Annotated in this window: 48 protein-coding genes; 18 read left to right on the top strand and 30 right to left on the bottom strand. The window is 69.4% G+C overall.

Features of this window, described 5'->3' with window-relative positions; all coding sequences use genetic code 11:
• Positions 1–349: 349 nt before the first annotated feature.
• Both VFZ09_RS40025 and VFZ09_RS40030 read left to right on the top strand, forming a co-directional pair.
• Positions 350–514, top strand: coding sequence for a hypothetical protein (locus tag VFZ09_RS40025; protein ID WP_329733051.1), 165 nt, complete (start codon positions 350–352; stop codon positions 512–514).
• A gap of 7 nt (positions 515–521) precedes the next feature.
• Positions 522–1142, top strand: a complete 621-nt coding sequence (locus VFZ09_RS40030) for a hypothetical protein (RefSeq protein WP_329733052.1) — start codon at positions 522–524, stop codon at positions 1140–1142.
• A gap of 66 nt (positions 1143–1208) precedes the next feature.
• Here VFZ09_RS40030 and VFZ09_RS40035 read toward each other — a convergent pair whose 3' ends face one another.
• Together VFZ09_RS40035 and VFZ09_RS40040 are read right to left on the bottom strand one after the other, a co-directional pair.
• On the bottom strand, positions 1209–2300 hold the full coding sequence (locus VFZ09_RS40035) for a hypothetical protein (RefSeq protein ID WP_329733053.1): 1092 nt from the start codon (positions 2298–2300) through the stop codon (positions 1209–1211).
• The gene (locus VFZ09_RS40040; protein WP_329733054.1) at positions 2297–2890 is read right to left on the bottom strand and encodes a hypothetical protein; all 594 of its coding nucleotides are present in this window, start codon (positions 2888–2890) and stop codon (positions 2297–2299) included. The genes VFZ09_RS40035 and VFZ09_RS40040 overlap by 4 nt, the downstream gene beginning before the upstream one ends.
• Between VFZ09_RS40040 and VFZ09_RS40045 the strand changes: the two genes are divergently transcribed.
• A complete protein-coding gene (locus tag VFZ09_RS40045; protein WP_329733055.1) occupies positions 2889–3344 on the top strand; it encodes a hypothetical protein in 456 nt (151 codons plus the stop codon). The two genes, VFZ09_RS40040 and VFZ09_RS40045, sit on opposite strands and share 2 nt — an antisense overlap.
• A gap of 197 nt (positions 3345–3541) precedes the next feature.
• Here VFZ09_RS40045 and VFZ09_RS40050 read toward each other — a convergent pair whose 3' ends face one another.
• The 5 genes from VFZ09_RS40050 to VFZ09_RS40070 form a co-directional block, all read right to left on the bottom strand.
• Positions 3542–6253 carry a DUF3427 domain-containing protein gene (locus VFZ09_RS40050; protein ID WP_329733056.1) on the bottom strand — a complete coding sequence of 904 codons (2712 nt, stop codon included), beginning with the start codon at positions 6251–6253 and terminating at the stop codon, positions 3542–3544.
• 231 nt (positions 6254–6484) lie between these two features.
• Positions 6485–8341, bottom strand: a complete 1857-nt coding sequence (locus VFZ09_RS40055) for a serine/threonine-protein kinase (protein WP_329733057.1) — start codon at positions 8339–8341, stop codon at positions 6485–6487.
• Positions 8338–9198, bottom strand: a complete 861-nt coding sequence (locus tag VFZ09_RS40060) for a DUF2381 family protein (RefSeq protein WP_329733058.1) — start codon at positions 9196–9198, stop codon at positions 8338–8340. The genes VFZ09_RS40055 and VFZ09_RS40060 overlap by 4 nt, the downstream gene beginning before the upstream one ends.
• 119 nt (positions 9199–9317) lie before the next feature.
• A complete protein-coding gene (locus tag VFZ09_RS40065; protein WP_329733059.1) occupies positions 9318–9914 on the bottom strand; it encodes a hypothetical protein in 597 nt (198 codons plus the stop codon).
• A 4-nt stretch (positions 9915–9918) separates the two neighbouring features.
• Positions 9919–10152, bottom strand: coding sequence for a hypothetical protein (locus VFZ09_RS40070; RefSeq protein ID WP_329733060.1), 234 nt, complete (start codon positions 10150–10152; stop codon positions 9919–9921).
• 374 nt (positions 10153–10526) lie between these two features.
• Between VFZ09_RS40070 and VFZ09_RS40075 the strand changes: the two genes are divergently transcribed.
• A complete protein-coding gene (locus VFZ09_RS40075; RefSeq protein ID WP_329733061.1) occupies positions 10527–10670 on the top strand; it encodes a hypothetical protein in 144 nt (47 codons plus the stop codon).
• A 174-nt stretch (positions 10671–10844) separates the two neighbouring features.
• Here the strand turns inward: VFZ09_RS40075 and VFZ09_RS40080 are convergent, their stop codons facing one another.
• Together VFZ09_RS40080 and VFZ09_RS40085 are read right to left on the bottom strand one after the other, a co-directional pair.
• Complete coding sequence (locus tag VFZ09_RS40080; RefSeq protein ID WP_329733062.1) at positions 10845–11309, bottom strand: hypothetical protein; 465 nt, start codon at positions 11307–11309, stop codon at positions 10845–10847.
• 96 nt (positions 11310–11405) lie between these two features.
• Entirely contained in the window at positions 11406–11780 is a 375-nt protein-coding gene (locus tag VFZ09_RS40085) for a hypothetical protein (protein WP_329733063.1), read from the bottom strand.
• Between the two features lie 236 nt (positions 11781–12016).
• On the opposite strand from VFZ09_RS40085, the gene VFZ09_RS40090 reads away from it, so the two are divergent.
• The 8 genes from VFZ09_RS40090 to VFZ09_RS40125 all read left to right on the top strand — a co-directional run bounded on the left by VFZ09_RS40090 (position 12017) and on the right by VFZ09_RS40125 (position 19883).
• On the top strand, positions 12017–13900 hold the full coding sequence (locus VFZ09_RS40090; RefSeq protein WP_329733064.1) for a hypothetical protein: 1884 nt from the start codon (positions 12017–12019) through the stop codon (positions 13898–13900).
• A gap of 42 nt (positions 13901–13942) precedes the next feature.
• Positions 13943–15232, top strand: a complete 1290-nt coding sequence (locus VFZ09_RS40095) for an adenylate/guanylate cyclase domain-containing protein (protein WP_329733065.1) — start codon at positions 13943–13945, stop codon at positions 15230–15232.
• A gap of 126 nt (positions 15233–15358) precedes the next feature.
• On the top strand, positions 15359–16189 hold the full coding sequence (locus VFZ09_RS40100; RefSeq protein WP_329733066.1) for an alpha/beta hydrolase: 831 nt from the start codon (positions 15359–15361) through the stop codon (positions 16187–16189).
• A 60-nt stretch (positions 16190–16249) separates the two neighbouring features.
• Complete coding sequence (locus VFZ09_RS40105; protein ID WP_329733067.1) at positions 16250–16867, top strand: TetR/AcrR family transcriptional regulator; 618 nt, start codon at positions 16250–16252, stop codon at positions 16865–16867.
• Positions 16848–17717, top strand: a complete 870-nt coding sequence (locus VFZ09_RS40110) for an SDR family oxidoreductase (RefSeq protein WP_329733068.1) — start codon at positions 16848–16850, stop codon at positions 17715–17717. The genes VFZ09_RS40105 and VFZ09_RS40110 overlap by 20 nt, the downstream gene beginning before the upstream one ends.
• A 217-nt stretch (positions 17718–17934) precedes the next feature.
• A complete protein-coding gene (locus VFZ09_RS40115; protein WP_329733069.1) occupies positions 17935–18081 on the top strand; it encodes a hypothetical protein in 147 nt (48 codons plus the stop codon).
• A gap of 177 nt (positions 18082–18258) precedes the next feature.
• Positions 18259–19032, top strand: coding sequence for a hypothetical protein (locus tag VFZ09_RS40120; RefSeq protein ID WP_329733070.1), 774 nt, complete (start codon positions 18259–18261; stop codon positions 19030–19032).
• A 242-nt stretch (positions 19033–19274) separates the two neighbouring features.
• A complete protein-coding gene (locus VFZ09_RS40125; RefSeq protein WP_329733071.1) occupies positions 19275–19883 on the top strand; it encodes a hypothetical protein in 609 nt (202 codons plus the stop codon).
• Positions 19884–19913: 30 nt separating this feature from the next.
• On the opposite strand, the gene VFZ09_RS40130 is transcribed toward VFZ09_RS40125, so the two are convergent.
• The 9 genes from VFZ09_RS40130 to VFZ09_RS40170 all read right to left on the bottom strand — a co-directional run bounded on the left by VFZ09_RS40130 (position 19914) and on the right by VFZ09_RS40170 (position 32253).
• The gene (locus VFZ09_RS40130) at positions 19914–23528 is read right to left on the bottom strand and encodes a WD40 repeat domain-containing protein (protein ID WP_329733072.1); all 3615 of its coding nucleotides are present in this window, start codon (positions 23526–23528) and stop codon (positions 19914–19916) included.
• A gap of 218 nt (positions 23529–23746) precedes the next feature.
• Positions 23747–24238, bottom strand: coding sequence for a hypothetical protein (locus VFZ09_RS40135; RefSeq protein ID WP_329733073.1), 492 nt, complete (start codon positions 24236–24238; stop codon positions 23747–23749).
• The gene (locus tag VFZ09_RS40140; RefSeq protein ID WP_329733074.1) at positions 24235–25071 is read right to left on the bottom strand and encodes a DUF692 domain-containing protein; all 837 of its coding nucleotides are present in this window, start codon (positions 25069–25071) and stop codon (positions 24235–24237) included. Before VFZ09_RS40140 ends, VFZ09_RS40135 begins: the two co-directional genes overlap by 4 nt.
• Positions 25068–25994 (bottom strand): TIGR04222 domain-containing membrane protein, encoded by a 927-nt coding sequence (locus tag VFZ09_RS40145; protein ID WP_329733075.1) that lies wholly within the window; start codon positions 25992–25994, stop codon positions 25068–25070. Before VFZ09_RS40145 ends, VFZ09_RS40140 begins: the two co-directional genes overlap by 4 nt.
• A gap of 353 nt (positions 25995–26347) precedes the next feature.
• Positions 26348–28210 (bottom strand): glycoside hydrolase family 15 protein, encoded by a 1863-nt coding sequence (locus VFZ09_RS40150; RefSeq protein ID WP_329733076.1) that lies wholly within the window; start codon positions 28208–28210, stop codon positions 26348–26350.
• Positions 28211–28388: 178 nt separating this feature from the next.
• Positions 28389–29081, bottom strand: a complete 693-nt coding sequence (locus VFZ09_RS40155) for a hypothetical protein (RefSeq protein WP_329733077.1) — start codon at positions 29079–29081, stop codon at positions 28389–28391.
• Positions 29078–30319: an AAA family ATPase gene (locus tag VFZ09_RS40160; protein WP_329733078.1), complete on the bottom strand. Its 1242-nt coding sequence runs from the start codon at positions 30317–30319 to the stop codon at positions 29078–29080. The genes VFZ09_RS40155 and VFZ09_RS40160 overlap by 4 nt, the downstream gene beginning before the upstream one ends.
• A 106-nt stretch (positions 30320–30425) precedes the next feature.
• Entirely contained in the window at positions 30426–31055 is a 630-nt protein-coding gene (locus tag VFZ09_RS40165; protein ID WP_329733079.1) for a cyclase family protein, read from the bottom strand.
• A 103-nt stretch (positions 31056–31158) separates the two neighbouring features.
• A complete protein-coding gene (locus VFZ09_RS40170) occupies positions 31159–32253 on the bottom strand; it encodes a glucose 1-dehydrogenase (RefSeq protein WP_329733080.1) in 1095 nt (364 codons plus the stop codon).
• Between the two features lie 98 nt (positions 32254–32351).
• On the opposite strand from VFZ09_RS40170, the gene VFZ09_RS40175 reads away from it, so the two are divergent.
• On the top strand, positions 32352–32987 hold the full coding sequence (locus VFZ09_RS40175; RefSeq protein ID WP_329733081.1) for a hypothetical protein: 636 nt from the start codon (positions 32352–32354) through the stop codon (positions 32985–32987).
• A gap of 30 nt (positions 32988–33017) precedes the next feature.
• Here VFZ09_RS40175 and VFZ09_RS40180 read toward each other — a convergent pair whose 3' ends face one another.
• From VFZ09_RS40180 to VFZ09_RS40195, 4 genes are all read right to left on the bottom strand, one after another.
• Positions 33018–33677 carry a hypothetical protein gene (locus tag VFZ09_RS40180; RefSeq protein ID WP_329733082.1) on the bottom strand — a complete coding sequence of 220 codons (660 nt, stop codon included), beginning with the start codon at positions 33675–33677 and terminating at the stop codon, positions 33018–33020.
• A complete protein-coding gene (locus tag VFZ09_RS40185) occupies positions 33674–34969 on the bottom strand; it encodes an AAA family ATPase (RefSeq protein ID WP_329733083.1) in 1296 nt (431 codons plus the stop codon). Before VFZ09_RS40185 ends, VFZ09_RS40180 begins: the two co-directional genes overlap by 4 nt.
• Positions 34970–35095: 126 nt before the next feature.
• Positions 35096–35980, bottom strand: a complete 885-nt coding sequence (locus VFZ09_RS40190; RefSeq protein ID WP_329733084.1) for a hypothetical protein — start codon at positions 35978–35980, stop codon at positions 35096–35098.
• A 104-nt stretch (positions 35981–36084) separates the two neighbouring features.
• Positions 36085–41370, bottom strand: coding sequence for an ATP-binding sensor histidine kinase (locus VFZ09_RS40195; protein WP_329733085.1), 5286 nt, complete (start codon positions 41368–41370; stop codon positions 36085–36087).
• Between the two features lie 224 nt (positions 41371–41594).
• On the opposite strand from VFZ09_RS40195, the gene VFZ09_RS40200 reads away from it, so the two are divergent.
• Positions 41595–43007, top strand: coding sequence for a hypothetical protein (locus VFZ09_RS40200; protein WP_329733086.1), 1413 nt, complete (start codon positions 41595–41597; stop codon positions 43005–43007).
• A gap of 65 nt (positions 43008–43072) precedes the next feature.
• Entirely contained in the window at positions 43073–43696 is a 624-nt protein-coding gene (locus VFZ09_RS40205) for a Uma2 family endonuclease (RefSeq protein ID WP_329733087.1), read from the top strand.
• 37 nt (positions 43697–43733) lie between these two features.
• On the opposite strand, the gene VFZ09_RS40210 is transcribed toward VFZ09_RS40205, so the two are convergent.
• From VFZ09_RS40210 to VFZ09_RS40235, 6 genes are all read right to left on the bottom strand, one after another.
• Complete coding sequence (locus tag VFZ09_RS40210) at positions 43734–44270, bottom strand: hypothetical protein (RefSeq protein ID WP_329733088.1); 537 nt, start codon at positions 44268–44270, stop codon at positions 43734–43736.
• The gene (locus tag VFZ09_RS40215; RefSeq protein WP_329733089.1) at positions 44257–45105 is read right to left on the bottom strand and encodes a DUF692 domain-containing protein; all 849 of its coding nucleotides are present in this window, start codon (positions 45103–45105) and stop codon (positions 44257–44259) included. Before VFZ09_RS40215 ends, VFZ09_RS40210 begins: the two co-directional genes overlap by 14 nt.
• A complete protein-coding gene (locus VFZ09_RS40220) occupies positions 45102–46040 on the bottom strand; it encodes a TIGR04222 domain-containing membrane protein (RefSeq protein ID WP_329733131.1) in 939 nt (312 codons plus the stop codon). The genes VFZ09_RS40215 and VFZ09_RS40220 overlap by 4 nt, the downstream gene beginning before the upstream one ends.
• 250 nt (positions 46041–46290) lie before the next feature.
• Positions 46291–48351, bottom strand: a complete 2061-nt coding sequence (locus VFZ09_RS40225) for a PilZ domain-containing protein (protein WP_329733090.1) — start codon at positions 48349–48351, stop codon at positions 46291–46293.
• A 523-nt stretch (positions 48352–48874) separates the two neighbouring features.
• Complete coding sequence (locus VFZ09_RS40230; RefSeq protein ID WP_329733091.1) at positions 48875–50425, bottom strand: AAA family ATPase; 1551 nt, start codon at positions 50423–50425, stop codon at positions 48875–48877.
• Positions 50422–50907 (bottom strand): hypothetical protein, encoded by a 486-nt coding sequence (locus tag VFZ09_RS40235; RefSeq protein ID WP_329733092.1) that lies wholly within the window; start codon positions 50905–50907, stop codon positions 50422–50424. Before VFZ09_RS40235 ends, VFZ09_RS40230 begins: the two co-directional genes overlap by 4 nt.
• Positions 50908–51088: 181 nt before the next feature.
• On the opposite strand from VFZ09_RS40235, the gene VFZ09_RS40240 reads away from it, so the two are divergent.
• On the top strand, positions 51089–54091 hold the full coding sequence (locus tag VFZ09_RS40240; RefSeq protein ID WP_329733093.1) for a serine/threonine-protein kinase: 3003 nt from the start codon (positions 51089–51091) through the stop codon (positions 54089–54091).
• A 94-nt stretch (positions 54092–54185) separates the two neighbouring features.
• A complete protein-coding gene (locus VFZ09_RS40245; RefSeq protein WP_329733094.1) occupies positions 54186–54884 on the top strand; it encodes a head GIN domain-containing protein in 699 nt (232 codons plus the stop codon).
• Positions 54885–54978: 94 nt separating this feature from the next.
• On the opposite strand, the gene VFZ09_RS40250 is transcribed toward VFZ09_RS40245, so the two are convergent.
• Complete coding sequence (locus tag VFZ09_RS40250) at positions 54979–56445, bottom strand: mechanosensitive ion channel family protein (RefSeq protein WP_329733095.1); 1467 nt, start codon at positions 56443–56445, stop codon at positions 54979–54981.
• A 201-nt stretch (positions 56446–56646) separates the two neighbouring features.
• Between VFZ09_RS40250 and VFZ09_RS40255 the strand changes: the two genes are divergently transcribed.
• Entirely contained in the window at positions 56647–57246 is a 600-nt protein-coding gene (locus VFZ09_RS40255; protein WP_329733096.1) for a DUF938 domain-containing protein, read from the top strand.
• A gap of 3 nt (positions 57247–57249) precedes the next feature.
• On the opposite strand, the gene msrB is transcribed toward VFZ09_RS40255, so the two are convergent.
• Positions 57250–57639, bottom strand: coding sequence for a peptide-methionine (R)-S-oxide reductase MsrB (gene msrB / locus VFZ09_RS40260; RefSeq protein WP_349257913.1), 390 nt, complete (start codon positions 57637–57639; stop codon positions 57250–57252).
• Positions 57640–57671: the final 32 nt, after the last annotated feature.

The raw sequence follows: 57671 nt of genomic DNA on the forward strand, positions 1-57671 counted from the left end.
TAACGCTGGCCGTCCTGGGTACGAAAGGCCTGAGTAACTGGCAGCCGCACTCCTTGGAGGGGGTGCCCACGCAAGGTCACCGTCACCTGCTCGGAGCTGGGGAGTGATGTCGGGGGTGCAGTATGTGGACGCCGTCCTCCCACGAGGCAAGAGCTACAGGGACATTCCGGGGGAGGACCGGCTGGGCGATGAGTTGCAGGCCGCGGTGAGGGAGATCGCGGGAAGGTGGTCGCCCGCGAAGCTCCGTCAGGAGGAGCGAAACGCCATTCAGTCGATGCTGGATCGCGGCTTGGAGCATCGAGCGAATCTCCTGGAGCGGCAGGCTCGCGGGCGCTGGGTAGAGGCTCAAATGAAGCTACGGTTCCCGGGCCTGTCCTGGAACAGCCGCGGTGCCGACATCACGGGCCCGGGCGGACAGGGTTACCATTACGAAATCCTGTCCGGCACCGACTCGAACTTCGCGCTGCACGGGCGGCGGATGGCGAGCACCTTCTTCCGCATGATCTTCTTCTGAGGCCCGCGTGACTCCCAACATCCACTACGAGAAGCGAGAGATTGCCGGCGAGCGGCTGGAGCTGAAAAAGGGCCCCATCTACTGGCTCGGCCCGGACCTCACGGTGCGCGACTCCACTGTCATCATCAGTGCGGCCGGGCGCTCGCTGGTGCCTGTGTCGGGCCAGTTCATCAACTGCACCCTCCAGGCCAAGGGGCAGCTGAAGGGCGTGGTGTGGGCACAGATGACGCTGAAGGGGTGCCGATTCAAGGGCCGCTTCCGGGGCAACGAGTTCGGGTTCCGGGAGGCCCTGGTGGACACGCGGCGGTGGAAGCCGGGGGGGATTGAGGACTGCGACTTCTCCGAGGCCGAGCTCCATGGGGTCGGCTTCAACGGTTGCGACATGAGCACCATCCGCCTGCCGCGCTGGCCGTGTTTCACCTTCATCGACCCACGCAAACGCGCCGCGGAGCTGCGGCGGCATTCCTGGCCGGGACGCTTCGGGCGGGTCACCGTCGAGGTGGCGTGTGAGTCGCCCGAGGGAACAGTCGCGGTGACGTGGCACGCTCCCACCGTCGTAGAGGGGATGGACACGACTGTCGAGGACCTGCGTGCGGCGTTGGAGACGGCACCAGGAATCTTCATGTAGGGCACGCTGCGGGACCCCTACAAGGACGTTCCACCGCGGCGGCGGCCTCCATCGCCACCGCCGCGCTCAGGGCACGTTGGCCAGCGTGCCCCGGTCCGCGAAGAGCGCTCCGAGGAGCGTCGCGGACTCGTGCAGCGACTCGACCCGGAGCTCCGGCAGGGGGACATCCGCCAGTTCCATCGGAAAGGGGCGGTAGCCGAACACCTGCTCGATGAGCCGGGCCAGCGCGTCCGCGGAGGACTTCGCCTCGCCGCCGGGCGTGAAGTCGAGCTGCGGCAAGGTCGCCGTCGTGTCGGGCCCCACGCTGTGCGTCGTCACGTAGACGAGGTACAGCGGCGCGAGGATGGAGACGGCCCCCACCACCCGGGTCACGGCACGTCCGCCGTCCGGCAATGGCTGCTCCAGATACACGCAGCAGCGGGAGCAGGCATCCGCCGAGGGATGCGTCACATCAGACACAGGGTGCCCGGGGAACACGGCGCGCGAGCGGCGCAGGAACTCTTCCCACTCCTTCCAGTCGTCCCAGGTCTGCTCACGGAGCGCGCGCCACCGCTGGTACTCGGGCGTCCGCCGATAGGCGGGTTCGGACTCCTCGTCGTCGTCCTCCCACACGGGGTAGCCCGCCGGGTAGTAGTGCCGCGCAACGCGGATGAGCTCCGCCGTCCGGGGATCGTTCATCGCCTCGGGACTCGGACGAGGCCTGGTCTCCACCTCGCCCCCGCCCTCCTGTCGCGGAGGAAAGTGCACCGCGAAGCTCCACGACACCCACCCGGCCCCGTGTGGCTTCAACTCCAGGGACACCTGCATCGTGCGCGCCTCGGAGTGCACCGTGACGTCGAAGGACCGGATGACCTCGAGGTACCTGCCAAAGGTCTCCGGGATTTCTTCCCGCGCCACGCGGCGGACGATTGCAGCGCGCTGCTCCTCGTCCTGGGTTTCCAGAAGCGCGTGAAGGGACGTGCCCAGCTCTGGAGTCATGAGATCGCTGCCGCGCCGATTCCCGAGGAAGTGCGGGAAGTAGACCTTGAATGCCTCCAGCCCAGGGTCCTTGAGGGCCCCGACCTTTGGAAAGAGCTGAATGGGCCGCTTCTTGCCGTCGGGTCCGGCGGCGCCGATGGGGAGCGATTGCGTGAGGCCCTTGTACGTCCAGCGCATCAAGGCACGCTCTCGGGCCACGCCGTGAAGAGCGCATGAAAGAGCGTGGTCTCGGGCGGCTCACGTGGACCCACGATGAGCGGGATACGCGTCTCGGCGATCTCGCGAGGAACGGCCTCGACCCCGAACCTCGCCTCGATCTTCCTGGCAACGATCTCCGCGAGAGCGCGCATCTCAGGAGGAAGCGGCTCGAAGAATGCCCTGTCGGCGATGCGCTCTTTGCCTCTGTAGTCGTACTGCGCGCCGTAGACTGTATAGACAGGAGCCAGAATGCTGACGCAGCCGACCACGACCTGGCGGCGCGTCAACTGTTCATTCCCCTGATTCGAATGGAGGGGCTCCCGCTCCATGTACACGGAGCAGCGGAAACACGCATCACAGGTGGCCGTGGCATTCCCGATGAGGAACCGGGGCAACGCCGCCTGGAGCTCATCCAGGAGCATGTGCCATTCCCCCATCCTCTCGAGCCTCTCTTCCCACAAGTCCTGGAACCTCTCCGTCTCGGGGCTCCTTTCCAGTCTGCCATCGAACTCATGGTCCGAACGCCAGTAGTTGCGGACGACAGAAAGCAGGGACTCCGCTGAAAGTGGCATGGGCTCAGAGGTCAACCTGGAATGGCTTGGTCTTCTTTTCACACTCAGCCGTCACCTTCGACCCAAGCACGGCACGACTCAGGGCTTCATGGAACGTGTTGATGAATTGAGAACAGACAAGACCCGGAAGCGGAGAAGCGGGAGCGGCAATCACGTCACTCAGTGCCTTGTTGGCGCAATCGGCGGCGATTCTCTGAGCAAGCGGTTCGGACATGAATCCAAAATCCCTGTTCTCAATGGGCATTCCCACACCGAATTTGCAATAATAGGGTTCCATGGTCGATTTATTGATGACGGTCGCATGGATACACGCGGCACGCCAGCCATCGGCTCCCGGCTTTGTTTTCTCGACAATCGTGGTGAATCGGAAGTGGCCTGGCTGGTAATGATTGATGCTGCAACCCGAGAGGATTGGCAGTGCCCCCGCGAGCAATCGCAAGAGAAGAAATACTGACACCGGCACAACTCGTCCTAGAAATCCCACAACCACCTCGAATCAATTTTTCACCGAGCGCACATGACATCATCCTATACCTTTCAATGACACATTCGGACAGAGTCACGGCTGACAGTCCAAAACCCAACCCAGGCTTATTCTCGGTCGAGTTGCAACCGAAGCTTCGCAGGCATCAGTAGAGGGTCCTCCACCGTTCAGGCGGAGTCTTCATCCTCCGGGAGCTCCACTCTGAGCTCGCGTTGCACCTCGGCCGGAACGGGCCGATCCAACTTCAGGGTAATCGCCATCGGCTTGTTACCCTCGGCCGCGACGAATGTTGCCTCGCCCATGTACAGGGCGGGCTCATGCGAGCGCCCTTGAACGAACAGGTACAGCGTCAAGCCGCGCTCTTCGTGCTCGAGCACCTTCCGGCCCGCCTCGTTCGTCCGGGTCATCTTGGGCTGGCTACTCCACGAGAAACGCCGATTCGTGATGAAACGGTTGAGGTAGCGCTGCCCCTCCTTCGCGCTGCTCGTATCGAGCTTCGTGATGATGACGCCACGCTGCTCGAACCAGAGGATGCCCATGTTGTGGCGCGCGGGGTCGTACTGCGCGCCAAAGTGGCGGACGATCTCCGGCCGTGTGTACTGCCCATACCGGGCCAGGTCCGAAGGAGTCCGGAGTACGCCTCCGTGACGCTCCTGATGATCCTTGTTCACGGTGTACAGCAGACGTCCTTCCACTTGCTCCAGCAGTTCCGAGCCGAGCGCGGTGATGATGGGGCTCGCCAGATGCTCCCGAGTGAGGACCGCCGCCGGAACCTTCTTGCGCAGCGTCTTCCATGACTTGGAGCTGTCCAAGGACGCGTGCTCCCTCTCCCATTGGGGGTAGCGGCGGAAGAATTCCTCGTAACCGGCCCGTGGATCATCAGGATGCGCGGCCAGCCCCCACAAGAGCGCGTAGGGCCCAACCCGTTGGGCCTGCCAGTCGGTCTCCGCGGCCGAGAGGAGTTGGTGAACGGGGTGCTCCTCCGGCAGGCCCTTCGCCCAGGCGGGAGCGTCCCCCTGCGCCTGCTGGCACTTCAGCCACGAGCCGTAGGCCCCACGGAAATCCTTCAGCTCCGGCAGCTCCTCGCGGAGCCAGAGATCGACGGGAAGCGGAGGGCGTCCCAGCTCGTCCCGGAGCAGGCGGTAGGCCTCGTCACAGCGCTGCCGCGTCGTGAGCCGGCGAATCTTCGCGAGGATTTCCCGCGTGCGTCTCTGGAGCACCACCTCGCAGCCGCGCGGCGGCTTGAGGGTGAAGCCCTCGACGACGTCGACTCGCGCCCCCGTTCCCTTCGGGTCGTGGAGCGCCTGCAACGTGATCCAGCTGCTCCGGTGATGGCCAACGAAGTCGAGGACTGTCAGGACCTCCGTCTCGGGAAAGAGGCGCAGCCCTCGCCCAAGCTGCTGGAGGAACAATCCCGCCGAATCCGTTGGCCGGAGGAAGAGCAGCGAGTTGATGGCCGGGATATCCACGCCCTCGTTCAGCACGTCGGCGACGAATATCCATTGGAGTGGATGCGTCACGTCCGCCAGCTTGCGGTAGATGAGCTCGCGCTCCTCCACGGATTGGTTTCCCGAGACCACCACGGCGGTTTGATTCCACGCGTTGAAGGCCTTCGCCATGAACTCCGCGTGCCGGATGCTGGCGCAGAAGCCAACGGTCGCTCGTTTCGGGCCATCGAAGCCATGCAGCAACGCCTGCTCGAGCACCAGCTCGGCGCGCGCCTCGATCGAGAGCTCCTGCTCCAGGATGTCGATGGGAATCTTCCCATTGCGCCAGGGAATGCGCGCGAAGTCGACGGTCTCGTCCGCGATGCCGAAGTAGTGGAACGGGAGCAGCCAGCCACGATCGATTGCCTCGGGGAGACGGATTTCGTAGGCGATGTTCCAGTTGCACCACTCGAGCACATCATGCCCGTCCTGGCGCTCGGGAGTCGCCGTCATCCCCAGGAAGAACGCATGCTCGATGAGCTTGCGCAGCGGCTGATAGCCAGAGGCCTCCGCGTGGTGGAACTCATCGATGATGACGTAGTCCCAGCGGCGTCCGAGCAGCGTGGCATGACCGCGAAGGCTCTGCACCGTCGCGAAGACGATGTCCGCGTCCGCCTCCACGTAGCCCCCGCCGACGAGCCCGAGGTGCTTCTTCCCGAGCACCAGGGCAAAGGCCCTCATGGCCTGGGTGAGGTGCTCGAGACGATGCGAGACATACAGGACCCGCCGCGCCCGGCTCGCGGCGACATCGAACGCCGCCAGGTACGTCTTGCCCAGGCCGGTGGCCGCGATGACCGCGGCACGCCGCTCACCCCGGTCACGCAGCTCGGCCAGCTTCTTCAGGGCCTCCTGCTGTGCCGGGTTGGGTCTGGGCGCCTGCTGCAGTTCATCGGCGGCCAGAGGGAGGGGAATGGGCGCCGGGCGCTCGGGCCGCCGGTGCAAGCGGTAGCGGTGGATCAGCTCGCGAGAGAGCGGCTGCACATCGGAGCGGCCCCAGAGGGCCTCGAACTGCCGCCGGGTCTGCTCGATACGCGCCTGCTCCAGGGAACGGATGTTCCACTCGAGGTTGGTGGCGAGCCCACCCCTCGTGAGATTGGAGGAGCCCGCCCAGCATTCGGCGCCACTCTTCCCGCGAAACCACCAGAACTTCGAGTGGAAGCCGGTCGGACCGCCTTGGACCCGGCACTCGACGCCCTCCATCTCCAGGAGCGCCTCCAGCGCCTCGGGCTGGGTGATCTGCTGGTAGGTGGACGTGAGGACCCTGACGCGGCCTCGCTTCGCGACCTCCTGGAGTGGATCGACGAGGAGCTGCAACCCGCTGCAGCGGGTGAACGAGACGGCGAGCAGGACCTCTTCCGCCCCCGCGAGGCCCTCGCGCACGGCATCGAGCATGCGGGGCTCGCCAGGGAGATTCAGGATCGAGTGCTCAACAGCTGCGGCCATTCCGACCAGGTTAGCTCGCGCCGTGATTCACTCAAGCCCTCCGCACGACCCCTCGGGTCCCCACCGGCACGGGAGACCCTCCCGTGGGTCTCCTTCCCCCGTGACCTTCCGCGACTGGTCCGACCATCGGACCAGTTGGTACACCTCGCGGCCAGAAGGGTCCTGCTCCGGGCCGATGCCCTACTCCGGGAAACGGCGGCCGGGGAGCTGGACGTATACGTCCACCAACTGTGCGTTGAGAATGGTGGAGTCGGCGCCGCGATACACCACCTTGGCGGGCTCGACCTCGGACCCGCTGGGATTCTCGCTCTCGTACGTCAGCACCCCGAACTTCTTCCTCGGCTCCCTGTCGCTCACGACCACGGCGCAGATGGGAGACGGCACAATGCCGGGCGTCGGGTAGAGCGCGTCGAGGTAGATCCGGTCGAACCGCGCGTAGAACCGATTCTGGAACACCTTCGCTTCACCCGTCACCCGGTAGCTCCGCTCATCACCGGGCAGGAACATCCATCCCTCCATGGGTCCGCTCCTGACGTTGAACAGGCCCGTGTTCGACTCGTTGCCAACCTCCACACCGGTCACCAGCTCGACATCCGTGAAGGGCATCTGCCCGAAGCCCGCCCGCGCGGCCGTCTGACGGGCTTCGGGAGGGCACTGCTCCAGGAAACCTCCAGCATCAGGGCGCACCGGTGCCCCCGCGCAGGCCAGGAGTTGCACGGAGGCGGCACAGAGCAGCGCGTGGGTGTCGCGGAAGGACTTCGGTGGGGTGAAGAGCAAGGCTTCGCATCCCTTCTCGGAAGGCGCTGGCGCAACCAGCGCGGTGGAGGCCGCACCGGAACACACCGCCTCCAGGGCGGACGCGAACACCGTGCGGCCGAAGCCCCACGCTATCCCGAGCAGGAGCAACACGAAGGCGAACACGGCGAGCCCCCTCCTCCACCCGCCAGAAGGCCGCCCGGCGTCCCGCTCCTCGCCACCCGTCCCAGCGGAGTCAGAGGCCGCCGGAGCGGCATTCTCGGACACTGGGGATGACTCGGGAACCTCCCACGTGCCCGCCGCCGCCTCGGACCGGGACTCCTCGGGTGGAGCCGCTGCGCCCTCCTCCGTGGCGAAGGCATACGGCACCGTCCAGGCCTCCGTGTCCCCTTCGTCCTCCAGCAACCGCATCAACTCCTCGTGGACGGCCCGGGCGCTCGGGGGCCGTTGCGCCGGGTCCTTGGCCAGGAGCCTCATCACCAGGCTGCTCAGGCCCGGCGGCACACGCGGCTCCAACTGGACGGGCTCCACCGGCGGGACGAACTCGATGGCGAGCAGGAGCTTGTCCAACGGCAGGCGTGGGTTGAAGGGGTGGCAATCCGTGAGCGCCTCGTAGAGCAGGGCACCGAAGGCGTAGAGATCCGCCGCGGGACTCGCGGGGAAGTGCGCGCCCTCTTCCCACGCGCCCCCTCGCAGGAAGGCGGCGACCTCGGGCGGCATGTTGTGGAACGTCACCGGTGGGAGCTCCCGCGTCAGCGTGTACGCCCCGGGCAGGAACACCGCGCCGAAGTCGATGAGGAACGGCTTGTCATCGCCCTCCCTCACCAGGACGTTGTCGGGCTTGATGTCGCGGTGGCACACGCCGCGCTCGTGCAGCTCCGCCATCACCAGGAGCAGCTCGGCCAGCACCCGGATGAAGCGCCTCAGCGCGGCCTGCGTCTCCCAGCGCCACCTGTTGAAGGTGGAGCCAGGGACGTGGTCGGTGACGAAGAAGAAGTGACCCCCTTCCAGTTCCGGCCAGCGGCCCAGCTCGCGGACCGTCAACAGGTTGGGGTGCCGGAAGTGCCCCAGGGAGATGGCCTCGCGGAAGGCCCGCTCGTCTTCCCGGGCCTCGTCCTCATCCCCCGGTGGGCGGGCCGCGATCTTCAGGGTGTAGGGCCGCCCCCCGTGCTCCACCAGGAAGACGTTCGCGAAGCCACCGCTCCCGAGGCGGCTCACCACCCGGTAGTGCCGCACCATGTCTCCGGGTTGAATCAGGTCCGGATGGAAGGGATTCGTCATGGAGGAAACCTCCAGTCCTGGAGGTGCAGTGTCCGGGGGCCGTCCTCCTCCAGGGTCAACGACAGACACCCGGCCCCTTCCGGCAGCCGGATGGCCAGGGTGTGGCGTTGCACGCGTGGCCCGGGGATGGCGGAGGTGACGACGACGGGGAGCACCACATTCGCCCTCGCGCGCTCCTTCCAGCATCCCGCCTCCACCCGGGCCCGGCCCAGGTGCCATGGACGAAGAAGTCGTGACTTGAATTTGACCGCTACCGTGACGAAGAGGTGCCCCCGGTCCATCCGGAGAACGGATTCAAGCCGACCCTCAACCTCGTCAGCCCGCATGAGCGTCTGGATTTCGCCCGGCATGACGAGCGCCAGCCCCGGGCCCGCCCCCGGCTCATGGCTCGCGAGCAGCATCCCCGCCACCGTGCCCCCCCCGTCCTCCGCCGAGGCCTCCAGCCCCCGGGGCCCGGGCGTCCCGAGGGACACGTGGGCGTGCACGTCCACCTCGTCCTCCCGGGTGACGAGCGCCAGCGTCAGCGCACGGGGCTCGCCGGCCTCCGTCCGCCCCGTCACCGGCAGCAGCACGCGCTCGCCCCGCGCCAGGTCGCGCACGGGCACCACCACCAGCGAGCGCGCTCCCACGGCAAGCACCGCGAGGCGCTCGCCCAGCCCGGGTGTCAGCGCCACGCGCGGTTCGAGCAGGCCCTCGAAGTCCACCAGCGTGGACACCCGCGCGGCCACGTAGAGCACGGGCGGCGCGCCTTCCGGGTGTCCCGCGACGAGCACGGTCCCCTGCCGCGTCTCCCGGGCCGTGGCCGCCGTGGACAGGAGGAGGACCCAGAGCAGGACGGACCAGGGACGTGGGCGCACGCGGACTCCATGGGGAGGTCCGCAGGGTAGAGGAGCCCGCCTGCCCGGGCAAGGACTGCTCGACCTGCCCGGTCACTCCGGCCCAGGTGACTCGCCCCATCACCTGTGCGCCCCGTCCGCTAGAGAGGCACGCTCTCGGGCCGGCCCGTGAAGAGCGCATGAAAGAGCGTGGTCTCAGGCGGCTCCCGTGGCTCCACGATCAGCGGGACCCGGGTCCCGGCGAGCTCACGAGGAAGGGCCTCCACCCCGAACAACGCCTCGAGCTTCCTGGCGACAACCTCCGCGGGAGCCTTCATCTCAGGTGGCAACGGCTCGAAGAAGACCCGCCGGGCGATCCATTGCCGCCCCTTGTAGTCGTACTGCACGCCATACACCGTATAGACAGGCGCCAGAATGCTGACGCAGCCGACAACGGCCCAGCAGCGCGACCGGGGCGCAGCCTCCGGGTCTTCGGCCGCGAGCTGCTGCTCCGCATACACGAGACAGCGGAAGCAGGCATCCACCGTGGAGGTGGCATCCCCGATCTTCAAGTGAGGCAACGCCACCCGCAGCTCGTCATGGAGCACCCACCACTCCTCCATCTTCTCGAGCTTCTCTTCCCACAACCCCTGGAATCTCTCCAGCTCGGGGCTCCTCTCCAGCTTGCCATCGAACTCGTGGTCCGAACGCCAGTAGTTGCGGGCAATCGAAAGCAGATATTCCGCTGAGATTGACATGGACTTAGAGCTCGACCGGGAAGGGCTTTGTTTTCTTCTCACACCATGCCGTCACTCTCGAGCCGGGCACGGCGCGATCCAGGACGACGTTGAACGTGTCGATGAATTGCGTACAGACGAGGCCAGGAAGTGGGGACGCGGGAGCGGCGATCACATCACGGAGCGCCTTGTTGGCACAATCAGCGGCGATTCGCTGAGTCAGTGGCTCGGACATCCAGGCAACATCTTTGGTCTCCATGGGTATGCCTACGCCAAATTGACAGAAGTATGGCTCCATCGTCGATTTGTTGATGACAGTCGCATGGATACATGCGGCACGCCAGCCACCGGGCCCCGGGCCTTTCTTCTCGACAATCGTGGTGAACCGGAAGTGACCTGGCTGGTATTGATTGATGCTGCATCCCAAGAGACCTGGCAGAACCACCACGAGACATCGCAGGAACTGAAGTGTGGACCTCCGCGTGACACGCTTCGACATGTCCAGAGCACCACCCAAGCCCAAGAGGGTTCAACCAAGCGTCCGTCACCGTGGATGGTGTCATCGCCGTGAGGAGAGGGGCAATTGGGGTTCCTGGTGATGTCATGAGCACAACAGGTGCCAGGATGGTGTGCATGAGCGTCAGGCGTTCGCCCGGCATGACGAGCGCCAGCCCCTGGCCCGCCCCCGGCTCATCGCCCAACTCGGGAGTCAGCGCCACGCGCGGTTCGAGCAGGCCCTCGAAGTCCACCAGCGTGGACACCCGCGCGGCCACGTAGAGCACGGGCGGCGCGCCTTCGGAGGACCCAGAGCAGGACGGACCAGGGACGTGGGCGCACGCGGACTTCAGGGGGAGGTCCGCAGGGTAGAGGAGCCCGCCTGCCCAGGCAAGGACCGCTCGACCTGCCCGGTCACTCCGGCCCAGGTGACTCGCCCCATCACATTCCCCCCGCTCAGGCCTCCTCTGCGTCCATCAGGCCGGCTCGGGCTGCGTAGTTCCTCGCGGTCACCACGGCGAGCATGATGTCCCCGGATTCGGGAAAGACCTTCTCCGCCAGCGCGGCGAGTTCCAAGGCCTTCCCCAACGATTCCCGGGTGTTCTCACCCGTCCAGAGGTCGAGCAGAGCCGTCCATGATTCCTCGACCAGCTTCAAGGCCCCCGCTGCTCCTTCTTCGTAGAGCTTCTCCGCCTCCCGAGGAACATTGCGGAAGGCATCCAGGAAGTGAGCAAGCTCCAGGACCGCGACGGGGTTGCGCTTCGAGCCACGGACGGCCTGCTCCAGCAGCCGCTGGACTTCCGCGAAGGCCGCATCCGCGCTCACTCCCGCTTCCTCGTTCAGCAACAACAGCCGGGCGAGTTCCAGGAGATTGGGCGTGAACGCGGGGCATTCCCTGGCCACTTCGCGCAGCAGGCGCAACTGCTCCGGGCTGGCCCGGTTGGCCCCTCCAACGGCTCGGGCCTCCTGGAGTTTCGCCTCCAGCTCTTCCAGGCTCGGATGCGTCACGGTGTCACCTCACTTCGCCAGCAGCCGGGGGAACTCCTTGATCAGCTTCTTGGCCATCATCAACTGGGCCTTGGCCGCGATGCTGAAATCCTGCCTCTGCAACATCTGGTCTATCTCGAACAGCGTATAGTCCTTGAGCTGGGAAGGAAAGTCCGGGGCACGTTGCACACTCGCGGGAATATCTCCCAGCCGCGTATTCAGCTGAGAGATCTTCTCCAACATCCGGGTTGCCTGAGGTTTGGATAGCAGACCTGCTGCCGTGCCCTCGGCAATCAAGGCCTCTGCCTCGACGAACTGCCCATTGCCAATCAGCACCCAGATACGCGCAGCCAGTGTGTTTCCCTTGAAACGGACCTGCTCTTCCTCCTCCTCGACAGCGCCCATGGCCGATACGTCGTACCTGGTCTGGACAGACTCCGCACCCGCCTGAGGACGAATGGAGCTTCCATGGCCGCATCCTCCAAGCAGAAGGAAGGCCGTACACACCCATGCTCTCCACATGAATGCCATAAACACTCCAGAGACGCGAGTTGGGCCCTGCTTCGAGAATCATCAAGAGAATGGGATTGATTGAGAACGATGAAGCAGATGGGGCTCGTGGACGCGACGTCCCGAGTTGAATGCGCCAAGGCCTCCGTGTGGTGGTCTTCATCACCGCCCATACCTCCATCCAGGGCCGGAGAGGAGCCAGCCGAGCAACCCGGGGGTGGCCGGACGTGACCGCCGAGGTCATCTTCTGGTTACCCATGGCTGGAGTCGACCTGTCCCATCCCCCGGCGGAGAAGCTGTCCCTCACGGACTTCCGTGAGGCCGTCGACGCACGGCTCGCGGACTGCTCCCCCGAGCAGCTGCGCGCCCTCCTCCGTCTCCTCGCCAGCCGCGTCCGGCCCTCCGAGCGGCTCGCCTTCCTCCACTCCCTCCGCGCGGACCCCAACGCCCCCGCCTCCCTCCACCCCCACTCCCTCCTCGAGGACATCTCCGGGCTCGCTCAATCCCTCCCAGACAAGGCAAAAGAATGGGAAGACCTCTGGCCCGAGAACGACTCCCTCGGCCCCTACGCCGAATTCCTCGAGCCCCTCACCTCCCTCTTCCAGCGCGCCCTCGAGGCCTCCGAGCGCGGTCAGCACTCCCTCGCCCGCGAGGCCTATCGCGCCCTCTTCTCCCTCCTCGAATACACGGACGGCCAGGGCCGCGGCCCCCGCCCCCAGCACCTCTCCCACGTCGACTTCCCCGAGGCCCGCGCCCGCTACCTCCGCGCCGTCTACTTCTCCACTCCCCCCGCACAGCGCGCCCCCGTCCTCCTCGAGCAGCTGCGCTCCCTGCGCCAGCTCCTCCCCCACTCACCCCGCCCCCTCGTCCAGGAGTGGCTCGACCTCTCCTCCGAGCCCCTCCCCGATTTCGACGTCTTCCTGCGCGACTGGAGCGCCCTCCTCCGTCCGCAGGAGGGCCCCGATGCCGATGCCTGGTTGCGCGAGGCCCTCCGCCTCTCCCAGGGCACCCGCGGCCTGCGCGAGCTCGCCTTCTCCGAGCCCTCCCGTCACCCCCGCGCCTTCGTGGATCTCCTCTCCGCCCTCGAGCGCGAGGGCCCACCCCTCGCCGTGCTCACCACCGCCCGGGAGGCCCTCGCCGTCCTCCCCTCCTCCCTCCCCCTGCGCGCCACCGTCGCCGGCTTCCTCGCCTCCGCCGCCGGGCGCCTCGGCCAGCCCGGCACCGTCCGCTCCGCCCGCTGGGAGGCCTTCGTCTCCCAACCCACCCTCTCCCGGCTCCTCGACCTGCGCGACACCCTCCCCTCCGAGTCCGAGCGCCCTCCCCTCCTGCTCCAGGCCGCCCGCCACCTCGAGGCCGTCCTCCAGCAACCCCGCGCCCCCTCCGGCTCCATGGCCGCGCTCCCCGACGCCGAGGACTCCCTCGAGGTCCCCGCACATGTCGATCGCCGGCTGCTCGCCCATGCCTGGCTGCTCGCCCATGACTGGGAGGCCGCCCACGCGCTCGCCGCCCGCGAGAACGCGCTCGGGTGGACGTTCGGCGACAACCCCCAGGGGCTCGTCGTGCCCGCCTTCCTCGTGCTCCTCTCCGGCCAATCCCTCTCACGGCTGCCCCGCAACGTGGACGCGCTCTGGCGCCAGGCCCTCGAGTCCGGCACCCGGGCCGGTGCCTGGTACTCGGGCGGCTCGCGCCACGACGAGGCTCTCCGCGAGCGGCTGGCCCGCGCCTATGCCGAGGCCCTCCCCGCCCTCTCCCTCGAGCCCGCGGAGCGCGAGCGGCTGCGCGAATGGTGTCTGGAGCTCGCCCGCGAGCGCGCGAGCGCCATCGTCAGCCGGCAGCACCGGCGCAGCTACGCCAAGGCCGCCTGGCTGCTCGCCGCCGCGGCCGAGGTCCTCTGGCTGCACGGCGAGCAGGCACGCGGCAACCTCCTGCTCGCCGGCTTCCGCGAGGGCTTCCGCCGCCACCGCGCCTTCCAGGCCGAGCTGGACGCGGCCGTGGGCTCCCCGCCAGAACGCTGACGCCCTGCCGCCGCCCTCCTCCAGGCGCTATCCTGCCTCCACATGCGCGTCCCCCTCCGCTCCAGCCCCGCCCCCGACGGCTTCGACACCGTCCTCGGGGAGACCGTCCGGCACATGGAGACGCGTGTGGCCCACGTCGCCACCAGCGCCGGCGTCATCGCCACCGCGCTGGTGCTCGTCGGCCGCGTCTCCGGCTCGCAGATTCCCGCCCTCATCCTCTCGGCCACCGTGGGGTACCTCGTCTGGTACTCCTGTGTCTCGCTGCTGCTGCGCACCGGCCACTTCCGCCCGTGGATGCGCTACGCGTCCTCGCTCGTCGACGTCTCCATGGGCACCGTCGTCGCCCTGCTGGATTTGGGCGTCAACGGCCCCGCCTTCGCCCTGTCCGCCGGGGGGCCCGCCCTCTACGCCGTGGGTGTCGCCGCCGCGACGCCGCGCCTCCAGCCCCGCCTCTGTCTCTTCGCGGGCCTGGCCGCCGCCACCCAGCTCGTCGCCGTCATCCACTTCGTCCTGCGTCCCGCCGCCTCCCCGGAGATGCTCGCCACCGGCGCGTATGACTTCTACGTCACCCTCGCCAAGGCCATCTTCCTCGTCACCATGGGCGCGCTCGGCATGGTGGCCAGCGGCTCCATGCGCTCGCTGCTCATGCGCCTCACCGAGAGCGCCGTCGAGCGCGAGCGCGTGCGCGGCCTGCTGGGCATGCACGTGAGCGAGCAGGTCATGGAGCACCTGCTCTCCGGCAGCATCCCCGAGGGCGGCGAGCGCCGCGCCGTCACCGTCTGCTTCACCGACATCCGCGGCTTCACCCGGCTCGCCGAGTCCCAGCCCCCCGAGGAGACGCTGCGCCTGCTCAACCTCTACTTCGGGCGCATGTGTGAAATCGTCGCGGCCCACGGCGGGCTGGTGAACAAGTTCCTCGGGGACGGGATGTTGATTGTCTTCGGCGCGCCCACGCACCAGCCGGACGACACGCGCCGCGCCCTGGCCGCCGCGCGGGAGATGCTCGCCGAGGCCGCCCGCATGCGCGAGCAGGGCGAGTTCCCCGGCCTGCGCGTCGGCGTGGGCCTGCACCGCGGCGAGGCCGTCGTGGGCAACGTGGGCGGCGCCCAGCGCCAGGAGTACACCGTCATCGGCGACACGGTGAACACCGCCTCGCGCGTGCAGGACCTGACGAAGGTGCTCGGCCGCTCCCTGCTCCTCACCCGCGAGTGCCGCGAGGCCCTCGGCGAGGACGGCACCTTCGAGCCGCTCGGCGCCCATTTCGTGAAGGGCCGCAGCCAGCAGCTCGACGTGTTCGGCGTGCCCGAGCGCGACTCGCGCCAGGCCGCCTGAGGGGGATTGACCGGCAGCCGACAGCCCTACCGCACCGCCGTCCCCTGTCCTTCCCCCGCCCTCCCGGAGCATGACTCGCCCCCATGGCGGCCCGGGTCCTGTCGCGGGGCCGCCGGGGGGAGACACATGGCCGAGACGCGCGTGGGTGGGGCTCGCATCCGTTATGACGACGTGGGGCAGGGAGAGCCCACGCTGCTCTTCATTCCCGGCTGGTGCACCAGCCGCGAGGTGTTCCGCAAGCTCGTCCCGTGGAGCTCCATCCTCCACCGCGCGCTCGTGGTGGACCTGCCCGGCCACGGCGAGTCCCAGCAGCCCGGCCCCGGCTTCGACAACGCCACCGTGCTGGACACCCTGCGCGCCGTCATCGACGCCAGCGGCGCGCGCCAGGTGGTGCCCGTGGCCCTGTCCCACGGCGGCTGGTGGGCCCTCGAGTTGCGGCGTCAGCTGGGCTCGCGCATCCCCGCCGTCGTGCTGCTGGACTGGCTCGTCCTGGAGCCGCCTCCGCCCTTCCTCCAGGCCCTCCAGGCCCTGCAGTCCCCCCAGTGGAAGCAGGCCCGCGACGGGCTCTTCTCCCTGTGGCTGCAGGGGGTGGGCTCGCCGGACGTCATCCGCTTCGTCCGCGACGACATGGGCTCCTTCGGCGAGGACATGTGGAAGCGCGCCGGGCGGGAGATTCAACAGGTGTACTCCCGGTACGGCAGCCCGCTGGAGGCGCTCGCCACCCTCTCGCCCCCCGTGCCCACCCTCCACCTCTACGCCCAGCCCGAGGACACCGCCTGGCTGGACGCCCAGCGCTCCTTCGCCTCCTCGCACCCCTGGTTCCAGGTGCAGAAGCTGCCCGCCCGCAGCCACTTCCCCATGCTGGAGTTCCCCGAGGAGATGGCCGCCCGCATCGGCCGCTTCCTCGACTCGGCCCTCGCTACCCACCCTGGTGGGTTGGCTCCCACGCCCACTTGATTCCAACCCCCTCCGAGAGTTAGTTAGTTAGCACTAGCTAACCAATCAGCGAGTGGAGTCATGGCACGTCCCCGACAGGTCCTGGACGAGGAGATTCTGGTAGCGGCCCGGGCGTGTTTCATCGAGCACGGAGCCTCGGTGAGCACGGAGGCCATTGCCGCGCGTCTGGGGGTGTCGGGGCCGGCGCTGCTCAAGCGGTTCGGCACCAAGCGGGAGCTGCTCAAGGCGGCGTTCTCCGTGGGCAGGCCGCCGCCGTGGCTGCCCATGGTGGAGGCGGGGCCGGACGAGCGAGAGCTGACGGTGCAGATCCGCGAGCTGGCGGGGACGATCGACGCCTTCTTCCGGGAGATGGTGCCGGCGTTCGCGGTGCTGCGCGAGGCGGGCCTCACCCCCGAGGAGCTGCGGGGCGAGAACCAGCAGGTGCCCGCGCCCGCGCGCGCCAGCCTCGCGATGGCGGGCTGGTTCCGGCGGGCCCAGGAGCAGGGCAAGCTGCGCGAGGGGGACCCCAGCGTGATGGCGAGCCTGTTCCTCGCGGGCATCCAGCACCGCTACTTCCTGGCCCACGTGACGAACCAGCGCGTCCCCACGGAGGCGGAGGATCCCTGGTTGGAGCGCATGGTGGACATCTTCTGGCGCGGGGTGGCACCGGAGGCGGGCCATGGGAAGCACGGCCGCTGAGGCGAAGGGCCCCCGCGTCCTGGTGACGGGGGCGTCGGGCAACGTGGGCGCGCCGCTGGTGGAGCACCTGGTGGCCGGGGGTGCGCGGGTGCTCGTGGCGTCGCGCGATGGGGCCCGGGCGCCCGCGGGAGCCGGGGCCGTGCGCTTCGACTTCGAGGACGCGGCGACGCATGCGCCCGCGCTGGAGGGGGTGGAGAAGCTGTTCCTCCTGCGCCCGCCGGCCCTCTCGGACGTGAAGCGGCACCTGCTGCCGGTGGTGCGCGCGGCGAAGGACGCGGGCGTGCGGCACGTCGTCTTCCTGTCGCTGCTCGGGGTGGAGAAGAACCCGATGATGCCCCACGCCCACGTGGAGCGCTTCATCCTGGAGGCCGGGCTGCCGCATACCTTCCTGCGCCCCAGCTTCTTCATGCAGAACCTGAGCACCACCCACCGCGACGACATCCGCGAGCACGATGAGATTTTCGTCCCCGCGGGGAAGGGGCGCACGGGCTTCATCGACGCGCGGGACATCGCCGCCGTGGCCGCGCGGACGCTGCTGGAGGACGGGCACGAGGGCAAGGCGTATGACCTCACCGGCTCCGAGGCCCTCACCTACGCCGAGGTCGCCGCGCTCTTCACCGAGGTGCTCGGCCGGCCCATCCGCTACCCCGAGCCCGGGGCCCTGCGCTTCGCCGCGCGCTGGTACCAGCGGAAGCAGCCCGTCCCCTTCATCGCGGTGATGACGGGCATCTACACCGTGTGCCGACTGGGGCTCGCCGGGACGGTGACACCCGAAACCCAGACATTGCTGGGACGGGCGCCCCTCTCCATGCGCCAGTTCATCCAGGACCACCGGGCCTGCTGGATGTGAGGCGGGCTCGTCAGGCAACTCGTGCAACAAGTTGTTGCACAATTGCTCATCTGGCCGGGGAGTTCCGCCGCGAATCAGCGATGACACGCTCGCACTGCTCGTAACCTGCCCGCGCCTCCTCGGGAGTCTCCAGCGGCCCTCCTCGCTGCAGGACATCGCGCCTGAACGGCGGCGTCTGGGTGATATCGACACAGCCGGGGCCGCCTGGAGCCGTCACTTGGGCCCAGCGGGTCCGGCGGCGCAATACCAGACGTCGTGCACTCCCGCTTCGAGCGGGGTGCCGCCGAGGTGCTCCAGCACCGGTTGGGTGGCGCACGTGCTGGAGCAGCGCGAGGCGGGCTTCATCCAGGGGCAAGTCCCCTGACACCTACACCTGTGCGGTGCCGCCAGAAGAATCGACAGGGGCTGTACGCTGTGACGCTTTCCGTGACGCTTGCCGTGACGGCAGGGGTGCAACTTTCTTCTCGCATGCGAAGGGCGGGCAGTTGGCACCGGAGCAAGCGTGGATGGAAGCAATACCCCGAAAGGCGAACGAGGAACCATGAACGAGAACAAGACGACGATGTGGTGCTCGGTGGCGAGTCTGCTGGCGGCGAGCATGCTGATGGGCGGCTGCATGGCCGACGCCGGTGGGGAGGGCGAAGGGGTCTCGGCGGAAGGGTCGAACGTCGCCGCGAGCGAGGAGCTCGGCGAGGCGACGCAGGCGATCAATGAGTGCGGGTTCCTGTACCCCGGCGAGACGCTCTTCGCGGGTCAAGCGAAGTACTCGTGTGATGGCCGCTTCATGCTGACCGTTCAGACGGACGGCAATCTCGTGCTCTACGGCCCCGTTGGGGCGATCTGGGCAACCTTCACCTCCGGGGCCGGCAACAGGCTCGCCATGCAGTCCGATGGCAATCTCGTGCTCTACACGTCCGACTACGCTCGTCGGCTGTGGAGCACCAATACCGCCACCGCCTACTACGGGTACGCGAGTAAGTTCGCCGTCCAGAATGACGGGAACATGGTGGTCTACGATAATGTCAACTACCCGGTGTGGAGCAGCGCCACGAACTTCGCGTGCCGGCTGTTCAAGGGGACGGGCACTGACGGAAACCTCTATTCCTACAAGAAGTGTGGCTGGAACGCGTCTTGGTTGAACAACCCCAGCTATCCGGGCTACCAGGAGCCGCTGGTCGGCTCCGAGCGCCCGTGGAATGGCGGTTGGGCCAGCACGAACAACCATCCCGTGGTGCCCACCAACTCCGCGGCCACCGTGAACAGCTTCATCGCCGGCACCTACGCCTACGGAGAGTGCAGCCAATGCGTGCAATGACTCCCGTCTGTTCCTGGACGGGAACGCATTCGCGAAGCTCCACTTGCAGGGTCTCGGCCGCTTAGCGGAGGCGCGTTGGCCCCGCGGGCTCCTTCCTCCCCAGTTCCATGGGGGGGGACGCTTCCCCAGGCTCCCGCGATTGCTCGGCAAGCACCGACCCGCCTCCACCGTGACGTTCTCTGTGACGATTTTTGGGATGTCGCTGCATTAGACAACCACGTGTCCTTTGAAAGGAGACGTGCATGGATAAGGGAAACAGCGGCTGGCGCCTGTCGTGGGCGCTCATCATGGCCTTCACCTTCGTGGTGGGGTGCGGGACAGGCGGTGAACTCGAGCAGGCCGCTGGCGGCCCCTCGGAAGACGAGCTGACCCGCCAGACACAGCACATGGAAAACGGTCAGCGGGTGGCCCTGCTCTGCGACACCACCCAGTGTCGGGACGCTTCAAACAACCTCGGGATGTGCCTGTATTCAGACCCCAATGACCTGTATAATGGTCAGCCGCGGGTCCGCCAGTGGATTTGCAATATCCTTTCGGACCCACGCTTCCAGTGGCGCGCGTGGTACAGCAATCATGGTGGGTATAGGCTGCTGCAGAATGCGGCCACACAGGGTTGTCTGTATGCGGAACCCACGGCCCGTGTCCTCGTCACCGTGCCCTGCGACGGCTGGGGCACCGACCAGTCGTGGAGGAACGTCAATGGGCTGCCCAATGTCAATCTGCTGCAGAACGCTGGCAGTCAGCGCTGCGCCAATCCGTACTACAACTCTCTCGAGATGGGCAACTGGCTGCATGACTGGCCCTGCAACGGCAGCGCGCAAAACCAGGATTGGTTCATGAGCCCGTTCTGAGGCACCGTGGAGGCCACGCCTCCCTCGTCATCACAAGGTTTGCTGGATGTGACGCGCTCGCTCGCGCTCACACCGCTCGTAACCCTCCCGCGCCTCTTCGGGAGTCTCCAGCAGGTAGCGCTGGCGCTGCTCCGGCGTCAGGCTGCCCGTGACCGCCTCGCGCAGCAGTGCCTGCAGCCGGGCCGTGCCCACCGTCCAGAGGCGCACCGTTCCGTCCTCCGCCACCGACAACACCCGATCGCCCTCCGCGCTGAACGCCGCGCGCTCCATCCGGCCTTCGGGTCCACCGAGCACGAGCGGATCGCCGGTGCCATCCGCTCTCCACACCCGCACCGTCCCGTCCTCCGACGCCGTGAGCACCCGCTGACCGTCCGCGCTGAACGCCGCGCGCTCCACCCGGCCCTCATGGCCTCGGAGCACCACGGGCTCACCCGTGCCGTCCGCCCTCCACACCCGTACCGTTCCGTCTCGTGAGGCCGTGAGCACCCGTTGCGCGTCCGCGCTGAAGGCCGCGAGCTCCACCTCCGCTTCCGGGCCCACGAGCACGCGCGGCTCGCCCGTGCCATCCGCCTTCCACACCCGCACCGTCCCGTCCTCGGCCACGGTGACCACCCGCTGCCCGTCCGCGCTGAGCTCCGCGGCCCTGACGCCTCCCGTGTGACCCGCGAGCACCACCGGCTCGCCCGTGCCGTCCGCCCTCCACACCCGCGCCGTCCCATCCCGCGACCGCGTGAGCACCCACTGCCCGTCCGGGCTGAACTCCGCGGACCACACCTCTTCCTCATGGCCTCGCAGCACCACCGGCCCGCTCGCGCCGTCCACCCTCCACACCCGCACCGCCCCTTCCTGCGACCTGGTGAGCACCCGCTCCCCATCCGCGCTCAGCTTCGCGGGCCACAGCATCGCCAGGTACCCCTGGAGCACCACCGGCTCTCCCGCTCCGTCCGCCCTCCACACCCGCACCGTCCCCGCTCGCGAGGCCGTCACCACCCGCTCGCCGTCCGGACTGAAGGCCCCGGCTCCCACTTCTCCCTCGGGGCCCGCGAGCATCACCGGCGCTCCGGCTCCGTCCGCCCTCCACACCCGCACCGCTCCGTCCTCCGACGCCGTGAGCACCCGCTGACCGTCCGCGCTGAACGCCGCGCACGTCACCGCGCCCTCGTGCCCCCCGAGCACCACCGGCTCTCCGAGGCCATTCCATACCCGCGCCGTTCCATCCTCCGAGGCCGTCAGCACCCGCTGCCCGTCCGGGCTGAACTCCGCCGAGCGCACCTCCGCCACGTGGCCCCTCAGCACCACGGGCGCTCTCGTGCCGTCCGCTCGCCACACCCTCGCCGTCCCGTCCTCGGACGCCGTCACCACGCGCTGCCCATCCGCGCTGAACGCCACGCTCGCCACCGCCGCCGCGTGCCCCTCGAGCACCACCGGCTCGCCCGTGCCGTCCGCGCTCCACACCCGCGCCGTTCCGTCCTGCGAGGCCGTGAGCACCTGCTGCCCGTCCGGGCTGAATTCCGCGCGCGTCACCGCGCCCGCGTGGCCCGCGAGCACCACCGGCTCGCCCGTGCCGTCCGCTCGCCACACGCGCGCCGTTCCGTCCTCGGAGGCCGTCACCACCTGCTGTCCGTCCGCGCTGAATCTCGCCGAGCGCACCGGGCCCGCGTGCCCCGCGAGCACCCCGGGCCTGCTCGCGCCATCCGCTCGCCACACCCGTGCCGTTCCGTCCTCGGACGCCGTCACCACCTGCTGCCCGTCCGCGCTGAACTCCGCGCTCAGCACCCGGCCTCCGTGGCCTCGCAGCATCACGGGCTCGCCCGTGCCATCCGCCAGCCCCACCCGCACCGTGCCGTCCTCGGACACGCTCAGCACCCGCTGCCCGTCCGGGCTGAACTCCGCCGGCCACACCCGCTCCTCGTCCGCCCCGAGCACCACCGGCTCGTCCGCCCCGTCCGCCCTCCACACCCGCACCCGCCCCTCCTGCGACGTGGTGAGCACCCGCGCCCCGTCCGCGCTCAGCTCCGCGGACCAGACGCCTCCTTCGTGCCCCGCCAGCACCACCGGCTCGCCCGCCCCGTCCGCCCTCCACACCCGCGCCGTCCCGTCCGCCGAGCCCGTCAGCACCCGCTCGCCGTCCGCGCTGAAGGCCGCGAGCTCCACCCGCCCCTCGTGGCCCGCGAGCACCCGCGGCTGCATCGCCCCCCGGTGCAGCGCCTCGAGCACGCTCGGGTGCCACTCCGGCGTCCGCTCCGGCTCCGCCACCTCGCGCAGCACCCGCACCGCCAACGCCAGATCCCACTCGAGCAGCCGCCTCGCCTGGAGCACCCGCGCCACGTCCCTCGCGTACCGCGTGCGCTCGCGCTCCCGCGCCTCCGCCTCGCTCGCCCTCGGCTCCCGCTTGCGGCTCTCCCGCACCCACTCCACCAGCCGGCCCCACCGGCGGATCAACGCCTCGTGCGCCAGCCTCAGCCACGGCTCCGGCGGCTGCCCCCCGTCCTCGCCCCGCACCACCAGCCGGTGCCGCACCAGCTTCTCCACCACCGCGTCGAACGCCGCCGCCTCGTCCTCCCGCTCCGGGCGCAGCTGCTTCCACCCCTCGCGCCGCGCGTGCGGGCTCATCTCCTCGCGCAGGTCCACCAGCCTCGCCAGCAGCCGCCGCGCCTGGTGCCGCTCCGCCTCGGGCAGCGACTCGTAGAGCCGGTCTCCCGTGCGCGCCATCGCCCCCACCACCCCGCCCAGCTCCTCGTACGCCGCCCGCGTCAGCCGGCTCCCCGTACGGCGCTCCCAGAGTTGGTCCAACGCGTGCTCCAGCAAGGGCAGCGCTCCGGGCTCCTGCTCCACGTCCCGCCGCAGCACCTCCACCAGCCCCGGCTCCAGCTCCAGCCCCACCACCCGCGCCGGGCCCTCGATGACGTCCACGAGCTGCTCGGCCCGCGGCGGGCCCACGAAGAGCCGGTGCGCCGCCGAGTACACCACCGACTCCAGCTGGGGCCCCTCGTGGTCCACCCGCACGTGCTCGCAGCGCCCGAGCGCGTCCACCCGCAGCGTGGCCACCACCACCGCCCGCACCTCGGGCGTGTGCGCGAGTCTCCACAGCGCCCGCATGAGGGCCTCGCGCTCCTCCACCGTGGCCACCTGCGTGAAGAGCTCCTCGAGCTGATCCACCACCACCAGCAGCCACCGCTCCGGCCCCGCCTCGCGCAGCCGTTTCGCTTCGCGGAGGACCTCGGCGACGGTGGCCCCCTGGCCCGTGGGCACGGTGGCCTGGCCGTGCAGTCCGGAGAGCAGCGCGCGCAGCCGGCCGAGCGAGCTGAAGCGGCCCGGGCCCTCCTCCACCTCGAGCATCCGGGCAGCGCCGGCCTCGCCGGGCCGCAGCACGACGGTGTCCCAGGGCTCGCGCGCGTCCTCGTGCAGGCGAGGCACCAGCCCGGCCAGCACCAGCGAGGACTTGCCGCTCCCCGAGGCCCCCACCACCACCTGGAAGCGCGAGCCCCAGCCCCCCATGGACGCGCGGACGCGCAGCACCAGTTCGCGCTCCAGCTCGCCGCGGCCGAAGAAGAAGCGTCGGTGCTCGGGCTCGAAGGCCAGCAGGCCCCGGTAGGGCCGGACGTCGGAGGGCGTTGGGTGGGCCGCGAGGGGCTCGTTCCGCACGGGCGCAGCTTAGCAGCCGAGGGGCTCGGACAGGGGCTCCACCCGGGTTGCCCGGAAGGCGGGCGAGCTCCAGACCCTCACCCCCACCCTCTCCCAGAGGGAGAGGGAGCCTGACACGGGCTCAACCTGGGGGGCTCGATACCCTCACCCCGTCCCTCTCCCGGAGGGCGAGGGGATTTGTCCGCGTCTGGGTCAGATGAGCGCTCGATCTTGCTGCTTCAGCGCTCCCCTCTCTCGAGGCTCCACCAGAGGACCCGGCCTCCGGGCAGTCGCACCGCCAGCATCCTCCGCTTCGTCCTGCCCACTCGCCCCGTCTTCAGCACCACCCCTCGCCGCGCCGCCACTCCTCCCTCGTCCGTCAGCCTCCAGCGCAGCTCGAAGTGGAGCCACTCCTCCTCCGCTTCCGCTGGGAAGACTCCCGCCGTTCGCAGGCTCCCGGCGAAGCGCCTCCCGTCCGCCAGCGGATTCGGCTCCACTCCCAGTAATGGGTTCTCCCTCGCCCACGTCTCGAAGCTTCTCGCGAAGTCCGCTCCCAACGCCGCCGCCAGCATCGGCCACGTCCGCTGCACCAGCCTCCGGCGCTTCATCCCCAGTGCCTCGGCCGCCGCTCCCACCCGCTCCTCATCGAAGCCCTCGGGCACCGGCTCTCCCATCCCCAACGCCCGCGCCAGCTCCGCCTGCGCCTTCGCCAATCGCTCTCGCGCGCTCATGCGCCCCCACCCTTCCACCTCGCCAGGCCTCGCGCCTGCGCCGCCCTCATCGCCTCCAGCTCCGCGCCCAGCACCTCCGGCGGTGGGAAGTGGTCATCCCACTCGAGCAGCGCCGGCACCGGCCCCACCCGCTCCACCAGCTTCTCCAGCAGCACCCGCGGCCCCTCGGGCACCCCGTGCGCGTGCGTGTCGTGGTACAGGCCCCCGCGCTTCACCCCTCCCGCCACGTGCACGTAGGCCAATCGCTCGCGAGGCACCGCCTCCAGCACCGCCTCCGCGTCCGTCCCGTGGTTGAGCGCGTTCGCGTACAGGTTCGCCACGTCCAACAGCACCCCCACCCCCGTCCGCTCCAGCACCCCCGCCAGCCACCGGGCCTCCGTCATCCCCTCGCCCGGCCACTCGAAGAGGCTCGCCACGTTCTCCAGCGCCAGCGGCACCGGCAGCGCCGCCTCCGCCTGCCTCACGTTCTCCGCCAGCACCTCCCACATCTCCCCCGTGCGCGGCAGCGGCAGCAGGTGCCCGCTCTCCACTCCTCCCGCTCTCACGAAGGCCAGGTGCTCGCTCACGCACACCGCGCCCAGCCGCTCGGCCAGCCGCGCCAGCATGTCCAACCTCTTCCGCTCCGGCGGCTCCGCGCTCCCCAGCCCCAGCGACACCCCGTGCAACACCACCGGCACTCCCCGCTCCTTCAACCGCTTCAGCGGCTCCGGCAGCGCTCCCTTCGGATCCAGGTGCTCGGCCAGCACCTCCACGAAGTCCACCCCCTCCGCCTCGTCGAGGTAGTGCGCCAGCTGCCTCCTCCACCCCAGCCCCACTCCCGCCGGCGGCTTCAATCCCCGCCTCCTCCACAACCGCCGCAGCCTCCGCCGCAACCGCCTCCCCCGTCTCCTCCGCCGCTGTCACCGCCGCTGTCACCACCGCCTCCACTGTCACCGCCGAAGTCGGCGTCCATGCCCCCGCCCCCGCCCCCGCTCCCCGGCGGCACCAGGTACTCGCGCAGGTCCCCCAGCCCCGAGGTCACCAGCAGCCCCGTCCCGAAGAGCCCCACCGCCAGCGCCACGCTCCCGCTGTTCATCACCCCCCACGCCCCGTCCGCCTTCGCCGTCGTCCGCAGCGCCTCGTTGTCCTGCCTCAGCTTCGCCAGCGCCTTGTCACCCCGGAGCGTGCGCCGGGGCACTCCCCCCAGCGCCCAGAAGCCCACCACCGTGGCGAAGCAGAGCAGAATCACCAGGAACCCCACCGGCCTGCCTCGCGAGAGCCCCACCATCAGCTTCATCAACCCCAGCGCCAGCCCCGCTCCGAAGAAGAGCCACTTCGGGTAGCTCCCGTACCGCTCGGCCACCTCGGGCTTCATCAGCAGGCCCCGCTGGCGCAGCCCCTCCTCCATGGCGTCCAGTTCCCGGCCCAGCTTCTTCTCCAGCTCCGAGACATCCCCCATCCCACCGGCCACCGCCTCGTACACCGCGAGCTCGAAGGGCAGCAGGCGCATCGGCGGCCCGTCCACCGTCCTCAGCACCCCGTGCTCCAGCCGCAGTGCCCCGGCATGCACCAGCGCCGCCACCGCCGCCCTCACCACTCCCTCCCTCCGCTGGAGCACCGCCACCTGGTACGCATTCAACTCCAGCTCTCCGGGGCGCGGCTCCTCCGACGGCTGGTTCAACGTGAGCTGCCAGGTCTTCGCCACGAGCAACAGCAGCACCAGCAACGGGATGTACACGCTCAGGAACTGCTCACCACTCCAGTCCAACGGGTTCATGGCTTCCCTCCTCCGGGCTCTCCGCCCTTCTCGGGTTTCGCCTTCCCTTGAAGGAAGAACGGACCGGAGGTAACGGCTCCTCCTGTGACATCTGCGTGACTCGCAGGGAGCGGGACGGTGACGTCCGGCCCGGAGTGTCTCATGGGAACCGCGGTGCCGGACACAGGGGCAACCCGGGGTCCGAGATACCCTCACCCCGGGGGGCTTGCCCCCCTTTGAACGACGGGGGGCTCCTCTCCCGAGGGGAGAGGGGAAATGGTCGGGCAAGGGAGGCGCGGAGCCTTCCGGTGGCGAAGTTCGCGAACTGGTCCGATTGTTGGACCAGTGGGTGACGAGCGCGCCCGGCGGGCGGCTCAGTCCCTGTGGCCCAGCGCCCGGTCCAGGTTGTACGCCGCGCTGATGAGCGACAGGTGGGTGAGTGCCTGCGGGAAGTTGCCCAGCGCCTCACCCGAGGGCCCCGTCTGCTCCGCGTACAACCCCACGTGGTTCGCGTAGCCCAGCATCCGCTCGAACGTCAGCCGCGCCTCGTCCAACAGGTCCGGCCTCATCACGCTCGCCCGCGTCATCGCCTCCACCATCCAGAAGGTGCACAGGTTGAACGTGCCCTCCCTCTCCCGCGACACCCCGTCCTCCGTCGCCTCCGCGTCGTAGCGGAACACCAGCCCGTCCGACGCCAGCCCTCCTTGCGCCGGCGGCTTGCGCAGGATGTCCAGCATCGACAGCATCCTCGGGTCCACCGGCGACAGGAAGAACACCAGCGGCATCAACAGGTTCGCCGCGTCCAGCGCCATCGTCTCGTACGACTGGATGAACGCGCCCCGCTTCGCGCACCAGCCCTTCTGCATGATCTCCTCGAAGATGGCGTCGCGCGTCCGCAACCACCGCGCCCGGTCCGCCGGGAAGCTGCGCTTGTCCGCCAGCCGGATCGCCCGATCCACCGCCACCCAGCACATCATCTTCGAGTACACGAAGTTCTGCTTCCCCGCCCTCACCTCCCAGATGCTCTCGTCCCGATCCCGCCAGTGCTCGCACACCCAGTCCACCAGCCGCCGCAGGTGCCTCCAGAAGTCATACGAGATGGGCGCTCCGTGCTTGTTGTACAGGTACACCGAGTCCATCAGCTCCCCGTAGATGTCCAGCTGGAGCTGGTGCGCCGCCCCATTCCCGATGCGCACCGGCCTCGCGCCCCCATAGCCAGACAGGTGCCACAACTCCTGCTCCCTGGGCACCTCGCCCCCGTCCAACGCATACATGAGGGGCAGGGGCTCTCCCTCGGGCAGCTCCGCGATGCGGGCCTCCAGCCAGCGCATGAAGGCCCCCGCCTCCTTCTTGAAGCCGATGCGCAACAGCGCGTACACCGTGAAGGCCGCGTCGCGAATCCACACGTAACGGTAGTCCCAGTTGCGCACGCCGCCTGGCGCCTCCGGCAGGCTGCACGTGGGCGCCGCGACGATGGCCCCCGAGGGCTCGAACGTCATCAACTTGAGCGCCAGCGCCGAGCGCTGCACCACCTCGCGCCACCGCCCCGTGTAGCTGCAACCCGCCACCCAGTGCCGCCAGTAGTCCACCGTGCCGCGGAACAGCGCCTCCGAGGCCTCGTGCCCCATCACCGTGTCATGACACGAGTCCGGTGCCCCCTCGCGCAGGCCGAACACCGCCGACTGTCCCTCGTGCAGCGTGAAGCGCCCGGTGACGCGCCGCCCGTCCGTCTCCAGCGGCACCGACGTCACCAGCGTCAGCTTCAGCGTCTCCGACAGGAAGCTCGCCCCGCCGTGCAGCATCCGCACCTGGTGCACGTCCCGCCCGTAGTTGAAGGCGGGCATGCACTCCACCCGGAAGGCCAGCTCGCCGCGCACCACGCGGATGCGCCGCACCACCTCGCGCCCCCGGCCCGGATGGCCCTCTCGCCCCATGGGCATGAAGTCCACCAGCTCGCCCACCCCGTCCGGCGAGTAGAAGCGCGTCACCAGCACGTTGCTGTCCGGCCAGTAGAACTGCTTGTGCACCACCCGCTCGCCGTCCACCTCCGGGGCAATCCGGAAGTGCCCGCCCTTCTCCGGATCCAACAGCGCCGCGAAGACGCTCGGACTGTCGAAGTGGGGGAAGCACAGCCAGTCCATCGTCCCGTCCGTCGCCACCAGGGCGACCGTGCGCAGGTCCCCGATGACGCCGTGGTCCTCGATGGCTGGAGCGCGCGACGTCTTCTGCCCATTCATACAGGCTCCTCCACGCGCGCGGGGGACCCGGGCACCCTCGCCTTCGGCGGCCTCGCGGCGTCTAGGAGATGTATGCGCCCGACTGTCGGGAGGTGACGGGAGGCCAGCCTCCGCCCGTCCTCCTCCTCACCGAGGGAACTCCGAGCGCTCGGATGTCGCTACGAGGACCATCCAAGCGTCATCCAACCGTGCACTCATCTACGCTCGACACGAAGCGTGAGTAGGAATCGCTCTTCGCCCCGGGCCTCCGCGCCAGATTCTTCTCACGAACCTGCCGTGCGATCGCCGGTGAGTCGGACTCCTGGTAGTGCGGAAAGCCCTTGCGCTTCTCGGGCTTGAGATCCTTGGGAACGACCCTCTTGCGAAGCTCCTCCTTGGCGTCCTTGATGAGCCCGACTCGCTTGCCGAGATGGTCATCGGGAGCACGCCAGCTCTTCGGTCTCACGGCTTGGACCGCATCGGGCCACATGAACCACCACGCCTCCAACTCCCAGGCTGGCACCACTGCGTGTGCCGGGCAGCCAGCCTTCGCCAAGGCCGTCTCGATCTTCGCGCACACCTCCAGGTGCTTGGGCTCCACTTCGTCGCAGTCCTCGTGGGCGAAGACACACGCCACGTCATGCGTGGCCCGCTCGATATCCACGGCGTCCGCGATCCTCTGGGCGCGTTCAGGAACATCTTCCGGCCGTGCGTTCTTGATGAGGACCAGCGGTTGTCTTCGGTGCTGAACCTGGCCGACAAGCTCCGGTCGAAGACCCTCGATGAGCTCACGGATGGACTTCGTGTCGTTCTCGTCCTCACCAAAGACCAGAACGATCGAGGGACGTTTGTCACCCTTTCCCTTCTGATGCTTCCCCTTCTTGAGACTCACCGCGGAACACCTCCAAGCGCTCCGGTGAACCAGAGCTCCCCAAGCCCCATCCTGCCTTCGGCCCGTTGCTCCATGGCCCGGACCTTCTCCGGATCGGCCGCGGGGATGCGGGACTCCCCGGTCCGAGGGTCTCGCTCACAGACGATGAGCTCATCGGCTCGCAGCCGGTTGACCAAGGAGGGTGAGTGCGTCGCGATGAGGAACTGCGTGCGCTTGGAGGCCCAGCGCAGACGCTCGACCAGCCGGTCGAAGACGTACGGGTGAAAACCGTGATCGATCTCCTCCACGCAGGTGAGCAGCGGAGGGTTCGGGTCGTAGAGCATGGCCAGCAGCGCAAGTGCACGAACGGTGCCGAAGGAGGCCTCGGCCAGTGTCGTGCGCCCCTTCAGGCCAGACTCCTCCAACTCGACGGTGACGGCCTCGGCGGCCCCACCCACCTTTCGCAGGTGGATGCGCTCGAGACCCGGGACGATGGCGCGGGCGTCCTCCTGCAGCCGCTCGAAGGTCTCCTCGTCCTGGCTCAAGTAGTGGAGGAAGGCCGCGAGGTTGCTGGCGTCCGGCTGGAGCGTGGGGCTGCTCGAGACAGTGGACGGCTGTCTCGCGGCACGGGCGTCCACGTCGAAGACCCGGAAGGTGGAGAAGAGCTCGGCCATCTTGCGGACCGCGTCGCCGCCCTGCGCGGCGGAGAGCCGTGGCAGGGTGGAGAGCCCCAGCGAATCGCTACGAAGAGCGAAACCGTGCGTCGTCTTCTTCTCGCCGCGCGTCTCGACCAACTCCGCTTTCTCGCCGCTGATGGTGATACGCCGCCCACGGCCCTTGGAGGGCTTGAAGGTGAAGTGCTCACTTCGGGTCAGATAGGTCTGGAAGATGGGGATACGCCCTCTTTGCTGCTGGAGACGCCTCGCTATCCGCATCCGCTCGAAGCTGAGCCCGTACTCATCCGGCGCCCCCTTGTGGGCATAGGAGGTGACGTTCGCCTTGACGTGGATGCTGATGGTGGGGAGACGAGCTGTCTTGCTTCCACCGCGGAAGTACACCCGCTCGAAGCCCTGGCGCCGCTCCAATGACGGCACCAGATCCTCCCGTGCCGAGTCTCCCAGGAACTGGATGACGTCGAGCAGGTTCGACTTGCCACTCCCGTTGGGTCCCACCAGCACGTTGAGCGGCCCGAGCCGCACCGTGACGTCCCGGAGGCTCTTGTAGTTCTTCACCGAGAGTTCGAGGAGCGGCACCGGCATGGGGCCTGAATCATGAGCACGGCACCCCGAGCTCCACAAGCAAAGGAAACGGGCAGAGGACCCAGAACCCCTCCGCCCATGCGTAATCCGAATGCCGTCCTGTGGACTACTCGCGCATCGCCCGCAGCAACGCCCGCGCGGGCGAGCCCCACTCCGCCTTCACGTTCAGCGGCAGGCACACCAGCTCGTGCATGCCCACCTTCACGTCGCTCAAGTCCAGGCCCTCGATGACCCACACCCCGGCCTCGCGCAGCAGCTGGTGCACGGCCACGCCGTCCGAGTGGAAGCCCGAGCGCGACACGTAGTCCACGCCCACGCACGCCACCTGGCGCTCGATGAGCAGCCGCGCCGCCGCGTCCGACAAGCGCACGAAGTCCTCCCCATGCGGCCGCTTCCACCACTCGCGCTGCGAGTTGCGCGTGCGCAGCAGCAACCGCTCCCCCGCCCTCGGCTCGTACTCGGCCAGCGAGTCGGCCCGGATGCAGTCCACGTCGTCCAGCAGCAGCACCCGCGCCTTGCCCACCGTGGCCGTCAGCGGCAGCCGCTCCATGTCCTCCAGATCCAACTCGAGGCTCGGCGGGGCCGTCACGTACGTGCCCATCCACGCCGCGCGCTTGAGCCACTCGGCCTGCTCCGCCGAGCTCTCCGGAAGCCCCGCCCTCGGTGCCTCAGTCGTGCCCTCCGGCGGCGGCTCCTCACCAAACGGCACCGAGATGTCCAGCCAGGCTCCCTCCATGTGCTTCTCCTCTTCGCGGGACGCGGGTGTCCTCGGGGTTGAGAGACCCTCACCCTAGCCCTCTCCCAGGGGGAGAGGGGACCCACGCAGTGTCACCCGTTTCTCACCCCCGGGAAAAGACGATGATGTCCTTGATGTGGCTTCCCTTCCGACCCGTCACCACCTCGGCGTAGTCCTCGGGGGCATGCCGGGCGGTGATGAGCCGCTCCAGGCCACCGGGCCACTTCGTCCGGAAGCGCCCGAGGTCCGCCACCGCCGCCTCGAAGTCCTCCGGCGCCGCGTTCACCGTGCCGAGCACCACCTGGTTGTTCATCACCCACTGCTTCATCAGCTCGCCCTCGTCCAGCTCGCCCTCCTCGCCGCCGGGCACGCCGGTGAAGACATACACGCCGTTGGGCGCCAGGGCCTTCATCAGCTCGAAGCCCGCGCTGGCCACGCCCGCCGCCTCGTACACCACGTCCGCCCGTCCCCGCTGCTTCACCAGCTCCTCCACCCGGTGCTGCTTGGAGGACACGTACGGCATGCCCAGCGACTCGGACATCTCCGCCTTGGGGTTGGGCTTGGGCGAGCGCGAGTACATCGTCGTCTGGAAGCCCGCGCGCATCAGCGCCATGGCGCCCAGCAGGCCCACCGGCCCCGCGCCCAGCACCACCGCCCGGCCGCCCTCCTTCTTCTCCCAGGGCATGCGCGTCTGGATGTGCCCCACCTCGCGCAGGGCCTTCTCCGCGATGGTGAGCGGCTCCGTCAGCACCGCCACGCCCCGCAGCTCGCGCGGCACCGGGTGCAGGTAGAGCGCCTCCTCCACGAAGAGCTCCGCGCAGAAGCCGTGGGCCGCTTGAATGCCCCGCTCGGTGTACTCGCCGGTGACGCAGAAGTCCGAGTACCCCGCGCGGCACGGTGCGCACTCCGCCCGGGGGCACGGCCGGCGCACGCGCGGCACCACCAGGTCCCCGGGCTCGAGGTTCTTCACCTGCTCGCCCACCTCCACCACCTCGCCCAGACACTCGTGGCCGACGATGAGGTGGTCCTCCCCTTCCGGAGGCTTGCCGTGCTTCTGCTCCACCACCTCCTTGTCGGTGCCACACACGCCCACCTCGAGCGTGCGGACCCGGACCTGGCCAGGCGAGCGCAGCGTGGGCTCCGGCACGTCGATGACCTTCACCTCGCGGCCCTTCGGGAACACGGCCACCGCCTTCATCTCCACCTCCTGGGAGTCCCGTCGATGCCCTGGATTCACCCGGAGCGCACCCGGGAAGGAGGAGGGGGCACCGGTGGTGGACACTCGGGAGGGGCGGGGTGCGTACCGGTCCAACGGAGCGGGACGTGCGTTTGCGCGTGCTCCGCACCCGGGAGCGGGTTTATGACGGGGCCGTGAGCGACTCCGCGCCCTCCGTCACCCCCTCGCGCTCCCTGTTCATCGCCGCCCTGGGCGTGCTGGCCCTGTCCGTGCCCTTCTTCATCTTCGGGCTGAGCTTCCTGGACACGAAGGCCCGCATCGAGCTGCAGTGTCAGCGGGGCGGGGGTTGTGCCCTCACCCGCAGCGGCTGGCTGACGAAGGAGCGGCCGCTCGCCTTCTACCCGGGGGAGATCCAGGAAGCCCGGGTCGAGCGGAGCCGCAGTCCCCGGGGCGAGCAGCAGAACATCTACCGGCCGGTGCTCGTCACCGTCCGGGGCGAGTTCCCGCTGTCGCACCAGTGGATGGAGGAGGAGAAGGAGGCCAACCGGACCGTCGTCTCCGTCAACCGGTTCCTCAAGAACCCCGAGACGCCGGGCTTCACGCTGTGGCACGACAACCGGCCGCGCGCCAGCCGCATGGGTGCCATGTTCACCGTGGCGGCGGTGCTGGTGCTGCTGCTCGGGCTGTGGCTCCTCTGGCGCGCCGTGCGCCGCCGCCGCGAGGAGCGCGCCCAGGGCACGGCTCCGGGGGTGTAGCGGGGCGGAATCTGGAGCAGACGAAAGGCCCTACCTGGGCACTGGCCGCTTCGCCCTGGCCTTCTTGCGTCGAGCCGCGGCGCGCGCGGGTGAAAGCGCCGAGGGAACGAGGCCTTGCCGCTTCAGCTCCATGGCCACGAAAGGGCTCCATTCCATGAGCTGTTTGAAGGTGAGACCTTCGCTCGGGTCCCTCAAGTGCCGGAGGTATGCGTCGTAGTGCTCCTCGCGAGCCTTGCGGCACTCCCGGTCGTTGAGCCTCAGACGGTGGATGGTGTCCAGCACCCGCCGTCTCACGCTGGCCTTCAGCTCGGGAGCGGGCAGCACCTCGAGCGAGGAGAGCTCCAGGATGAACCAACCGTCCTGCACGTCGAAGGGGTCCAGGACATCCTCGAAGACCCCTTTCCGGGCATTCATCAAGGAACAGACGAGCCGGAAGTTGGACCACTCGTAGGCCAGACGGGGGTTCTGCGACTTGGGAGCAAGATGCTCGACGGTACGCGACCCCGTGCCCGGTGCGATCCGTACACACAGATAGGAACAGATACCCCCATAGGCATCCCAGAGTTGGCCCAGGCACTTGCGCCACAACTCCGGCATCTTCTGGGGACTGCGTGTCAGGACCTTCCGGCCGGGCCGGCGCACCTTCGCATCGAAGTCCCTGGGCTCGGGCTGGGGCTCGACGTGAATCATGGCGCGATTCCCGCGGCACGCGCTCTCAGTTCCCACCGTGGCCAGAAGGGGTCCGTGTCCTTGAGCACCTTGTGCAGCTGGCGGTGGATGCGCCTGACCTCCTTGATGTCCAACCCGGGGTCGCGCAGGGCCGCCGTGGCCTGCTCGAGCGCCTTCTCGGCTTCGACGGAGCGTGGTTCCCCCAGGTCGAAGATGTCGGAGACGAGCCAGGCATTCGCATCTCCTCGCGGGCGCCAGTGCGTCTTGCGTACCTGAACCGTCCTCGCTCCGTGTGCATCCTTCACGAGATCGAAATCGAAGAGCGCGTCCCGTTCCGTGTCGAACAACGGCTCGACGGAGGCCAGCATGAGGGGTGCGTGCGTGGCGGCGATGACCTGGATGCTGGCCCCCTCCTGCAGACGTGTGACGATCTTCAGCAGGGCCGGCAGGACGAGCCGCTGCCAGCGTGGATGCAGATGCGCTTCCAACTCATCGATGAGCAGGACGATGCGATCCGTGGGGAGCTCGTCGGCCAGATGCGAGGCCTGGACATGCTCGTGCCAGGTCCACACGAGCAGATAGGCGAGCGCGAGGATGCGGCGGGCTCCGGCGGAGGCATGGATGATGGGAATCCTGCCGTAGGGGAGCTCGAGGCTGGGATACACGCGTGCATCGGTACGGCTGAGGCGCACGGGCTCTCCCGGTTTCAAGGTCTCCGCCTCTCCGGGAGAAAGGACCTCGAGCACCTCACAGAGTGTCTTGTATTCAGGTGAGTCCTTGAGCTGCCAGGTGACCCAATCGCTGATGAGGCCATTACAGAGCAGGGTATTCGGTTCCTCGCCGGGCAATCCATACCAGAGCGTCCTGGGCGAGAACTGATAGGAATTCACGTGGTTGCGTTCGGGGAGACCGCCCTCGTCCAGCTTCCCTTCCTTCCAGTAGTTCCGGGCAGGGTCCCAGACGGAGAAGCCGCCCTCGACGCGGGCATAGATGACGAGCCCCGGATTGGGCTTTCTTCCCTGCGAGCGCTTCCAGGACCAGGTCTTGAGATCGAACCGGGCGGTCTGCTTGCTGGATCTGCTCTTTCCGCGAACCTGGTAGGAGATGAAGGCCTTCTTGCGGCGTCCGGGCTGAGGCCACGCCTGCTGAGCCTCCTCTCCTGGCCAGGTGCGGCTCAACGCCCACCAGGCCGTGTCCAGGATGAAGGATTTGCCAAGCCCGTTGTCGCCCGTGAGCAGGTTGAGCCGGGGGTTGAACCCCAGCATCATATGCTGTGCTGGCCCTACGTACTTCAGCTCTAGCGTCTCGAGCATCGTCCCTGGCTCCGCGCGGGCACATCCCGCGCTGCCACGCAAGTTAGCAGGCCAATCGTGCTGCGCCAGCCTCCGACTCGCCATCCGATGACCATCCCGCAGAGTCGCCCGCGATGAAGGAGGCCCTCACGCCGCGGACCGGGCCCGTTCCTCCGTGTCGAACGGGATGAAGCGATCCGGGTACGGCCGGGCGGCGGCGTCCACGTCGGCGCGGAGCACCTCCTCCATGAGCCGCTCGCGTCCGAAGAGCTGGTAGTACTCGGGCATCCCATCCACGATGCCGCGTGCCACCAACGGCAGCAGCCGCTTCGCGATGGCCAGCCCCGGTCCGTCCAGCTGGCTGCGCGCGTAGTGCACGTGCCCCACTTCATCCACCATGATCTGCGCGAACAGCTCCTCGATGCGCGCCAGCGGCTCCGGCTGGTCCGAGAACAGCTCCCGCGCCTTGTGCAGCAGCAGGTGGAACATCGCCACGCCGGTGATCTCCCCGCACAGAATCAACGGCAGGCCCAGCTTCTTCGGCAGCCGCGCCATCGTCTTGATGAGCCATTGCTGGCCGAGGCCCGGATCCAACATCTCCATCTCGAGCCCAATCACTCGCAGCGCGTCCCGCAGAATCCGCGTGTGATAGAACTCCTCGATTCCGATGTACGTCGCCGGGTCCCCCGGATCGCCATTGCGCTCCGCGGTGCCAATCCGGTGGGCGTACTCGACGCCGAAGCGCTCGCTCCGGTTCGTCTTCGCCACGCACAGCGCCCAGAGCGTGGGCTCGTCCAGCTTCTCCTCGGGCCGGTACCGCACGTGGTGCCGGTCGAACACGTCCTGGCGCACCACGGGCGCTCCGGTGCGCCGCACGGGCCGTTGCTCCACCTCCTGGTAGAACGCCTCGCGCACCGAGAACGTATGGGATTGCCACTGGGGCTCGCCGTCGCGCCCGCGCAGGTAGGCGAGGTAGCGCCGGTGGAAGTCGGCCTTCTGGGTCGGGGACAGCGGCGTGAAGAGGTCGGTCACGACGGAGGCTCCTGCTCACCTGGGGGAAGGGACGTCGAGGCTGCCAGGGCCCGAGGAGCCCCGTCAAACGACCCTCCCCGCCCCCCTCCGGCCACGTCCACTCCCTACTGGAGCGGGAGCTCCAACGTGGCGGTGGCACCCTTGCCTGGCCCGTCACTCTCCAGCAGCAGGTGGCCTCCCAGCAGCTGGGCCGCCAGCGCGCTCGAGTGCAGGCCGAACCCATGCCCGTCCCGGCGCGTGGTGAAGCCGTGCGAGAAGAGCCGCTCGCGGATGCCCTGCGAGATGCCCACGCCGCTGTCCACCACCTGGATGCGCGCCAGGTCCCCCTCCAGGGAGAGCCTCACGGACATCCGCCGCTCGCCCTCGGGCACCCCATCCAGCGCGTACCTGGCGTTGCTGATGAGGTTGATGAGGATTTGCAGCACCTTGTGCTTGTCGACCCGCACCCGGCGTGAATCCCTCACCTCGCGGATGACGGTGACGCCGTGGCGCTCGAGCGCCGGCATCTGGATGCGCAGCGCGTCGTCCACCAGCTCCGACAGCTCGCACTCGTCGAGGAGCAGCGCCGTCCTGGCGTAGTCCTGCTGCACCTGGACGATGGAGCGGATGTGCTCCACGTGCCAGCCCATCTCCGTCAGGCCGTCGCACACCTTCGTCTGCTCCGCCAGGAGCGTCTCGGCGAGCGCGGAGATGTAGTCCGGCATCCGCAGCCCACGGGGATCCCTCGTGAAGAACTCTTCCAGGCACCCGCGGTGCTCCTCCAACAGCGCCGACACCTGCTTGAGCCGGCCGAGGCGCGAGCCCGCCACCGTCTCGCGCAGCACCTCCAGGTTGACCACGGCGCTGGTGAGCACGTTGCCCACGTTGTGCAGCACGTTGGAGGCCACTTCCGTCATGCCCACCGCGCGCGCGGTGTCCACCAGGTGGGCCTGGGCCTGCCTCAGCTCCCGCGTCCGCTCCTCCACCCGTGCTTCCAGCTCGTCATTGGCGCGCCGCAGCGCCGCCTCCGCGTGCTGCACCTCCGCGTACAGCCTCGCGTTCTCCATGGAGATGACGGCCTGCGAGGCCAGGTGCCCGAGCAGCGTGAGGCGCTCGGGGGTGAAGGCCTCGGTGGTCAGCTCGTTCTCCAGGTACAGCACGCCGTAGAGTGCCTCCTGGCGCAGCAGCGGCAGGCACAGCACCGAGCGGACCCGGCCCCGCGCGAGGTATTCGTCGGCCACGAAGGCATGGGGCCGCGTGGCATCGCCGAGGAGCACGTGCTCGCGCGTGCGCTTGACGTAGGAGAGGAGCGTCCACGGCAGCTCCCGGGACGCCTCGGCTTCCGGCTGGACGAGGGCCTCTCCCGGGGAGACGCCGCAGATGGCCATCACCCGGAGCTCGTCCCCTCGCGCCAGCACCAGGGCGCCCCGCCGGGCCCCCGCGTTCTCGAGGGCCACCTGCAGGAGCGTGTTCACCAGCCGCTCCTGGACGATCTCCCCGGAGATGGCCTGCTGGGCCTTCACCACCGTCAGCGCGTCGATGCGCGTCGAGCCCGTGCTGTCCTCGCATCCCTGGGAGTCCACCGCGAGCGCGAGGTCCGGCCAGCGGGCCTCCCACTGCTTCACCTTGCCCAGGGCGCCCCAGCGCAGGTACGCCTCCCGCGCCGAGCGCGCATAGGCGTCGGCGATCGTCTGGAAGCGCCGCTCGCGCCAGAAGTTCGCCGCCAGCTCGCTGGCCAGCGCCACGTTCTGGATGAAGCCATGCTCCCGGGCCGAGTGGACCGCGTCCTCGTAGGCGCGCGCCGCCTCCTCGTTGCGCCCCATCACCCGGGCCAGCTCCGCGGCCACCATCCGCTCGGGCGCCAGGAAGGTCTCGGGGCAATGGCCCGCCCACTCCGCCAGCTGCCGCTGGTGCCCGCCAATCTCCTCCAGCCACCGCTCCCGCTCCCCGGGCGCCTCCCCCGGTGGACACGCGGCCAGCGTCAGCCCCCGGTACAGGTGGAAATCCAGCAGCTGGATGTGGCCGAGGGAGGACCAGGCGAGCGCGGCGGCCTTCTCTCCCGCCTCCCGCGCCTCCGCGTACGCGCCGCACATGAAGCGCGCCTGCATCTTCAGAATCCAATACCAGCACCGCATGGTGCTCATGCGCTCGGGCGTCAGCCCCGCCTCGAAGGCTTCCTCCTCGAGCTCCTCGCCGCTCAGCGAGCCGAACGAGCGCGTGTGCCCGCGCAACTGCTGGATGTAGGCCCGCGTGCAGCGGATGACCTCGCGCACGTCCAGGTACCCGGCCCGGTGGGCGAAGTCGTAGCGGGCCACGGACTCCGCGTACACGTCATCCAGCGGGTAGCCCAGCGCGAGGCAGTCCGTGACGATGTGGTTGCAGCAGTAGCACGCCACCTGGAAGTCCCCGCCCTGCAGCGCGTGGTGGAAGGCGCCGCGGATGAGCTCCAGCGAGCGGGACAGGGGCCGCGTCCAGTAGTTGATGAGCTCCAGGCTGTAGAGCGCCATGCCCCGGGCCGAGGCGAAGCCATGACGCTCCACCAGCGCGCAGGCGAGCTCGCCAAAGGCATACCCCTCCCGGTACTTCTTGAAGGCGGGCCCCAGCACCAGGCCGTACCAGGAGTACCCGTGGACGGACGCCTCGCTGTTGCCATGCCGCAGGCTGAGCGCCACCAGCCGTGAGAGCGTGAGGATGAGCAGGTGGTTGTCGGTGAAGAACGTGGGCGTGAAGAGGGCGCCCAGGATGCTGAGCACCGCCTGCAGGTCCGGATCCTCCACCCGCGGCAGCTCCACGAGGCTCTCGATGGAGCGCTCGCCCAGCAGGGCCCACACCTCGTCGTTGGCGGCCACCACCTCCTCCCAGGAGGGATGGAGCGCGATGGGCATGCCCAGCCGCTCCAGGCACTCCAGCAGGCTGGAGACGGACGCCTGGATCTCCCCGGCGGCCAGGTGCAGCTCGCTCCTCAGGCGGTACACGGCGGCGGTCTGCGCGGGGGTGCGCGCCTGGGAGAGCAGCTCCCCGGCCAGGGCGAGCGTCCCGGCGGTGTTGCCACTCATGAACTCGCTGGTGGCCTGGTCCATCCGCAGCTGGAAGGCGAACGCGGGGTCCGTCGTCCACGGATCTCCTGGAATCAGCTCGAAGGCCGTCGTGAAATAGACGATGGCCGAGCGGTGCGCCGTCGAGCGCCTGGCCCTCCAGCCCGCCTCGGCGTTGAGCCGCGCCACGCGCAGCCGCTCCTCGGGGGTGGTGAGCAACTCCAACCCGGCGTTGAGCTGCCCCACCACGTCGAAGAGCTTCTCGCGCAGCTCCTCGGGTGTCAGGCGCTCCAACGACAGCCGGCCGATGCGCAGGTGCACGGCCTTGCGCTCCCGCTCGGGGATGAGCGCCTGCGCCGCCTGTTGGATGCGATCATGGAGGAAGCGCAACTGCTCCGGGCCCCCGCGCGCCACCAGGCCCTCCTGGAGCGCGGGCTCGAGGCCGTCCTCCACCTCGTTCCGCGTGAGGCCGGAGACGAGGGCCAGCATCGGCAGCGGGAAGACATTGCCCACGCACGCCGCCAGGCGCAGCAGGTGCTGCGTCTGCTCCGGCAGCAGGCGCAACCGGCCCACCATGAAGTCGACGACGTTGTCCGAGTAGCCCCGGGCCCGCACGCCCGCGGCATCCCACCGCCACCGCCCCTCCGCCGTGCGCGTCACCAGCCCGTCCTGGTGCAGCGTCAGCATGAACTGGATGAGGAAGAAGGGATTGCCCCCCGTCTTCTCCAGCACCACGGCCGAGAGCGGCGCGACGATGTCCTCCCCCACTCCCGGCAGCGCGTCGGCCACGAGTTGCTGGAGCTGCCCGCGGCTCAACGGCTCGAGCCGGATGCCGGTGAGGCGCGCGTCCGTCTTGCGCAGCTCATCCAGCATCAGCATCAACGGGTGCGAGGGGCTCACCTCGTTGTCGCGGTAGGCCCCCACCCACAGCACCGGCGGCACCTCCGGGTCCACGAGCAGGTGCTGGATGAGATTGAGGCTCGCCAGGTCCGCCCACTGCAGGTCATCCAGGAACACGACGAGCGGATACCCGGCGTGGGTGAAGGCACCGAGGAACCGCTGGAAGATCCGGTGGAAGCGGTGCTGCGCCTCGGCGGGCGGCACCTCCTGGACGGCGGGTTGCCGGCCCACGACGAGCTCCAACTGGGGCACCAGCTCCACCAGCACCTGGCCCTGCTCGCCCCACGCCGCGTGCAGCCGCTCGCGCCACGTCGCCAGCTCCTCGTCCGTGCCCGCCAGCAGCTGCTGCACCAGCCCGCGGATGGCCTGCGACAGCGTCGCGTACGGCACGTCCCGCTGGAATTGATCGAACTTGCCCTGCAGGAAGAAGCCCCGCCGCTCCACCACCGGCCGCTGCAGCTCGTGGACGGCCGCCGACTTGCCGATGCCCGAGTAGCCGCTCACGAGCACCAGCTGCGGCCGGCCTCCCCGCGCCGTCCGCTCGAAGCGCTCGAACAGCGTGGCCACGGCGGCCTCGCGCCCGTAGAGCCGCTGCGGCATCTGGAAGTGGTGCGGGAAGTCCTGCTCGCCCAGCGCGAAGGCCTCGCGCTCCCCGCGCAGCAGCCGCTCCCGGCACCGCTCCAGGTCCGCCTTCAGCCCGTCCGCGCCCTGGTAGCGCTCCTCGGCCACCTTCGCCAGCAGCTTCATGACGATGGCCGACAGGGCGGGCGGCACCGACTCGAGCACCTCGTGCGGCGGCCTCGGACGCACGGCCAGGTGCGCGTGGAACCAGCCGAGTGCGTCCTGCGCCTGGAAGGGCAGCGCGCCCGTGAGCAGCTCGTAGAAGGTGACGCCCAGCGAGTAGAAGTCCGTGCGGTAGTCCACCGCCCGGTTCATCCGCCCCGTCTGCTCCGGGGACATGTACGCCAGCGTCCCCTCGATGGCGTAGGACAGCGCCGAGTCCACGTGCTCCACCCGCTGCAGCGTGGCCGAGCCGAAGTCGATGATGCACCCCTCCCCCTCTGGCGTGAGGATGAGGTTGGAGGGCTTCAGGTCCTTGTGGATGACGCCGCGCCGGTGGATTTCGCCGAGCGTCGCGGCCAGGGAGATCGCCAGCGAGAGGAAGCGGGTGATCTCCAGCCGCTGGCCCACGCGTCTGGACAGGGGCTCCCCCTCCACCTCCTCCAGCAGCAGCAGGGGGCGCGAGTGGGTGAGCTCGCACGCATGGACGCGGGGCACCCCTCGCACGTCCCGGAGCCGCTGGAGGAGGCCCTGCTCACGCCGGTAGCGCTCCCACTCGCGCGGGCCGGGCGAGGGCTGCAGGGGCGTCTTGATGATGACGGGCCGGTTGTCCGCCCCACACACGGCGTGGAAGAGGTGGTTGGCGCTCGTCGCTCGCAGGGGCTCGAGCAACGTGTGGCCCGGGATGTTCATCATGGTATGGCCTCAAACCGGTTCGGTTCTTTCGGCCACGATCGGCCTCTCCCCCCTGCCCGCTGCTCCCCACATCCCTGGCGGGGAGCAGCGCCCGCCTGATGAGCGCCTTCGCGGCATGGCTGCTTCGTCAGTGCAACTCCTGATGCCACGACCGGCGAGTGTTCCGCAACGAACATATCACCGGGCGTGGGTGCGCTACGCTGACGGTGCGAGGGAGGAGGGCCATGAAGCACGAGGCACACATCCGGGAGCAGGCACAGCTGGCCCGGCGGCTCTCGGACGAGCGGAGCCACCTGTTCGAGCAGGTGCCGTTCGCCCGGGAGCTGGAGCGAGGAGAGCCGGAGCTGGAGCGGATCGCCCGGCCGGTGGTGGCGGTGGCGGGCGCGGCCCGGGTGGGCAAGAGCACGCTGAAGCGGGCGCTGGGCACGGAGGTGCCCTGGAAGTGGCTGGAGGTGGAGTCGGGCGGCGGCGGGGAAACCGGAGGCCTGAGCGTGGGCGGGCTGGCCGAGCACTGCCTGCTGGTGCTCACGGCGGGGGAGGCACCGTCCGGGGAGGTGCTGGCGTGGCTGCCGCGGCTCGCCGAGGCGTTCCCCGAGGGCTCGCTCCAGGTGGTGCTCACGCGCTGCGATGCGCTGCCCGAGGGGATGCCGGCGGGCACCGCGCGCGAGCGGCTCGAGCCGGTGCTGCGGGAGGCGGTGCCCGCGCGGACGCTGCCGGTGCTCACCGTGTCGGGCAGCACGGGCGAGGGGCTGGAGGCGCTGCGCGCGCAGGTGGCGGAGGCGCTGGCGCGGCGGCAGCGGGTGCTGCTCGAGGAGGCGCTGAAGGACTGGAGCGGCGTGCTCGCGGACGTGCACGCGCTGCTGGGGATGAGGGAGCTGGCGAGGCTGAGGCCGGAGACGCTCACGCGCCTGCGGCTGGGCCTGGACGATCTGCTGCGGGAGGAGGGCCGGCGGTTGGAGGGCGAGCTGCCCCGGCTCGCGGAGGAGAGCGTGCGCGAGCTGGAGCCGCGGCTGCCGGAGACACAGCGCGCGTTGACGCGGGCCTTCCGGGAGAAGCTGGGCGCGCGGGTGGAGCCGCGCTCGCACGCGCTGCGCCAGCGGCTCGACCAGGTGCTGGCGCGCGAGCTGGCGAGAGACGTGGAGGACAAGGCCGGGGGCAAGGCGCGGCTGGAGCTGGCGGACCGGTTCGGCCGGCTCGTGGAGCCGCGCTCGCTCTTCTTCGATTGGGGCTTCGCGAAGAGGGGCGGAGTGGCGGGAGTGGGCGCGGCGATGGTGACGGGGGTGGCGCGCAAGCATGGAGGGTGGGCGGTGCTGGGAGCGGCGCTGCTCGGAGGCGTGCTCGCGGGCCTGCTGGGCAGGGGCGCGAAGGTGAACACCGCCGAGGAGCTGAAGCGCGTGGTGGCCGAGCCACTGCTGGAGGACTCGCTGCGGCGGCTGAAGGAGGCCACCGAGAATTCGCGCGCGGATGTGGAGAGGTTGTGCGGACTGCTGCGGAAGGTGGCGGAGATCTTCTCGCCCGAGCAGGCGCGGACCCATGACGTCGAGCGATGGGGGCAGGCCGTCACCGAGGCCGAGAGCCGGAGGGAGCAGCTCGGCCGGGAGCTGACGGAGCTGCAGTGGAAGGACGCGCGCGCGTAGGGTGTCGAGTGGAGAGTCTCGAAGGGAGACGGTTCCCGGCCCCGGCATTGCACGGGGCGAGGGGCATGATGAAATCCTCAGTCATGGCCATCCGCCGTCCACCCGAGTCCGAGTCCACCGAGCGAAACGCCCCGTCCGTCGAGGCGGCCTTCCAGGCAGCGCCGGAGGAGATGGTGGCGCAGATCATGAACGGTGCGTTGCACCTCAGTCCGCGTCCGGCCCGCCCGCATGCCAACGTCACGTCGAACCTGGGCGGCATCCTCATGGGGCCCTTCAAGTTTGGCAGCAGTGGACCGGGCGGGTGGGTCATCATCGATGAACCCGAGCTGCACCTCGGCCCCGGCCCGGACAAGCTCGTACCGGACCTCGCCGGGTGGAGGCGTGAGCGCCTGCCGCGCGCCGTGGGAGGCAAAGAGGCTCCAGCACACTACGATCTCGCGCCGGACTGGGCGTGCGAGGTCCTCTCCGAGCGCACGCGGCGCAGGGACAAGGGCCACAAGATGCGCATCTACGCCCGGGAAGGCGTGCGGCACGTGTGGCACGTGGATCCGCTGGCCCAGACGATTGATGTGTTCCGGCTCATCGAGAGGGAATGGCTGCTCGTCCATTCCTTCGCCGGAGGCGAGCGGGTACGCGCCGAGCCCTTCGAGGCCCTCGAACTGGATCTGGCGCTCGTCTGGTCCGAGTAGCTTGCCACGAGAGCGCCATGAGCGGGGTGAACAGGTACTACGACCTTTGGGACGACCAGCGGCGGCCGAGCACCACCGGGACTGCCATGCCTGCGGGCAGTCTGAACCAGCGCTCGCCGTGGCCCGCCCAACGGATACCCAGGAGGCGGTACCCGCTTGCTGGCAGCACGCCATGCACCAGCGAGAATCCCCGGCGCGGCACCAGTCCATCTCCGCTCCGGCGGAAGCGGAGATCCACCCCGAGCACCTGCCGGCTCACGGCCTCCGGCAGGGGGCCCTCCCGGGACAGCAGCTCGATGAAGGCGCGTCCATCCGCCAGCGGCCCACCCCGCGCGGGCAGCGGTGTCTGTCTGGCGAATGCATCGAATCTCTCCCGGAACCCGTCTCCCAGGGCCCGGGCCAGCGAGGGCCAGGTCCGCGCCACCGCCCGGCGCCGCTTGGACGCGAGGGACTCCGCCGCCGCCTCCACGTCCGAGCGCTCGAAACCCGGAGGCGATGGCGCGCTCCCCGTGAGGGCCCGCAGGAAGCCGGCCTGCGCCCGCTCGAGCCGGTGCCGTGCGTCATCGGACGGCATGCGCCCCCTCCCCTCGCGAGAGGACTCCGGTGATGGCGTCCAGCTCCGCCGCCAGCTCCGCGTCCGGTGGAAAATGGTCATCCCGCTCGAGCAGCACGCCCGGGGGCCGGGTCCGTTCACACAGGGCCGCGAGCAGCTCGAGCGGCTCGCGCGGCAACGGGTGCGCGTGGGTGTCGTGGTAGCGGCCCCCCTGCTCGACGCCTCCCGCCATGTGCACGTAGGCGAGCCGCTCCCATGGCAGACGCTCCAGCCACGAGAGCGGCTCCCAGCCATGGTTCCTCGCGTTCGCGTGCAGATTCGCCAGGTCCAACAGCAGCAGCGTGTCCGTGCGCTCCACCAGCTCCGCGAGCAGGGTGGCCTCGTCCAGCTCCGGCGAGGGCCACTCGACCAGCGTGGCGATGTTCTCCAGCGCCAGCGGGACGGGCAGCGCCTCCCGCGCCAGCCGCACGTTCTCCACCAGCACCTCCAGCATCTCGCGCGTGCGCGGCACCGGCAGCAGGTGTCCCGACTCGAGGCCCCCCGCCCTCACGAAGCAGACATGATCACTGACGAGCACCGCGCCCACGCGCTCCGCGACCCGGGCCAGGTGCTCCAACCGGCGCGGCTCGGGGGGTGCCGCTCCCCCCAGCGAGAGCGACACCCCGTGCAGCACGAACGTCATCCCCCGCTCGCGCAGGTTCTCCAGCGCCGGCGGCAAGGGACCCCGGGGCTCGAAGTCCTCCGCGAGCAGCTCGACGAAGCCGAGCCCCGGATGGCGATCGATGAAGTGGGCCAGCTCGGGCCTCCAGCCCATCCCGAGCCCCAACGTCCCCGGCCACCGCTCCCCAGGTGTCATCCGCCGCCTCCACAGCCGCCACAACCGCCCCCACCCCCGCAGCTGCTGCCTCCGCCTCCTCCGCAGCTGCTGCCGCCCGAGCCGCTGCAGCTGCTCCCTCCTCCGCCCCCGCCGTACCAGTAGGGACCTCCTCCCCCGGACGTCCAGCCGCCACCGCTCATGAGGGGAGCCGCCAGGTGCAGCAGCGAGTGCTGCAACTCCGCCAGGGCGGGCAGCGTCACCACGGAGAGGCCGAAGAGCCCCATGAGCAGGAGGGACTCCTTCTCCGGCAACCCGGACGCCGCCTGTGCCCGCGCCGTGGTGACGAGCGCCGCGTTCTGCCGGCACAGGGTCTTGACGACCCGCTTGCCCCGGAGCGTCCGCGTGTCCCGCGTCATGCGCTTGACGAAGAGGATGGACCCCACCGTCCCCACGACGAGCAGCACCTTCAGGTATCCCGTGGGCCGGTTCCACGACTGGGCGAGGTCGAGCTTCACCAGGCCGATGATGATGATCGCTCCCAGGAGGTAACTGGGGATGCGTTTGAGCCGGAGGCGCTCATCGCTGGAGAGCAGCAACCTTTTCCTGATCAGCTCCTTCGCGAAGAGCTCCTCCGCGACCACCATCGCCTGTTGATGGACCGATCCGATCGACCGCCCGTCCTCGGGCAGGGAGTCGTGGATGGCGAGCTCGAGCGGATGCCAGAACCTGGAGGTGTGGGCTCGCTCGCCCCTGAGGAGGCGCTTGGCCTGGGCGTCGTAGACGAGATCGCCCCGCTCGACCAGATGGGCAATCACCGTATCGGCTGCCCTCTTCCCGCCCCCCGCCAGGAACGCCATCGCGTAGGGATCGAGATCGCGATCCGCTGGCGTGCCCTCGTCGCCCGGCCCGCGCAGCCTCTTGATCAGGAGGTACGCCGCGATGAATCCCACCCCCAGCAGCGTGATGTAGAACATCAAGAACTGCGGTCCACGGAGATAAAAGGGAAACATCGTCACCCTCCATCCGAAGCCATTCCTGTCTGTTGAACATGGGAACGGTTCGGATGGATTGAGCTTGCTCTGACAGGCCGTCTGGACAGGAACGGACCGCTCAATCCCTCACCCCAGCCCTCTCCCAGAGGGAGAGGGAGCATCGCACGGGCTCAACCCGGGAGACGTGGCACCCTCACCCCGTCCCTCTCCCGGGGGGCGAGGGGATATTTGCTCACAGATCTCCCCTCGGGGTCGTCGCCTCGCACAGGTGCTCGATGAAGTCCGGCAGCAGTTGTGCCGAGAGGATCCAGATACGTCCCTCTCCCAGGTCCACCAGCTTCGCCTTCTCCGTGTACCCCGTGTGCTCCGTCTCCACGTAGTGCACGAACACGTTCAGCCCTCGCGCCCGGTACCACTCCGCCGCTCCCGCCAGCAGCGCCAGCAGCGCTTGCTGCCCCTCCTCCGAGGCCTCGTCCACCAGCGAAATGACTCGCAGCCCGTCCAGCACGTGGAACAGGTTCAACCCCACGTGCGCCGTTTCCAGGATTCCCACCGCCAGCGCGCGCCCGTCCTTCCGCGCCACCAGCACGTCCCGCTCCCGCTTCAGCCCGGCCTCGGCCCACTTCGCCTTGAGACTCTCGAGCCCGAACCGCTCCGGCACCAGGTCCAATGCCTCCCGGTACGCCTCCGGCCTCGTCTCCTTCAGCCGCTCGAACAGCGCCGCCTTCTCCTCCTCCGCCGGCGCCCCCAGGCTGAAGCCCTCCGGCATCTCCCACTCCCGCCTCGCGTCCGCTTCCATGAAGCGGAACGGCACCATGCACGCCTGCCCCGTGTGCTGGTACCACTCCGCGAAGTCGAACGCCGTGAAGCGCACCCACCTCACGTTCGCCTCGCAGTACGCCAGGAACCACTTCACCTCCGGATCCGTCTGCGCCGGCTCGAACCCTCTCAAATACACGTCCCGCAACGCCTCGCGCGCCGTGCTCCTCAGCTTCTCGTTGCGCGGCTGGTGTCTCGCCAGCTGGTGCGCCAGCCAGCTCCCCGAGTACGGCTTCAGCCACGACAGGCTCGCCTCCACCGACTCCCCACCCGGCATCGGCCTCACCACCCGGTAGCCCAGCCTCCGGTACCCCTCCAGCCTCTCGTGCGCCTCCCGGTACTCCGCCTGCATCCGCGCGAAGTCCCCCGGGCTCTTCCCCGACAGCCGGAAGTACCCCGAGCGCTCGAACAGCTCCCACGTCCCCCGGTTCCAATCCCCAGACACCCGCGTGTTCGGATGGCTCTGCTCCTCCACCAGCTCCCGCCAGCGCGCCAGCTCCCGCTCCCCCAGCGGCTCCACCTTCATCCCGCACCGCCGGCCCAGCGCCGTGCCCGTGATGTTGCGCACCTCCGCCCGCATCCTCACCGGCTCCCCTCCCGGCACCCCCACCTCCAGCTCCGGCAGCACCAGCCCCGGGTACAGCAGGTCCTCCCCCGGCTGTGTCGCGAACGACAGACCCTCGTACGAGATATCCGTCAGCTCCCGCTCCACCCGCACCTGCGGCCACAGCGGATGCCCGAACCGCGCCGAGCACCCCTCTCCCGCCGGTGCCCTCCTCAGCTTGCGGTGCCGGTAGCGCACCAGCTCCCGCGGCAGCGGCACACCCCACAGCCCGTCCTCGTACACCGCGTGCTCCACCCAGAAGTGCAGCACCGAGCTGAAGCCAAACACCTCCAGCGTGAACGGCACCGGCGGCAGCGAGCCTCTCACCTCCCACGACACCCGCCCGTCGTACTTGTCGTAGAGCGCCGCCACCAGCTCCACATCCCCGCCCGCGCACCGCGCCATCCCCCGGCACCGCCTCGCCGTCAGCGCCTCGAAGATGCGGCCAATCCGGTCCACCCGCGTAATCCGCTCCCGCCAGATGGGGTGCGAGCTCGGCGCCTCGAGCTGGCCCAGATCCCTCCAGCCCTCCAGCATCGTCACGATGTGACGGCCCTGGTCCAGCGGCGGCGCCACGAAACGCAGGCTCAGCTCCGGCCGCTCCTCCGGGCCCGGCTGGTACTCGTTCACCACCTCGGCCCTCAGCATCTGGGCCTCGCCTCCCACGCCCAACAGCACGTTCGTCCGCTGGCCCGGCCTCAGCCCCGTGGGCCTCGCCAGGCTCAACGTCAGATGCTCCGGCGACAGCTGCACCAGCCTCCCCGCCGAGTGCAGCTCCCCCACCTCCGCCACCGCCGCCAGCCCCGGTCCCATTCGGTAACCCAGGCCGCTTTCCCGCGTTCGCACGCGCTCCGCCTTCTCCGTCGCCATGGGAACTCCGTTTGTCGTGGAGAGCTGATTTACGTGAACACTGAAAGTTTTTTGCCCCACCGTCGTACCGGCCACCTGGATGGAATTTCGGTTCCGCCAATGTGGACACACGCCCAAGCCCTTGCAGCGGCACCCCGGGGCCGGATCTCCGGAAGCGTTGCTGCCCAACCCCGCCTCCGTGGCACGCCGGACAGTGAACAGCTCCCTCGTACCGCCGGTAGGCATTGCCTCCTCCCCTCGCCGCACCCAGGGCATGGGCATTCCGTGCCTCCTGGAGTTTTCTTCTGGTTCTTGAGAATGAACCCCCGGACACCTCACCCCCCGAGCTTCCGTGTCACACCAGGCTCAGCGGTTCGTGGGTACTCGGATGTGGGTGGAATCCGCTGTGATTGCGCTCTCACGCGAAAATCACGGTGGGGATTTTCGCTCCGGAGCTGCCGGTCCTACGAGCGGGGTTTTCGCGAATGGCCGGTTCGAGGTGCCCCCTCGCTCCGGCTGAGGCGCGCGGCTGGCGGATGGGCCGCTACGCGGTGCTCTGCTGCTTGGAGTTCACCGCCTCGCCGGAAGCGAGGCCCAGGAGCAGGACCACTGCCTCGCGCATCTCCGGGTGCAGGGCGCTGAGTGCTCTCTGTGTCGAGGGTGCCTCCTGGACGGTGAGAGCGGTGGAGTAGGGAGGAATGTCCTCCGCGAGGATGCCCCTCTCCCGCAGGCGCCGGTAGCACTCCAGGACGTGGGGACGGAGGCTGGGAACGCGCGCCAGCCGGGGCATGTGGGTGCGGAACGTCTCTTCCATCACGCCTGACCCGATGTGCAACTCCGAGAGCCATTCTTCCAATTCTTCTGCCACAGGCCCTCTTTGGGAGTCAGACCCGAGGAAGGTCTGGGCCACACGAGCGGTGTCACGATTCAGTTCCTCCGGGTTGCGGCCATACCAGTGCTGGAAGAACTCCGTCAGGAAATGCAACCGCTGGCGGATGGACTCGCCCTCGCGCATCTGCATCCAGATCCGGAAGAGGCGATCCGTCAGCTCGTAGTAGCGGCTGCGCTGGTCCTCGGGCCGCCCCCCCGGACAGACGAATCGCTCGTTGACGAGCCTGGTGATGTTCGCCGTGACCTGTGGTGTGGTGAGCCGCGTCCTGCGCCCGACCTCCGTCGGCGTCAGCGGGCCTTCAGCCAACGCCATCTCGGTCAGGATGCGGACCATCTGCGGGGAAACATCGTTGAGTCGTGCCTGGTAATACGGAGTCACCTCGTCGAGCAGTTCGAGGAGCTGGGTATGCAGATCCTCCGTGACGCCGTGCCGCAGGACGCCATACAGCGCCAGCACGAGTCTTGGATTACCCCCGCTGAAGTGGAAGATGGCCTCGATGCGGAGCCTGACCTGTTCCATCTTCCCAAGCAGGTTCTCGTCCTGGTCCCATTGCGCACGCGCTTGAACCAGCCCGATGACCTCTTTCCTGGATAGCTCCTCGAGCGTGTTGATCTGGAAGAAGTCGTAGAAGGGGGCACTGTGCTCGACCGTGGCCTCGACATAGCTGGTCGCCGTGGCGAGCAGGATGAAGGGCGGTTCCTGCATCAGGACCTCCCTCAAACGGCTCTGGTCCCGGCGCGCCGTCAGCTTCCGATCGAGGAACTGGCCCAGGTTCTCCAGGACGACGAGGCAGGGCTTCCCATGTTTCTGCCTCCACGACCTCAGCCGATCGATCGCGAGCTCCTCCACCTTGCGCGGATCCCGCTCCTGCGCGAAGGGAGAAGCCTTCAGCCCCTCCAGGCGGATGATGATCTGCTCGAGCAGCTCCGCCACGCTGGCGACCTGGTAGTGCTCCTCCGGCAGGCGGGCGACGCCCCACCCATGGTTCTGCCGGAGCCGCCGGCTGAGCAGCTCCGTGAAGTGGCTCTTGCCCGAGCCACGAGGCCCTATCAGCAGCCAGTGCCGGGTGCTCGGACCCGCGCCATCCGCGAGCAGGTCGCGCTCGAGCGCCTCCATCTGCGGCCACCTGCCAACAAAGGTCTTCTCCAGTTCCTCGAAGGAGGCCCGGGAGGGATTGAACAGCAGGGGCGCGCGCTGGCTCATGGCTTCCTCCGGACTCCCGGGGCATTTCGCAGCCACCAGTCCTTCAGGAAGTTGCTGTGGAAGCGCACCTCACCCCCGCTGCGCGTCACGTAGTAGTCGGACTCGAGCCGCGCCACCAGGTCATCGAGCTCGACCTTGTCCAGACCGTGCCGCAGCAGGGCCATGCGCAGATCATCGGTGGGGAGCTCCTTGGTCTTCTTGAGCATCCCCAGGACTGGATCCAGCTGCATCAGACTGGCCGCCAGCTCGGTGAGGAACTGAGCGGGCGTCTCGACGTACTCCACATCCAGCTGCCGCACGCTCCAGGCGGGCCACGGCTGATCATGCAGCGCGTACATCAGCGACGACTTGCCCCAGCGCCTCGGAGCCGTGAGCAGCACGCTCCCTCGCTCCAGCAGCTTCCAGACCACCTCCACGTCCCTCTCCCGGCCCCAGAAGTCCGGTCCCCGCGCTGGCGCGCCTGCGATGTTCCTCGGTGGCATGTCGGCTCCCCGTCCGCTGCTCGAATCGTGCAACGAGGATATTGCGCAACGATTCCATTGCGCAATCCGCCCGTTGCGCATCCCTTTCTCCGGGATCAAGCGATTTCAAAGAATTACGGTGAAAATCACGGGGGTGGCTTTCACCTTCGAGCCCCGAGTCCTATAAGCTTGGTTTTCTCGAATGGCTGGGTCGAAGCTCCCCTTCGCGCCGGGTGATGTGCGCGGCCGGCAGATGGGCAACTACGAGGTGCTCTGCCGTCTGAGCACCGGTGGGATGGCGGAGATCTTCCTCGCCTCCAAGCGGGGCCTGGCCGGCTTCCACAAGCCCGTGGTGCTCAAGAAGATCCTCCCGGACATCCAGGGCCAGGAGGAGTTCGTCCAGATGTTCCTGGACGAGGCCAAGGTCACCGCCGCCTTCAACCACCCCCACATCGCCCAGGTGTTCGACCTGGACGTGGACGAGGACGAGCTGTTCCTCGCCATGGAGTTCGTCCCCGGCGCCACGCTCCTGGAAGTGGCCCGCGCCTGCCGCGCCACCAACGAGCCCATGCCCATGGGCCTCGGGCTCGCCACCGTGAGGGACACCGCGCTCGCGCTGCACTACGCGCACACCTTCACGGACGCGCTCGGCCACCCCTCGCCCGTCATCCACCGCGACGTGGCCGAGAAGAACATCATGGTGACGTACGAGGGCGTCACCAAGCTGTTGGACTTCGGCATCGCCAAGAGCCTGTCCGCCGTCAGCCGCACCGTGGTGGGCATGGTGAAGGGCACCAGCGGGTACATGTCCCCCGAGCAGATTCTCGGCGAGCCGCTGGATGCCCGCAGCGACTTGTTCAGCCTGGGTGTGGTGCTGCACGAGTGCCTCACCGGCATGCGGCTCTTCCCCGGCAAGGTGCCGGCGGCCGTGGTGCAGGCGGTGCTCAAGAACCCCATCCCCGAGCCCTCGCGCGCCAACAAGGCCATCCCCCCCGAGCTGGATGCCATCGTGCTCAAGGCGCTCGCGCGCAAGCGGGCGGACCGGTACGCCACCACGCTCGAGTTCGCCCGCGCCCTGGAGCGCGCGGCGGGCCCCCTCATCTGGCTGCCCGAGCAGAATGGCGAGCTGCTGCGCCGCCTCTTCGCCGAGCGCCGCGAGCAGACCCGGCAGCTGCTGGCCAGTGGCCGCGCCGGTGTCGACGGCACGGGCGTGGTGAAGCTCGCCCAGCTCTTCCCGGACAAGGACGCGCCCGTCCCGCCGCCGGCTCCTCCCGAGGCGGCCGCCGCCGCGGGCCCGCCCCCGCGCACGCCCACGCCCAACGCGCCGCGCTTCCCCATCATCTCCGCGCCCCACCTCCCGGCGCCCGGCCGCGAACGGCCGGATCAGACGGAGCTCGTCCCCTACCCCGTCGTCGCGAAGCCTCCCGGCGCGCTCCCGGGGGACAAGCGGACCACCTCCTCGTCCCAGCTCCCCTCCACGCCGCCTCCTCCTCCCGAGGAGACCGGAGTCCAGACGGCCACGGCCCGCGCCCGCCCGGCCCGCGCCCCGGTGGATCCCTCCACCCTGCCCTCGCTCCCCGTCCTCATCGAGCCGCCCCGGGCCCCGGCTCCGTCCGCCCCGGCCCGCGCCCAGGTGGATCCCTCCACCCTGCCCTCGCTGCCCGTCCTCACCGAGCCGCCCCGCCCGGTGCGCTCCCCCACGCCCGTGGAGCAGAACCGGGCCGCGGCTCCGGAGCCGGCCCGCGCCGAGCCGCGCCCTCGCGGCAGCCTGGGCCGCTCCGATGCCGTGCCCGCCCTCCCGGAGAACGAGCCCGGGCTGAAGACCGCCGTCATCCGGCCGCCCCGCTCCTCGCCCGCCGGCGAGCAGCCCGCCGCCTCGGACTCGGACGCCACCCAGCCCCGGTACGACTCCACCCGCGTCGCCCGCCGGCCCTCGCCGGAGCCCGAGGACGCCGTCACCCTGCCCACCGGCTCGTCCACGTTGCCTGCAACTCCCCCGCTCCCCTCCGAGAGCCCCACCGCGCCCGCCCGGCGCGCGCCGCTGGCCCGGACGCCGGAGCCCGAGGACGACGAGGGACCGGAGTTCCTCACCGCTCCCTATCTCCGGCCGCCGGCCACGCCCTCGCGGCCGGTGGAGCCCGAGAACGATGGGCCGGAACCGCCCGCGGCCTCCCGCTCCTTCCCCGGGCCCCGGAGCGACGAGCCGGACGAGGAAGAGCTCACGCCCGTCCATCCCCAGCCCATCTCCCGCAGACACACCCCTGTGAAGCGGGAGGTCGATCCCTCGGAGGAGGCCACCCTCACCAACAGCGAGGCCACGGCCCCCGCGGCCCCCTCGGCCCCCTCGGCCCCCTCGCGCCGGGGAGTGCTGTGGGCCGCGCTGCTCCTCCTGCTCCTCGTGGGAGGACTCGCCACCCTCGTGGTGCTGAGGCTGGATGGGGGGCTCGTGTCCTCCCAGCTCTTCCCGCCTCCACCGGAGGCCCCCGCGGTCCCCGCCACGGAGTCCCCACCGGAGGCCCGGACCGCACCCGCCATCCCGGGTGACTCCGCCCCCGCTCCCGAGACTCCCGAGAGCACCGAGGCCGCCGCCGCGAACGCCACGCCGGAGGCCACCGCCCCCGAGGCCGCCGCGAGCGCCATGCCGGAGTCCGCCACCCCCGAGACCGCCGCCGCGGCCCCGCCGGAAGCCAGCGCTCCACCGGACGCCGCCGCCCCCACGGAAGCCCTGGCCGCCGTGCCGCCAGAGGAGAACGCGGGCACCGCTCCGGGCTCGCCGCCGGATGAATCCACGGAGGCCTCCCCGAAGGACGAGGCGCCGGCGCAACCGGCGAAGCGCGGCAAGGGGACGACCTCGCGCCGGACGGCCCCACGCACCGCGTCCAACGTGGAGACGTCGCCCGAGCAGGTGACCACGGCGGACGAGGCGGATCGGGCCTGGCAGGCCCTGGAGCGCGAGCGTACGGGCGCGGCCGAGCCCTCGGGGAACAAGGGCTTCCTGACGCTCGCCACCGAGCCCTACGCCAAGGTGTACCTGGGCAGCCAGGTGCTGGGCGAGACGCCCCTCTTCCGGGTGCCCTTCGCGCCGGGCAAGTACACCCTGCGGCTGGTGGCTCCCCGCTTCAAGACCCTGAAGCTCCCGGTGGAGATCAAGGCGGGCGAGGTCACCTCCATCCGCGCGCCCCTCGAGAAGCTCGTCCGGGAGTGAGCGGCCGGGCGGCCCGCGTGCAATCGCTCGCGCGGCGGTGCGTACCTCGAGGAACACGAGGCCCCGCGGCCTCTCCCTTCTCCGAGGTTCCACCATGCAGCTGCGCTCCCTGCTCCTCCCCGTTGCCCTCCTGGCCTCCACGTCCGCCTTCGCGCAGGACGCCGCCAAGGCCGGGCAGATCGAGGTCCCCGACTTCCGCGGTGTGGCGGTGGCCCATGGCATCCACGCCGAGGTGAAACCGGGTCCCAAGTCGGTACGCCTGGAGGGCAGCAAGGACGACCTGGCCCGGGTGAAGCTCGAGGTGAAGGACGGCGTGCTGACGACGCAGGTGGAGAAGGGATCGTCCTACTTCGGCAAGGGCCTGAAGAACGTCCGCCTGTACGTCACCAGCCCGCGCGTGGAGAGCGTGGCGGCCAGCGGCGGCGCCGACGTGGACGCCGAGGCCACCCGCGTGGACACCTTCGAGGTGGCCGCCAGCGGGGGCGCCGAGGTGGAGCTCACCCGGGTGGACTCGAAGAACGTCCAGGTGGCGGCCAGCGGCGGCTCGGAGCTGAGCCTCGAGGGCAGCGCGGGTGAGCTGAAGGTCACCGGCAGCGGCGGCTCGGTCATCGAGGCCGGCAAGCTGCGGCTCGAGTCGCTCCAGGTGAACGCCAGCGGCGGCACCCGCGTCGAGGCCTCCCCCGAGCGCAGCATCCAGGGCAACCTGTCCGGTGGCTCGACGGTGAAGGCCGGGAAGAAGCCCGCGAGCGTACAGGTGAACAGCTCGGGCGGTTCTCAGGTGCGGTACGAGTAGCTCTTGAAGTAGGACGGGCCGCGGATCACGAGGTACCGGGGTGGGGACATGGGGCTGGGGGGCTCCATGTCTCCACCCTTCTCGTTTCCAGGGCTCAGTCGAGCCGGAAGATGCTCTTGAGCCGGCCGAGGATGTCCACCTCCTCGGTGATGGGCAGCGTCTCGCCCGAGGCCGTCATCGCCGCCTCCAGCTGCATGCGCCGGTGCGCCAGCATTCCGGACAGCTTGGGCGCCAGCTCCGGGTGCTCCTCGAAGAGGCGCGCGAACACCGGCCGGCCCAGCTCCAGCAGCACCACGTCCGTGAGCGCCACCACCGTCGCCGTGCGCGGCTCGCCCGTCAGCAGCGACATCTCCCCGAAGTAGTTGCCCCGCGACAGCCGCGACACCTCCACCCCTCCCGTGCGCACGCTCAGCTCGCCCCGGCCCACCAGGTAGAAGGTGTTGCCCTTCTCGCCCTGGACAATCACGTGCTCGCCCCGGGCGAAGCGCCGCGCCACCATCTCCCGCCGCAGCTTCGTCCGCTCCTCCTCGCGCAGCACCTTGAAGAGGTCCACCCGCCGCAGCATGTCGGCGACCAGCTCCTCGGAGAACTCGGAGCCCGGTGCCCCGAGCGGCATGTTCAGCTTGCGCTGCGCCGGCAGCTCGATGCCCTCGCGCCGGAAGCGGTACCAGATGCGCGTGTAGAACTCGGCCATCACCGCGTCGGCGTTCGAGTAGTCCTCCACGTAGTAGCGCACCTGGTAGCGGATGCCGAGCTCCTCGAAGCCCACCGAGCGGCACATCGGCGGCGGCACGCCCAGCACCAGCGGCACCTGCTCCAGCACCTCCAGCACCGCCTCCTTCACCTCGTTGGGCGCCCGGTCGTACGGGCCATGGAAGGACAGGTCCACCCCCACCGGCTGCCCGCCCCGCGAGTAGTTCTTCACCGCCTCCTTGGAGCAGATGTTGTTGGGCAGGGTGATGATCTCCTTGCGTGACGTCTCCAACCTCGTGGCGCGCCACGCCACCTGGACGACCCGCCCGGTGATCTCCTTGATGGTGACCCAGTCCCCCACCTGGTACGGGCGCTCGAGCTGCAACGACAGGCCCGCGAAGAGGTTGCCCAGCGTGTCCTGCATCGCGAGACCCAGCACCACCGAGACGATGGCCGAGGTGGCCAGCAGGCTCGTGAGATCGATGGCCAGCTCGGCGCGCAGGATGGGGACCACGGCGATGACGTAGAGGGAGATCTCCACCACGTCCCGGAGGATCTTCGGCGGCGGGGTGCGGATGCCCAGGCGCGTCAGCGTCAGCACGCCCAGCGACATGCCCGCGCGGATGCCGCCGAAGGCGAACGTGAGCATCCACGCCACGCGCAGCAGCGGGAGGACCCGCGGGTGCAGTACATCTCCGAACTGCCCGTCCACCACGCGCAGCACCAGGAACGTCATCAGGAAGCCGAGCGCTCCCTGGAGTTCCTTGCGGAACTGCGCGTCCGCGCTCGCCGCCCGGACCCCGATGACCAGCAGCGTGAAGAGGACTCCCGCGATCAAAGACAGATGGCTCTGCAGGAAGGGCAGCACCGGGTGAGCCTCTCCCCGGGCACAGAGGGAATCAAGGCACGCGGAGTCTCGCTTCCAGGGATGAACACGGACTCGGATACCCTCACCCCGGGGGGCTTGCCCCCCCTTTGAACGACGGGGGGCTCCTATCCCGGGGGGAGAGGGGATATCGGGCGGATTTTTGTGACGGGGGAGCAATCGTCGGGGGAGCATGCGCAACCCATGAAACAGCACGCCCCCTCCGCCGAACGCAACCGCGCGCCCCTCCTCCCCGTCCTCCGCGAGCTCCTGCCCTCGCGGGGAAATGTCCTCGAGGTGGCCAGTGGCACCGGGCAGCACGCCGTCTTCTTCGCCCGCGCCTTTCCGCGGCTCGTGTGGCAGCCCACCGATGCGGACGCCGTCGCCCGCTCGAGCATCGAGGCCTGGCGCCGGGACGAGGGTCTGCCCAATGTGCTCGAGCCGCTCGCGCTGGATGCCAGTGCCTCCCCCTGGTCCGTGGAGTCGGCGGACGCCATCGTGTGCATCAACATGGTCCACATCTCCCCGTGGGAGGCGTGTCAGGGATTGATGCGCGGTGCGGCGCGGGTGCTTCCGCACGGAGGGCCGCTCATCCTCTACGGGGCGTACTTCATCGAGGGCCGGCCCACCGCGCCGAGCAACCTCGCCTTCGATGCCTCGCTGCGCGAGCGGAACCCGGCCTGGGGTGTGCGCGAGCTGGGCGCCGTCACCGCGGAGGCGCGAGCCCACGGGCTGGAGCTCGATCGGGTGATCGACATGCCCAGCAACAACTTCACCGTCGTGTTCCGCAAGCGCGGCGCGTGAGGCTCACTTCGGCCGGAAGTCGAGCGACACCGAGTTCATGCAGTAGCGCAGGCCCGTGGGCTCCGGGCCATCGTCGAACACGTGCCCGAGGTGCGAGCCGCAACGGCTGCACACCACCTCGGTGCGCACCATGAACCCACTCCTGTCCTCGTGGGTGTCCACGGCGCCGGGCAGGGGTTGCCAGAAGCTCGGCCAGCCCGTGCCCGAGTCGAACTTCGTCTCCGAGCTGAACAGCGGTTGTCCACACGCCGCGCAGTGGTAGGTGCCGGCGGCCTTCAGGTCCCAGTACTTCCCCGTGAAGGCGCGCTCCGTGCCCTTCTGGCGCAACACCCTGTACTGCTCGGGCGTGAGCTGTTGCTTCCACTCCGCCTCGGTCTTCTGGACGGCGTACACCTTCGTGCCCTCGCCATGTGAATGCCCGGACT

It is taken from the genome of Archangium sp. (assembly GCF_036277355.1).
Lineage (GTDB): Bacteria > Myxococcota > Myxococcia > Myxococcales > Myxococcaceae > Archangium.

Coding starts and splice junctions, on each gene's coding strand:
- VFZ09_RS40200 (WP_329733086.1), top strand. CDS start 41,595: ATGAAGCACGAGGCACACATCCGGGAGCAGGCACAGCTGGCCCGGCGG.
- VFZ09_RS40040 (WP_329733054.1), bottom strand. CDS start 2,890: ATGCCACTTTCAGCGGAGTCCCTGCTTTCTGTCGTCCGCAACTACTGG.
- VFZ09_RS40185 (WP_329733083.1), bottom strand. CDS start 34,969: ATGCTCGAGACGCTAGAGCTGAAGTACGTAGGGCCAGCACAGCATATG.
- VFZ09_RS40075 (WP_329733061.1), top strand. CDS start 10,527: ATGAGCGTCAGGCGTTCGCCCGGCATGACGAGCGCCAGCCCCTGGCCC.
- VFZ09_RS40120 (WP_329733070.1), top strand. CDS start 18,259: ATGAACGAGAACAAGACGACGATGTGGTGCTCGGTGGCGAGTCTGCTG.
- VFZ09_RS40245 (WP_329733094.1), top strand. CDS start 54,186: ATGCAGCTGCGCTCCCTGCTCCTCCCCGTTGCCCTCCTGGCCTCCACG.
- VFZ09_RS40055 (WP_329733057.1), bottom strand. CDS start 8,341: ATGACGAATCCCTTCCATCCGGACCTGATTCAACCCGGAGACATGGTG.
- VFZ09_RS40150 (WP_329733076.1), bottom strand. CDS start 28,210: ATGAATGGGCAGAAGACGTCGCGCGCTCCAGCCATCGAGGACCACGGC.
- VFZ09_RS40090 (WP_329733064.1), top strand. CDS start 12,017: ATGCGCCAAGGCCTCCGTGTGGTGGTCTTCATCACCGCCCATACCTCC.
- VFZ09_RS40050 (WP_329733056.1), bottom strand. CDS start 6,253: ATGCTCGATGCCGTGCGCGAGGGCCTCGCGGGGGCGGAAGAGGTCCTG.
- VFZ09_RS40135 (WP_329733073.1), bottom strand. CDS start 24,238: ATGAGCGCGCGAGAGCGATTGGCGAAGGCGCAGGCGGAGCTGGCGCGG.
- VFZ09_RS40045 (WP_329733055.1), top strand. CDS start 2,889: ATGGGCTCAGAGGTCAACCTGGAATGGCTTGGTCTTCTTTTCACACTC.
- VFZ09_RS40205 (WP_329733087.1), top strand. CDS start 43,073: ATGATGAAATCCTCAGTCATGGCCATCCGCCGTCCACCCGAGTCCGAG.
- VFZ09_RS40220 (WP_329733131.1), bottom strand. CDS start 46,040: ATGTTCTACATCACGCTGCTGGGGGTGGGATTCATCGCGGCGTACCTC.
- VFZ09_RS40125 (WP_329733071.1), top strand. CDS start 19,275: ATGGATAAGGGAAACAGCGGCTGGCGCCTGTCGTGGGCGCTCATCATG.
- VFZ09_RS40215 (WP_329733089.1), bottom strand. CDS start 45,105: ATGACACCTGGGGAGCGGTGGCCGGGGACGTTGGGGCTCGGGATGGGC.
- VFZ09_RS40230 (WP_329733091.1), bottom strand. CDS start 50,425: ATGAGCCAGCGCGCGCCCCTGCTGTTCAATCCCTCCCGGGCCTCCTTC.
- VFZ09_RS40100 (WP_329733066.1), top strand. CDS start 15,359: ATGGCCGAGACGCGCGTGGGTGGGGCTCGCATCCGTTATGACGACGTG.
- VFZ09_RS40165 (WP_329733079.1), bottom strand. CDS start 31,055: ATGGAGGGAGCCTGGCTGGACATCTCGGTGCCGTTTGGTGAGGAGCCG.
- VFZ09_RS40025 (WP_329733051.1), top strand. CDS start 350: ATGAAGCTACGGTTCCCGGGCCTGTCCTGGAACAGCCGCGGTGCCGAC.
- VFZ09_RS40240 (WP_329733093.1), top strand. CDS start 51,089: ATGGCTGGGTCGAAGCTCCCCTTCGCGCCGGGTGATGTGCGCGGCCGG.
- VFZ09_RS40065 (WP_329733059.1), bottom strand. CDS start 9,914: ATGTCAATCTCAGCGGAATATCTGCTTTCGATTGCCCGCAACTACTGG.
- VFZ09_RS40145 (WP_329733075.1), bottom strand. CDS start 25,994: ATGAACCCGTTGGACTGGAGTGGTGAGCAGTTCCTGAGCGTGTACATC.
- VFZ09_RS40195 (WP_329733085.1), bottom strand. CDS start 41,370: ATGATGAACATCCCGGGCCACACGTTGCTCGAGCCCCTGCGAGCGACG.
- VFZ09_RS40070 (WP_329733060.1), bottom strand. CDS start 10,152: ATGGAGACCAAAGATGTTGCCTGGATGTCCGAGCCACTGACTCAGCGA.
- VFZ09_RS40255 (WP_329733096.1), top strand. CDS start 56,647: ATGAAACAGCACGCCCCCTCCGCCGAACGCAACCGCGCGCCCCTCCTC.
- VFZ09_RS40235 (WP_329733092.1), bottom strand. CDS start 50,907: ATGCCACCGAGGAACATCGCAGGCGCGCCAGCGCGGGGACCGGACTTC.
- VFZ09_RS40210 (WP_329733088.1), bottom strand. CDS start 44,270: ATGCCGTCCGATGACGCACGGCACCGGCTCGAGCGGGCGCAGGCCGGC.
- VFZ09_RS40225 (WP_329733090.1), bottom strand. CDS start 48,351: ATGGCGACGGAGAAGGCGGAGCGCGTGCGAACGCGGGAAAGCGGCCTG.
- VFZ09_RS40095 (WP_329733065.1), top strand. CDS start 13,943: ATGCGCGTCCCCCTCCGCTCCAGCCCCGCCCCCGACGGCTTCGACACC.
- VFZ09_RS40160 (WP_329733078.1), bottom strand. CDS start 30,319: ATGCCGGTGCCGCTCCTCGAACTCTCGGTGAAGAACTACAAGAGCCTC.
- VFZ09_RS40105 (WP_329733067.1), top strand. CDS start 16,250: ATGGCACGTCCCCGACAGGTCCTGGACGAGGAGATTCTGGTAGCGGCC.
- VFZ09_RS40180 (WP_329733082.1), bottom strand. CDS start 33,677: ATGATTCACGTCGAGCCCCAGCCCGAGCCCAGGGACTTCGATGCGAAG.
- VFZ09_RS40110 (WP_329733068.1), top strand. CDS start 16,848: ATGGGAAGCACGGCCGCTGAGGCGAAGGGCCCCCGCGTCCTGGTGACG.
- VFZ09_RS40085 (WP_329733063.1), bottom strand. CDS start 11,780: ATGGGCGCTGTCGAGGAGGAGGAAGAGCAGGTCCGTTTCAAGGGAAAC.
- VFZ09_RS40170 (WP_329733080.1), bottom strand. CDS start 32,253: ATGAAGGCGGTGGCCGTGTTCCCGAAGGGCCGCGAGGTGAAGGTCATC.